This window comes from Streptomyces cavernae (assembly GCF_004023625.1).
Lineage (GTDB): Bacteria > Actinomycetota > Actinomycetes > Streptomycetales > Streptomycetaceae > Streptomyces > Streptomyces cavernae.
In genome coordinates this window covers 115,091-163,393 of record NZ_RPDJ01000032.1, presented here as the reverse complement: position 1 = coordinate 163,393, position 48,303 = coordinate 115,091, and the positions used below count along the sequence as shown (strand labels likewise).

Annotated in this window: 45 protein-coding genes and 1 pseudogene (1 of these 46 running past the window's edge); 18 read left to right on the top strand and 28 right to left on the bottom strand. The window is 71.1% G+C overall.

Features of this window, described 5'->3' with window-relative positions:
* Positions 1-755: 755 nt before the first annotated feature.
* Positions 756-848, top strand: a pseudogene (locus EF387_RS35115) (disulfide bond formation protein DsbA); the annotation flags it as partial.
* A gap of 22 nt (positions 849-870) precedes the next feature.
* Here the strand turns inward: EF387_RS35115 and EF387_RS35110 are convergent.
* The 12 genes from EF387_RS35110 to EF387_RS35060 all read right to left on the bottom strand — a co-directional run bounded on the left by EF387_RS35110 (position 871) and on the right by EF387_RS35060 (position 11,075).
* Entirely contained in the window at positions 871-1,611 is a 741-nt protein-coding gene (locus EF387_RS35110) for a sirohydrochlorin chelatase (protein ID WP_128380635.1), read from the bottom strand.
* A 6-nt stretch (positions 1,612-1,617) separates the two neighbouring features.
* Positions 1,618-2,535 carry an ABC transporter permease gene (locus EF387_RS35105; RefSeq protein WP_128380634.1) on the bottom strand — a complete coding sequence of 306 codons (918 nt, stop codon included), beginning with the start codon at positions 2,533-2,535 and terminating at the stop codon, positions 1,618-1,620.
* Positions 2,522-3,313 (bottom strand): ABC transporter ATP-binding protein, encoded by a 792-nt coding sequence (locus tag EF387_RS35100; RefSeq protein WP_128380633.1) that lies wholly within the window; start codon positions 3,311-3,313, stop codon positions 2,522-2,524. Before EF387_RS35100 ends, EF387_RS35105 begins: the two co-directional genes overlap by 14 nt.
* A gap of 36 nt (positions 3,314-3,349) precedes the next feature.
* A complete protein-coding gene (locus tag EF387_RS35095; RefSeq protein ID WP_128380632.1) occupies positions 3,350-4,462 on the bottom strand; it encodes an aliphatic sulfonate ABC transporter substrate-binding protein in 1,113 nt (370 codons plus the stop codon).
* 194 nt (positions 4,463-4,656) lie between these two features.
* Positions 4,657-5,991 carry a sulfate adenylyltransferase subunit 1 gene (locus tag EF387_RS35090; protein WP_128380631.1) on the bottom strand — a complete coding sequence of 445 codons (1,335 nt, stop codon included), beginning with the start codon at positions 5,989-5,991 and terminating at the stop codon, positions 4,657-4,659.
* A 2-nt stretch (positions 5,992-5,993) separates the two neighbouring features.
* Positions 5,994-6,929, bottom strand: a complete 936-nt coding sequence (gene cysD, locus EF387_RS35085) for a sulfate adenylyltransferase subunit CysD (protein WP_128380630.1) — start codon at positions 6,927-6,929, stop codon at positions 5,994-5,996.
* Complete coding sequence (gene cysC / locus EF387_RS35080) at positions 6,926-7,486, bottom strand: adenylyl-sulfate kinase (RefSeq protein ID WP_128380629.1); 561 nt, start codon at positions 7,484-7,486, stop codon at positions 6,926-6,928. The genes cysD and cysC overlap by 4 nt, the downstream gene beginning before the upstream one ends.
* Positions 7,483-8,229, bottom strand: coding sequence for a phosphoadenylyl-sulfate reductase (locus EF387_RS35075; protein ID WP_128380628.1), 747 nt, complete (start codon positions 8,227-8,229; stop codon positions 7,483-7,485). Before EF387_RS35075 ends, cysC begins: the two co-directional genes overlap by 4 nt.
* Positions 8,226-8,405 carry a hypothetical protein gene (locus EF387_RS35070; protein ID WP_128380627.1) on the bottom strand — a complete coding sequence of 60 codons (180 nt, stop codon included), beginning with the start codon at positions 8,403-8,405 and terminating at the stop codon, positions 8,226-8,228. The genes EF387_RS35075 and EF387_RS35070 overlap by 4 nt, the downstream gene beginning before the upstream one ends.
* The gene (locus EF387_RS35065; protein ID WP_128380626.1) at positions 8,402-10,093 is read right to left on the bottom strand and encodes a nitrite/sulfite reductase; all 1,692 of its coding nucleotides are present in this window, start codon (positions 10,091-10,093) and stop codon (positions 8,402-8,404) included. The genes EF387_RS35070 and EF387_RS35065 overlap by 4 nt, the downstream gene beginning before the upstream one ends.
* 177 nt (positions 10,094-10,270) lie before the next feature.
* Entirely contained in the window at positions 10,271-10,354 is an 84-nt protein-coding gene (locus EF387_RS49790; protein WP_317774501.1) for a putative leader peptide, read from the bottom strand.
* 151 nt (positions 10,355-10,505) lie between these two features.
* Positions 10,506-11,075, bottom strand: a complete 570-nt coding sequence (locus tag EF387_RS35060) for a GNAT family N-acetyltransferase (RefSeq protein WP_128380625.1) — start codon at positions 11,073-11,075, stop codon at positions 10,506-10,508.
* 435 nt (positions 11,076-11,510) lie between these two features.
* On the opposite strand from EF387_RS35060, the gene EF387_RS35055 reads away from it, so the two are divergent.
* A complete protein-coding gene (locus tag EF387_RS35055; RefSeq protein ID WP_128380624.1) occupies positions 11,511-11,909 on the top strand; it encodes a VOC family protein in 399 nt (132 codons plus the stop codon).
* Here EF387_RS35055 and EF387_RS35050 read toward each other — a convergent pair.
* On the bottom strand, positions 11,895-12,587 hold the full coding sequence (locus tag EF387_RS35050) for a helix-turn-helix domain-containing protein (RefSeq protein WP_128380623.1): 693 nt from the start codon (positions 12,585-12,587) through the stop codon (positions 11,895-11,897). The two genes, EF387_RS35055 and EF387_RS35050, sit on opposite strands and share 15 nt — an antisense overlap.
* A 54-nt stretch (positions 12,588-12,641) precedes the next feature.
* Positions 12,642-13,577 (bottom strand): AraC family transcriptional regulator, encoded by a 936-nt coding sequence (locus EF387_RS35045; protein WP_128380622.1) that lies wholly within the window; start codon positions 13,575-13,577, stop codon positions 12,642-12,644.
* A 128-nt stretch (positions 13,578-13,705) separates the two neighbouring features.
* On the opposite strand from EF387_RS35045, the gene EF387_RS35040 reads away from it, so the two are divergent.
* On the top strand, positions 13,706-14,521 hold the full coding sequence (locus EF387_RS35040; protein WP_238431869.1) for an NmrA family NAD(P)-binding protein: 816 nt from the start codon (positions 13,706-13,708) through the stop codon (positions 14,519-14,521).
* Positions 14,522-14,567: 46 nt separating this feature from the next.
* Here EF387_RS35040 and EF387_RS35035 read toward each other — a convergent pair whose 3' ends face one another.
* On the bottom strand, positions 14,568-15,743 hold the full coding sequence (locus tag EF387_RS35035; RefSeq protein ID WP_128380620.1) for a YihY/virulence factor BrkB family protein: 1,176 nt from the start codon (positions 15,741-15,743) through the stop codon (positions 14,568-14,570).
* A 17-nt stretch (positions 15,744-15,760) separates the two neighbouring features.
* Here EF387_RS35035 and EF387_RS35030 point away from each other — a divergent pair, with 17 nt between their 5' ends.
* The gene (locus EF387_RS35030; protein ID WP_128380619.1) at positions 15,761-17,395 is read left to right on the top strand and encodes an acyl-CoA dehydrogenase family protein; all 1,635 of its coding nucleotides are present in this window, start codon (positions 15,761-15,763) and stop codon (positions 17,393-17,395) included.
* A 718-nt stretch (positions 17,396-18,113) separates the two neighbouring features.
* Complete coding sequence (locus tag EF387_RS35025) at positions 18,114-19,517, top strand: hypothetical protein (protein WP_128380618.1); 1,404 nt, start codon at positions 18,114-18,116, stop codon at positions 19,515-19,517.
* A gap of 207 nt (positions 19,518-19,724) precedes the next feature.
* Here the strand turns inward: EF387_RS35025 and paaK are convergent, their stop codons facing one another.
* From paaK to EF387_RS35010, 3 genes are all read right to left on the bottom strand, one after another.
* On the bottom strand, positions 19,725-21,101 hold the full coding sequence (gene paaK / locus EF387_RS35020; protein WP_128380617.1) for a phenylacetate--CoA ligase PaaK: 1,377 nt from the start codon (positions 21,099-21,101) through the stop codon (positions 19,725-19,727).
* Positions 21,098-21,556 carry a hydroxyphenylacetyl-CoA thioesterase PaaI gene (paaI, locus tag EF387_RS35015; protein WP_128380649.1) on the bottom strand — a complete coding sequence of 153 codons (459 nt, stop codon included), beginning with the start codon at positions 21,554-21,556 and terminating at the stop codon, positions 21,098-21,100. Before paaI ends, paaK begins: the two co-directional genes overlap by 4 nt.
* 135 nt (positions 21,557-21,691) lie before the next feature.
* Positions 21,692-22,507, bottom strand: a complete 816-nt coding sequence (locus EF387_RS35010; protein WP_238431868.1) for a helix-turn-helix domain-containing protein — start codon at positions 22,505-22,507, stop codon at positions 21,692-21,694.
* A 16-nt stretch (positions 22,508-22,523) separates the two neighbouring features.
* Between EF387_RS35010 and EF387_RS35005 the strand changes: the two genes are divergently transcribed.
* Complete coding sequence (locus EF387_RS35005; RefSeq protein ID WP_238431867.1) at positions 22,524-23,300, top strand: carbon-nitrogen hydrolase family protein; 777 nt, start codon at positions 22,524-22,526, stop codon at positions 23,298-23,300.
* 24 nt (positions 23,301-23,324) lie between these two features.
* Here EF387_RS35005 and EF387_RS35000 read toward each other — a convergent pair whose 3' ends face one another.
* Entirely contained in the window at positions 23,325-24,773 is a 1,449-nt protein-coding gene (locus EF387_RS35000; RefSeq protein WP_128380614.1) for a multicopper oxidase family protein, read from the bottom strand.
* A gap of 157 nt (positions 24,774-24,930) precedes the next feature.
* Here EF387_RS35000 and EF387_RS34995 point away from each other — a divergent pair, with 157 nt between their 5' ends.
* From EF387_RS34995 to EF387_RS34985, 3 genes are all read left to right on the top strand, one after another.
* Positions 24,931-25,338 carry a hypothetical protein gene (locus EF387_RS34995; RefSeq protein ID WP_128380613.1) on the top strand — a complete coding sequence of 136 codons (408 nt, stop codon included), beginning with the start codon at positions 24,931-24,933 and terminating at the stop codon, positions 25,336-25,338.
* 2 nt (positions 25,339-25,340) lie between these two features.
* Positions 25,341-26,471 carry a sensor histidine kinase gene (locus tag EF387_RS34990; RefSeq protein WP_128380612.1) on the top strand — a complete coding sequence of 377 codons (1,131 nt, stop codon included), beginning with the start codon at positions 25,341-25,343 and terminating at the stop codon, positions 26,469-26,471.
* Between the two features lie 146 nt (positions 26,472-26,617).
* Complete coding sequence (locus EF387_RS34985; RefSeq protein WP_128380611.1) at positions 26,618-27,271, top strand: response regulator; 654 nt, start codon at positions 26,618-26,620, stop codon at positions 27,269-27,271.
* A 427-nt stretch (positions 27,272-27,698) separates the two neighbouring features.
* On the opposite strand, the gene EF387_RS34980 is transcribed toward EF387_RS34985, so the two are convergent.
* Positions 27,699-28,535, bottom strand: a complete 837-nt coding sequence (locus EF387_RS34980; protein WP_128380610.1) for an oxidoreductase — start codon at positions 28,533-28,535, stop codon at positions 27,699-27,701.
* Between the two features lie 118 nt (positions 28,536-28,653).
* Positions 28,654-30,750, bottom strand: a complete 2,097-nt coding sequence (locus EF387_RS34975; RefSeq protein WP_128380609.1) for an autotransporter — start codon at positions 30,748-30,750, stop codon at positions 28,654-28,656.
* 314 nt (positions 30,751-31,064) lie between these two features.
* On the opposite strand from EF387_RS34975, the gene EF387_RS34970 reads away from it, so the two are divergent.
* The 4 genes from EF387_RS34970 to EF387_RS34955 are packed head-to-tail and all read left to right on the top strand — an operon-like array spanning position 31,065 to position 36,041.
* A complete protein-coding gene (locus EF387_RS34970) occupies positions 31,065-31,775 on the top strand; it encodes a family 43 glycosylhydrolase (RefSeq protein ID WP_274388969.1) in 711 nt (236 codons plus the stop codon).
* Positions 31,772-33,187, top strand: coding sequence for an RICIN domain-containing protein (locus tag EF387_RS34965; RefSeq protein ID WP_128380608.1), 1,416 nt, complete (start codon positions 31,772-31,774; stop codon positions 33,185-33,187). Before EF387_RS34970 ends, EF387_RS34965 begins: the two co-directional genes overlap by 4 nt.
* Complete coding sequence (locus tag EF387_RS34960) at positions 33,187-34,275, top strand: GDSL-type esterase/lipase family protein (RefSeq protein ID WP_128380607.1); 1,089 nt, start codon at positions 33,187-33,189, stop codon at positions 34,273-34,275. Before EF387_RS34965 ends, EF387_RS34960 begins: the two co-directional genes overlap by 1 nt.
* Positions 34,272-36,041 carry a DUF2264 domain-containing protein gene (locus EF387_RS34955; RefSeq protein WP_238431866.1) on the top strand — a complete coding sequence of 590 codons (1,770 nt, stop codon included), beginning with the start codon at positions 34,272-34,274 and terminating at the stop codon, positions 36,039-36,041. The genes EF387_RS34960 and EF387_RS34955 overlap by 4 nt, the downstream gene beginning before the upstream one ends.
* On the opposite strand, the gene EF387_RS48735 is transcribed toward EF387_RS34955, so the two are convergent.
* Entirely contained in the window at positions 36,042-36,215 is a 174-nt protein-coding gene (locus EF387_RS48735; protein WP_238431865.1) for a hypothetical protein, read from the bottom strand. It abuts the gene before it with no gap.
* Between the two features lie 393 nt (positions 36,216-36,608).
* On the opposite strand from EF387_RS48735, the gene EF387_RS34945 reads away from it, so the two are divergent.
* A complete protein-coding gene (locus tag EF387_RS34945; RefSeq protein WP_128380606.1) occupies positions 36,609-37,034 on the top strand; it encodes an NUDIX hydrolase in 426 nt (141 codons plus the stop codon).
* On the opposite strand, the gene EF387_RS34940 is transcribed toward EF387_RS34945, so the two are convergent.
* The 4 genes from EF387_RS34940 to EF387_RS34925 all read right to left on the bottom strand — a co-directional run bounded on the left by EF387_RS34940 (position 37,021) and on the right by EF387_RS34925 (position 42,412).
* Positions 37,021-37,746: a hypothetical protein gene (locus EF387_RS34940; RefSeq protein ID WP_128380605.1), complete on the bottom strand. Its 726-nt coding sequence runs from the start codon at positions 37,744-37,746 to the stop codon at positions 37,021-37,023. The genes EF387_RS34945 and EF387_RS34940 overlap by 14 nt on opposite strands.
* A gap of 17 nt (positions 37,747-37,763) precedes the next feature.
* The gene (locus EF387_RS47620) at positions 37,764-39,161 is read right to left on the bottom strand and encodes a hypothetical protein (RefSeq protein WP_202918462.1); all 1,398 of its coding nucleotides are present in this window, start codon (positions 39,159-39,161) and stop codon (positions 37,764-37,766) included.
* Positions 39,162-39,209: 48 nt separating this feature from the next.
* Positions 39,210-39,872 carry a TetR-like C-terminal domain-containing protein gene (locus EF387_RS34930; protein ID WP_128380604.1) on the bottom strand — a complete coding sequence of 221 codons (663 nt, stop codon included), beginning with the start codon at positions 39,870-39,872 and terminating at the stop codon, positions 39,210-39,212.
* A gap of 203 nt (positions 39,873-40,075) precedes the next feature.
* Positions 40,076-42,412, bottom strand: a complete 2,337-nt coding sequence (locus EF387_RS34925) for a M4 family metallopeptidase (protein ID WP_238431864.1) — start codon at positions 42,410-42,412, stop codon at positions 40,076-40,078.
* 282 nt (positions 42,413-42,694) lie between these two features.
* Here EF387_RS34925 and EF387_RS34920 point away from each other — a divergent pair, with 282 nt between their 5' ends.
* The 4 genes from EF387_RS34920 to EF387_RS34905 all read left to right on the top strand — a co-directional run bounded on the left by EF387_RS34920 (position 42,695) and on the right by EF387_RS34905 (position 46,850).
* The gene (locus EF387_RS34920; RefSeq protein WP_128380603.1) at positions 42,695-43,141 is read left to right on the top strand and encodes a DUF5959 family protein; all 447 of its coding nucleotides are present in this window, start codon (positions 42,695-42,697) and stop codon (positions 43,139-43,141) included.
* Positions 43,142-43,384: 243 nt separating this feature from the next.
* Positions 43,385-45,322: a hypothetical protein gene (locus tag EF387_RS34915; protein ID WP_128380602.1), complete on the top strand. Its 1,938-nt coding sequence runs from the start codon at positions 43,385-43,387 to the stop codon at positions 45,320-45,322.
* A 503-nt stretch (positions 45,323-45,825) separates the two neighbouring features.
* Positions 45,826-46,107 (top strand): PadR family transcriptional regulator, encoded by a 282-nt coding sequence (locus EF387_RS34910; RefSeq protein ID WP_420802656.1) that lies wholly within the window; start codon positions 45,826-45,828, stop codon positions 46,105-46,107.
* A complete protein-coding gene (locus tag EF387_RS34905; RefSeq protein WP_128380600.1) occupies positions 46,104-46,850 on the top strand; it encodes an HAAS signaling domain-containing protein in 747 nt (248 codons plus the stop codon). Before EF387_RS34910 ends, EF387_RS34905 begins: the two co-directional genes overlap by 4 nt.
* Before the next feature lie 9 nt (positions 46,851-46,859).
* On the opposite strand, the gene EF387_RS34900 is transcribed toward EF387_RS34905, so the two are convergent.
* Together EF387_RS34900 and EF387_RS34895 are read right to left on the bottom strand one after the other, a co-directional pair.
* Entirely contained in the window at positions 46,860-47,354 is a 495-nt protein-coding gene (locus tag EF387_RS34900; protein WP_238431863.1) for an endo-1,4-beta-xylanase, read from the bottom strand.
* Between the two features lie 67 nt (positions 47,355-47,421).
* Positions 47,422-48,303: the 3' portion of a cation-translocating P-type ATPase gene (locus EF387_RS34895; protein WP_238431862.1), read on the bottom strand. Its footprint extends 3,762 nt past the window's final position; 882 of the gene's 4,644 nt are visible here — the last part of the coding sequence; its start codon lies beyond the right edge, outside the window; the stop codon is at positions 47,422-47,424.

Below are 48,303 nucleotides of genomic sequence, written 5' to 3'. Positions count from 1 at the left end.
GCTCGTACACGCCGACTGCCATCGGCAGCACCACGAGGCCCATGACAGGAGGACCGGACGCAAAGCAAACGCGCCCGTGGGTTCTGCTTGAGCCGTATGCGGGGACGACCCGCACGTACGGTTCTGACGCCGGGGACCCGGTGACGGGCCCCGGCCACCCGACAACCTCGCCGTCGAGCAGCACGCGCACTGGCGCAGGGGGCGCAAACCCGCGCCTGGCTTCGCCGAGCAGTGCCGCCAGCTGACCGAGGCCCGACGGGAAAGCGCGTGGCTGGGCGCCGGGAACGCGGATGTGCAGCAACAAGCGCTGAAGGACTTCGCGAAGGCCAAGAACGCACGCTTCACCTGCGGGTTCGGTGAGCCGACCTGGCGCAAGAAGTACCGGCACGAGGGCTTCCGCGTCATCGGCACCGACCGTGTGCCCGAGTACAACGACGACGGCTCGCCGAAGCTGAACGCGAAGACCGGTAAGCAGGTCATGGGCCGCTCGGTCGTGGTGCGGAAGCTGAACCGGCGGTGGGCGCAGGTGAAGGTGCCCGGCTGCGGCTGGGTGCGCATGCGTCTCAGCGCCGGGGGCAAGGGCGCGGTGCTGCCCGAAGCGAAGACGTTCCGGGTCACCTATGGCTGCGTCGGACGGCTTCGTCGTACCCGGGGTCGTGCGCCGCGGCAGCGTGGTCGCCGAGTCCCTCGCCGAACTCGGTCTCCCAACCCGGCACCGGCGGAGCGCCGGGGGCGGGGGATCCCGCCCACAGGACGCCGAACTCTTCGACAGTTTCCGGGTGCTGGCACGCCACCCCGACTTCTTCGAACTCAAGCGAATCCGGACGGGGAGCCTGAGCTTCGACTGACGCGGCAGGCGAGAACCAGGTGCTACGCGCCCAGCGCCGCCAGCGCGGGCCGCCGGGCCTCGTCGTACCGCTGCAGCAGCACCCGCGCCACCTCCGGCGCCGGCCCCAGCACGTCCGCGAGGACGTCCGCTTCCGCCGCACCCCGGGCGATGCGGTCCGGCAGGAACCCGGGGGCCAGGACATAAGGGGCGACCGCGACCCGCGCACAGCCGAGGGCCCGCAGCTCGCGCACGGCGTCCTGGGTGCGCGGAAGGGATGCGGAGGCGAACGCAGGCCGCACGGCGCACCAACCGGTGTGCCGCCACTCCCGCGCGATTTCTGCGATCACTGCGATCGCCTCCGGGTCGGTGGACCCCGCCGAGGCCAGCACGACCCCGGTCGAGGACTTGTCGGCGGGCGTCAGGCCCGCCTCGTACAGGCGGCGTTCCAGGGCCCCGAGGAGGAGCGGGGACGGCCCCAGGACCTCCGCCTGCCGGATCCGCAGCCGCGCGGGCGCCTCCCGCAGCACCGCCGGGATGTCCGCCTTGGCGTGGAACGCGCGGGTGAGCAGGAGCGGCAGGGCCACCACGTCCCGTACGTCGTCGTCCGCCGCCAGTGACTCCAGCACCCCTTGTACCGAAGGGACGTTGAAGTCCAGGAATCCGGTCTCCACGCGCAGCCCGGGGCGCAGCGACCGTACCCGCCGCACGAGGGCGTGCACGGTCCGGGCATGCCGCGGGTCGCGGCTGCCGTGGGCGATGACGAGGAGTACCGGACGTCGCATCGGCGTTCAGCTCTTCACGAGGAGACCGCGGCTGCGCAGCACCGACCGCTCCAGCGGGCTGAAGATCAGCAGGTCGATGGCGATACCGACGATCAGGATGAGGAGGATGGCGAGGAACACCATCGACATGGAACTGGTGTTGCGGCCGTTCTCCAGCAACTGGCCCAGGCCCACGCCGAGCTCCGGCGAGGACGCGATGATCTCGGCGGCCATCAGTGAACGCCAGGAGAACGCCCAGCCCTGCTTCAGACCCGCCAGATAGCCGGGCAGCGCGGCCGGCATCACGATGTGCCAGGTCCCGCGGAGCCCCGTGGCGCCGAGGGTGCGGCCGGCCCGCAGGAACAGCGGGGGCACCTGGTCGACGCCGGAGACCAGCCCGTTGGCGATGGACGGGACGGCGCCGAGCAGGATGACCGCGTACATCATCGAGTCGTTCAGGCCGAGCCAGATCACGGCCGGCGGCACCCAGGCCACCGACGGCAGCGACTGCAGACCGGACAGGATCGGGCCGATCGCCGCGCGCACGAACCTCACCCGGGCGACCAGCAGCCCCAGCGGGGTACCGATGGCGAGGGCCAGCAGGAAGCCCAGCAGCCCGCGCGAGACGCTCGTCCAGATGTAGCCGAGCAGGGTGCCCTGCAACCAGGCGTCCTCGACCTCACCCCACACATCACCGGGCGAGGGCAGCTTCGTCGGATCGTCGACGACCTTGAACGTGATCAGCGCCTGCCAGACCACCAGCACCAGCGCGACGGCGACGATGGGCGGCAGTATCTTCTGGGTGAAGGTCTGACGGAACGAGGCACGGTTGGACTGTACGGTCTCCAGCGCGTCCAGACCCGCTTCGAGCCCCGCCAGATCGTTGCGGTCCTTGACGGCCGCGTCGTTGACGACCGCGTCCGTCCTGGGCTCAGTGCTGGCCATGGCGGCGGATCTCCCCACGCAGTTCTTCGGTGATCTCGACGGACAGTTCCGCCACCGCGGAGTCCTCGATGCGGCGCGGCTGCGGAATGTCGACCCGCCACTCGCGTGCCACCCGGCCCGGGCGCGAGGACAGCAGCACCACGCGCTGCGCGAGCCGGACCGCCTCGCGCACGTTGTGCGTCACGAACAGCACCGACAGGTTCGTCTCGCGCCAGATCCGGGTCAGCTCGTCGTGCAGCACGTCACGGGTGATGGCGTCCAGCGCCGCGAACGGCTCGTCCATCAGCAGCAGCTTGCTGTCCTGGGCGAGCGCGCGGGCCAGCGCGACCCGCTGGCGCATACCGCCCGACAGTTCGTGGACACGCTTGCCGTACGCGCCCTTCAGACGGACGAGCTCCAGCAGCTCCTCGGCCCGGCCGCGCCGCTCGTTCTTGGGAACTCCCCTGAGCTTCAGGGCGAGTTCGATGTTCTTGCCCGCGGTCAGCCACGGGAACAGGGCGTGCTCCTGGAACATCAGGGCCGGGCGCCCGCCGGTCGTGATGCTGCCGGCGGACGGGGCGTCGAGGCCCGCGACCAGGTTCAGCAGCGTCGACTTGCCGCACCCCGAGGCTCCCAGGAGGGTGACGAACTCACCCGGTGCGACATCGAGGGTGATGTCGTCGAGGACGAGCTGCTGCCCGGCGGGCCCGGCGAAGGACTTCGAGACGTGCTCGATACGGGCGGCGTACTCGGTGGTCGCCTGCGTGCCGTCCGCGGCCTTGGCGAAAGTGGTGGCCATGGTCGTCACCTCCTGGAAAGTCATCGGGATGTGTGCTTACTCGACGCCGAGACCGGCGTCGTCGACCTCGGGCTCGCCCTCGGCCTTGAGGACCTTGTTCAGCAGCGTCAGGTCGTAGATGCCGTCGAGGTCGGGCTTCTCCAGCAGACCGGCCTTGACGGCGTGCTCCGCCTCGGTGTTGAGGGTGGACGCCAGCGGGTCGTCGGTGAACCGGATCGACTTCCACGCCGGGTCGATCACCTCGGCCGGCAGCTCCTTGCCGGAGTCCACCTTCAGCTGCGCGTTCGCCGCTGCCTTCGCCTCTTCGGGGTTGGCGGCGATCCACTTGTTGGCCTCCACCGAGCCCTTCAGCACGGCCTCGACGACCTTCGGGTGCTCGCTGAGGAACTGCTGCGACACGATGATGTTCGTGATCACGAACTTCTTGCCGGGCCACAGGTCGGCCTCGTCGAGGAGCACCTTCGCGCCCTCCGCGACCAGCTTGGACGCGGTGGGCTCGGGCACCCAGGCGCCGTCGACCGAGCCGGACTTGTAGGCGTCCGGGGTGATCTTGTTGTCGGTGCGGACCACCGAGACGTCACCCTGGCCGCTCTCCGCGTCGACCTTCCAGCCCTGCTCCGCGACCCAGTTGAGGAACGCCACGTCCTGCGTGTTGCCGATCTGCGGGGTGGCGATCTTCTTGCCCTTGACGTCCTTCAGGGACTTGATCTTCTCCGGGTTCACCACCAGCTTCACACCGCCGGACGCCGAGCCCCCGATGATGCGCAGGTTCTTGCCGGCGGACTTGGCGTAGCCGTTGATCGCGGGGGAGGGGCCGATCCAGCCGATGTCGATGGAGCCCGAGTTGAGGGCCTCGATCTCGGAGGGGCCGGCGTTGAAGGTCGCGTACTCGGCCTTCGTGGCCCCGAGCGCCTTCTGGAAGATCCCTTGCTGGCGCCCCACCAGCGCGGTGCCGTGGGTGAGGTTGCCGAAGTAGCCGATCTTCACGGAGTCGAGGCCGTCGATCTTCTTCGCCCCGGCGGCGACCTTCTGCTGGGAGCTGTCGTCCTTGGCCTGGGACCCGTACCCGCAAGCGGCGAGCGTGAGCAGCGGCAGAGCGGCCACGACCGCAACACCGCGGCGAAGGAGGGAGGTGCGCTTGGCAGGCACGGGAGGTCGTTCCTCTCGTCGGCCCGGCGGTCACGGTGTCTCAGGTCGTGGCCGGGAGGATCGGCAGGGGTCTTCGTCGCGCGTACGTCAGCGCGCACATCGCGGCACTCCGCCCTGCCCGCTCCCGACGGCGCCGCTTCCCACGCGGCCGCCCTCCTTCGCGAACGTCGAGTAGACGTCGATCGAGTTCATGGTCAGAAGTCCCAGCCGTCGTCTTCGGCCTCGTCCTTGACCGGCTCCGGGGAGGCGAACGACTCGCCGACCATCCCGGCGGTGAGCGTGGTGCCGTCGGCCGGGTCGATCAGGATGAACGAACCGGTCCGCCGCGAGTCCGCGTACGAGTCGACCGGCAGCGGCTCCGCGGTGCGGATCTTCACCCGGCCGATGTCGTTGGCGACCAGCCGCCCCGGGTGCGGGTGGAGCGAGAGGTCGTCCAGCGTCAGCCGGGACGGGATGTCCTTGACGATCGCCTTCACCGTGCGGGTGCCGTGCTTGAGCAGCACCCGGTGTCCGACGGTCAGCGGCTGGTCGGCGACGTGGCAGACGGTCGCCTCGACGTCCTGGGTGGTCGCGGGCGCGTCCTTGCTCGGCACGATCAGGTCACCGCGCGAGATGTCGATGTCGTCCGCCAGCAGCAGGGTCACCGACTGCGGGGTCCAGGCCGCGTCCACCGGCTCGCCCAGCAGGTCGATGCCGGAGACCGTGGTCGTGCGGCCGGACGGCAGCACCGTCACGCTGTCGCCCACCCGGAACGTGCCGGCCGCGATCTGGCCCGCGTAGCCCCGGTAGTCCGGGTGCTCGGCCGTCTGCGGGCGGATGACGTACTGCACGGGGAGGCGGGCGTGGCAGTGCGCGAGGTCATGGCTGACCGGGACCGTCTCCAGGTGCTCCAGGACCGTCGGGCCGCCGTACCAGTCCATGTTCGCGGAAGCGTCCACCACGTTGTCACCGGTGAGCGCCGAGATCGGGATCGCGGTGACGTCCGGCACGCCCAGCTCCGTCGCGTACGCCGTGAACTCCTCGGCGATCTCCGCGAAGACGGACTCCTGGTAGTCGACCAGGTCCATCTTGTTGACGGCGAGGACGACGTGCGGGACCCGCAGCAGCGCCGCGATCGCGGCGTGGCGGCGGGTCTGCTCGACGACGCCGTTGCGGGCGTCGACGAGGATCACCGTCAGCTCGGCCGTGGAGGCACCCGTCACCATGTTGCGGGTGTACTGCACGTGGCCGGGCGTGTCGGCGAGGATGAAGCGCCTGCGCGGGGTGGCGAAGTAGCGGTAGGCGACGTCGATGGTGATGCCCTGCTCGCGCTCGGCGCGCAGCCCGTCGGTGAGGAGGGCCAGGTCCGGGGCTTCCTGCCCGCGGTTGCGGGAAGCGTGCTCCACGGCCTCCAGCTGGTCGGCGAGGACCGACTTGGAGTCGTGCAGCAGCCTGCCGACGAGGGTGGACTTGCCGTCGTCGACCGAACCGGCCGTCGCGAACCGCAGGAGGGTGGTGGAGATGAGTTCCTCGGTCGTGATGGTGCTCATGGCTAGAAGTACCCCTCGCGCTTGCGGTCTTCCATCGCGGCCTCGGAGAGCTTGTCGTCGGCGCGGGTGGCGCCGCGTTCGGTGAGCCGGGAGGCGGCGATCTCGGCGATGACGGCGTCGAGTGTGGTGGCGTCGGAGTCGACGGCGCCGGTGCAGGACATGTCGCCGACGGTGCGGTAGCGGATGAGGCGCTTCTCGACCGTCTCGTCGTCCTTCGGGCCGCCCCACTCACCGGCGGTCAGCCACATGCCGGCCCGCTTGAAGACCTCCCGCTCGTGCGCGAAGTAGATCTCCGGCAGTTCGATGCCTTCCCGGGCGATGTACTGCCAGACGTCGAGTTCGGTCCAGTTGGACAGCGGGAAGACCCGGACGTGCTCGCCGGGAGCGTGGCGGCCGTTGTAGAGCTGCCACAGCTCGGGGCGCTGGCGGCGGGGGTCCCACTGGGAGAACTCGTCCCGGAGGGAGAACACCCGCTCCTTGGCCCGTGCCTTCTCCTCGTCGCGGCGTCCGCCGCCGAACACGGCGTCGAAGCGCTCGGTCTGGATCTTCTCGGTCAGCGGGACGGTCTGCAGCGGGTTGCGGGTGCCGTCGGGGCGTTCGCGCAGGACACCGCGGTCGATGTAGTCCTGCACGGAGGCCACGTGCAGACGCAGCCCGTGCTTCTGCACCGTGCGGTCGCGGTACTCGATGACCTCGGGGAAGTTGTGGCCGGTGTCCACGTGCAGCAGCGAGAAGGGGACGGCGGCGGGGGCGAACGCCTTCAGCGCGAGGTGCAGCATGACGATGGAGTCCTTGCCGCCGGAGAACAGGATCACCGGCCGCTCGAACTCGCCCGCCACCTCACGGAAGATGTGCACCGCCTCGGACTCCAGCGCGTCCAGGTGTGAAAGGGCGTACGGGTTCCCGGTGCCTTCCCTGACTGTGGCCACGGTCGTCATGCGAGTCCCCTTTCCACGAGCAGCTTGTGAACCGCGGTGGCGGACTCCTCCACGGACTGGTCCTGCGACTCGATCCGCAGGTCGGGCGCGACCGGCGCCTCGTACGGGTCGTCCACGCCGGTCAGCCCGGAGATCTCACCCGCGGCCTGCTTGGCGTACAGCCCCTTCACATCGCGTTCGGAGCACACCTCCACCGGCGTAGCCACATGTACCTCCAGGTAGACGGCGCCGCTGGCCTGGTGGCGCTTGCGCACGGCCTCCCGGCTGTCCGCGTACGGCGCGATCACCGGCACCAGCGCCATGACGCCGTTGCGGGCGAGCAGATCGGCGAGGAAGCCGATGCGCTGCACGTTGGTGAACCGGTCCTCGCGGCTGAAGCCGAGGCCGGCGGTGAGGAACTCACGGATCTCGTCGCCGTCGAGGACCTCGACACGGTGGCCGTCGGCGCGCAGCCGCTCGGCCAGCGCGTAGGCGATGGTGGTCTTGCCGGCGCTCGGCAGACCCGTGAGCCAGACGGTGGCTCCGGTCGTCACTTGGCTCTCCTGGAGGTCGGTCATTCGTGGAGCCCGCACTCGGTCTTGGAGCGGCCCGCCCAACGGCCGGCGCGCGCGTCTTCGCCCTCGAGGACCCGGCGGGTGCAGGGCGCGCAGCCGACGGAGGCATAGCCGTCCATCAGCAGCGGATTGGTGAGGACTCCGTGCTCGGCCACATAGGCTTCCACGTCTTCCTGTGACCACTTGGCGATGGGGGAGATCTTCACCTTGCGGCGCTTGTCGTCCCAGCCGACGACCGGGGTGTTGGCCCGGGTCGGCGACTCGTCGCGGCGCAGCCCGGTCGCCCACGCGTCGTACTTCGTCAAACCCTGCTCCAGCGGCTGGACCTTGCGCAGCTTGCAGCACAGGTCGGGGTCGCGGTCGTGCAGCTTCGGCCCGTACTGGGCGTCCTGCTCGGCCACGGTCTGCCGCGGGGTGAGGGTGATGACGTTCACGTCCATCACGGCCTCGACCGCGTCACGGGTGCCGATGGTCTCCGGGAAGTGGTAGCCGGTGCCGAGGAACACGACGTCCACGCCGGGCATGGCGCGGGACGCGAGGTGGGCGACCACGGCGTCCTCCATGGAGGAGGTGACGCAGAACTTCTTGCCGAACGTGTCGGCGGCCCACTGGAGGATCTCCAGCGCGGAGGCGTCCTCGAGGTCGCGCCCGGCCTGCTCGGCGAGGGCCTTCAGGTCGGCGCTCGCCCGGTCTTCCTGGGAATCCTGATCCGTCTGCTCGTCCTGTTCGCGCTGGACGGTGGTCATATGTCGTCCCCTCCGCTGTCGGCTCGCTGGAGCCCCCGGGCCAGCAGCCCGAGGAACTTCAGCTGGAAGGCTCGATTGCAGGCCCCGCATTCCCACGCCCCGTGACCCTGCTCGCTGGGACGCAGGTCCTCGTCGCCGCAGTAGGGGCAGTAGAACGGGGCGGCACGCTCGCTCACGACAGTGCCTCTTCGGATGCGCGGGTGACCCAGGTCGCGAACCGCTCGCCGTCCTCGCGCTCCGCCTGGAACCGCTTGAGCACGCGCTCGACGTAGTCGGGAAGCTCCTCCGAAGTGACCTTCAGGCCGCGGACCTTGCGGCCGAAGCCGGCGTCCAGGCCGAGGGCGCCGCCCAGGTGCACCTGGAAGCCCTCGACCTGCTCGCCCTGGTCGTTGAGTACCAGCTGCCCCTTGAGACCGATGTCCGCGACCTGGATACGGGCGCAGGCGTTCGGGCAGCCGTTGATGTTGATGGTGATCGGCTCGTCGAACTCGGGGATGCGGCGCTCGAGTTCGTCGATGAGGGAGGCGCCGCGGGCCTTGGTCTCGACGATGGCCAGCTTGCAGAACTCGATCCCGGTGCAGGCCATGGTGCCGCGCCGGAACGGGGACGGCCTGGTGGTGAGGTCCAGCGCCTCCAGACCCTCCACGAGGGAGTTCACCTGCGACTCCTCGACGTCGAGCACGATCATCTTCTGCTCGACGGTGGTACGGACCCGTCCGGAGCCGTGCGCCTCGGCCAGCTCGGCGATCTTCGTGAGCGTGGTGCCGTCCACCCGGCCGACGCGCGGGGCGAAACCGACGTAGAAACGGCCGTCCTTCTGCCGGTGCACACCTACGTGGTCGCGCCAGCGCTCGACGGGCTGCGCGGGGGCCGGGCCGTCGACCAGCTTGCGCTTCAGGTACTCGTCCTCCAGGACCTGACGGAACTTTTCCGCGCCCCAGTCCGCGACGAGGAACTTCAGACGGGCCCTCGTGCGCAGCCGCCGGTAGCCGTAGTCGCGGAAGATGGAGACGACGCCCTCGTAGACGTCCGGGACCTCGTCCAGCGGGACCCAGGTGCCGAGCCGGACACCGAGCTTGGGGTTGGTGGACAGACCGCCGCCAACCCACAGGTCGAAACCGGGGCCGTGCTCGGGGTGGTTGACACCGACGAAGGCGATGTCGTTGATCTCGTGCGCCACGTCGAGGAGCGGCGAGCCGGAGACCGCGGACTTGAACTTGCGGGGCAGGTTGGAGAAGGCCTTGTTGCCGACGATCCGGCGCTGGATCTCCTCGATCGCCGGGGTGCCGTCGATGATCTCGTCCTCGGCGATCCCGGCGACGGGCGAACCGAGGATCACGCGGGGCGTGTCACCGCAGGCCTCGGTGGTGGACAGGCCCACGCCCTCCAGCCGGTTCCAGATCTCGGGCACGTCCTCGATCCGGATCCAGTGGTACTGGACGTTCTGCCGGTCGGTGATGTCCGCGGTGCCGCGCGCGAACTCCTGCGAGATCTCGCCGATGACCCGCAGTTGCTCGGTGGTCAGCCGGCCGCCGTCGATGCGGACGCGCAGCATGAAGTACTCGTCGTCCAGCTCCTCCGGCTCCAGGATCGCGGTCTTGCCGCCGTCGATCCCGGGCTTGCGCTGGGTGTACAGCCCCCACCAGCGCATCCGGCCGCGCAGATCGTTGGGGTCGATCGAGTCGAAGCCCCGCCGGGAGTAGATCGTCTCAATGCGTGTCCGCACATTGAGACCGTCGTCGTCCTTCTTGAACTGTTCGTTGCCGTTGAGCGGGGTGAAGTGACCCACGGCCCACTGACCCTCGCCGCGGTGACGGCTCACCTTGCGGCGGGGCGCGGCGGGATTCTGCGGGGTGGCGGCCATGGTTGATACGTCCTTCGGGACTGCGGAACAGGCGGGGTGACGGCTCTACCTGCGCACGGGCGCGCGTGAGACGGGTGCGCGCCGTACGGGGGGTGTGCGTCGTTGCGCACGGGAGGGGGAGCGAAAGGGGTGAATCGGCGGTACCGTCCGGGGCCGGAGGCCTCTGTGGACAGCGCGTCAGACCGCCGGACAGATGGCGCTGGACATGCGGCCGAGGTCGACGTGCCGCCGACTCACCAAGGCGATTCCAGTTCCAGACATGACGGAAGCGTGTCACGGGGATCTCCGGAGCGTCCACCGTCGTCCATCATGTGGACACCCTTGTCCCGAACAGTGAGACAAGGGTGGCGTCGGTCACAGGGTATTCGGGTTTGGGCCGGGCGCAAACCGGTGTGCGCGGTCTTGTCCCAGGTCAGCCGGTGTGGGCACCCGGCCAGGGACCCGGCGTCGCGACGTCCGGCTCCTCCTCCACCTTGGTGTCGAAGAGTTTGAAACCGCGCCGGAGGTAGTTGTCCATGGCGTGCTCCCCGTCCTTGGTGCATGTGTGCAGCCACACCCGCTTGGTGGGCGCGCGCCCCGGCCAGCGGTCCGCGAGGTCCCAGGCGCGGCTCGTTCCGTACGACAGCAGATGGCCGCCGATGCGACGCCCGCGGAAACCCGGGATCAGCCCGAAGTAGACGATCTCCACGACCCCCTCGTCCTGCGCCTGGAGCTCCACATAGCCCGCGGGTGTTCCCTTCTCGTATGCGACCCAGGTCTCCGTACCCCGTGCGCTCAGGGCCTCCTCCCACTGCGCGTAGGTCCAGCCGAGGCGGTCCGTCCAGCGGATGTCACCGCCGACCGACGCGTACAGGAACCGGCTGAACTCGGGCGAGGACACCTCGGCTCGTGTGACCCGGACGTGTTCGCCGGGCGACGCGGCCGGGAGCAGGTCGCCGGGGGAGGTCTGCTCCAGCGACCAGGTCGTGACAGTGATGCTCATACGGCCAGCGAACCACGAAGCGGACCCCGCTCCCAAGCGGCGGTCACCCGTGCGAGCGCACCCCTGGGCAGGCGCCCGCTCGGAGCGGCACTGCCGGCTGCTGGTGCGGTGACCGGAGGCGCATGGGCGTCCTTCGCCCGTACCTCTCGACGCCGGGGCCACCGCCGGGACGCGGACCGCCGCCCTGCGGGCGGGTATGCCGCCCGGGGTCGGGCGGGGGCCGCCCGGAGCCTGCGGACGCGGACCGCCGGCCGCACCTGCGGAGGGGGACCGCCGCCCTGGCCGGTACCCCGCGTTCACACGTGCCGGACGGTTCGATGCGCCGGCCGTCGCTTTCCGATTCCTTCACCGGCCGTCGCTGTCCGATCCCTTCCGCCGCCCGTCGCTGTCCGATTCCTTCAAGACGCGCCCCGGGGCCCTCCCTACGGTGGCCGTATGACTCCACGACTCGACGCGATCGGACTGGTCGCCTCCGACATGGCCGCCTCCCTCGCCTTCTACCGCCGTCTCGGGTTCGCGTTCCCCGAGGGATCCGAGGAGCAGCCGCACGCCGAGGCCCAACTGCCGAGCGGGCTGCGGCTGATGATCGACACCGAGGAGACCGTGCGCTCCTTCGCACCCCAGTGGCATCCGCCGACCGGCGGGGGCCGGACCTCGCTGGCCCTGCTCTGTGACGGACCGGCCGAAGTGGACCAGGTCTACGAGGAGTTGGTCGGCGCCGGCTACCGCGGTGAGCACAAGCCGTGGGACGCCGTATGGGGGCAGCGGTACGCGGTCGTGCTGGACCCGGACGGCAACGGTGTCGACCTGTTCGCGCCCCTACCGGCGCAGTAGCTCGCCCAGCGGCATCCCCGCCAGCTCCCTTACGTCCCGCGCGAGATGGGCCTGGTCCGCGAAGCCCGTGCGGACCGCCGTCTCGACGTACGGCAGCCCGGTCCGCGCCAGCGCGAGCGCCCGCTGCAATCGGAGTACCCGGGCCAGCGTCTTCGGTCCGTAGCCGAAGGCGTTGAGCGAGCGGCGGTGCAACTGCCGGGCGCCGAAGCCCAGTTCGTCGGCGGTCGCGCCCACCGCGCGACCGGCCCGCAGCGCGGCCACGACCGCGGCCAGCAGCGGATCCGGCCCCGGGGCGCCGGTCGCCCGGTCCAGGGCCAATGCCTCCAGCGCGGCCCCGCGATCGGCCGCCGCGTTCACCCGGGCCGTGAGCCGGCGCACCTCGGCGGCGGGCCACAGATCGCCCAGTCCCACCCGCCGGTCGCGCAGTTCGTGCGCGGGCACACCCAGCAGGGCCGGAGCGGTGCCGGGATAGAAGCGGACACCCACATGGGTCGTCGGCTCGCCCTGCGGAAAATGGGCGTGGGTGTCCGGACCGGCGACCAGCAGCGTGCCCTCGCTCCACATCAGGTCCATGCAGCCGTCGGGCAGGACCGGCAGCGTAGGCCCGGCGCCCGAACCGGACGGCTCGTTCGTCCACACCACCGCGCCCGTCAGCCGCGATGCCCGCTCCTGGTACACGTACGCAAGGCTACGCGGCGCGTCTCAAGCAACGGACGGTCCCTTTAGGGGTCCTTACACCGCGCGCCCCCGGTGCTCCTGTGGGCTCACCCCGTACACCCGCTTGAACGCGCTGGACAGCGCGAACGAACTGCCGTACCCGACCTGACGGGCGATGGCGTCGAGGGTGTCGTCCGTGTCCCGCAGCCGGTCCGCGGCCAGGGCCAGGCGCCAGCCGGTGAGATACGTCATCGGGGGCTCGCCCACGAGTTCGGTGAAGCGGCGCGCCAGCGCGGCCCGGGAGACGCCGGTCTTCGCGGCGAGCGCCGCCACCGTCCACGGGTGCGCGGGATCGTCCTGCAGCAGCCGCAGCGCCCGGCCCACCACGGGGTCGGCGAGCGCCCGGTACCAGGCGGGCGCCGCAGCCTGAGGACGCTGGAACCAGGCCCGCAGCGCGGCGATCACCAGCAGATCGAGCAGCCGGTCCAGGACCACTTCCTGGCCGGGTTCGTCGCGCACGATCTCCTCGCACAGCAGCGGGGTGAGCGGGCACTGCCAGTCGTCGGCGGTCAGCGACAGCAGCGGCGGCAGGGCGTCCAGCAGGCGGCCGTTGATCTCGCCCCGCATGGTGTAGGTGCCGATCAGCATCACATCGGACCCGTCGAGCCGCTGGCCCCAGGTGCGGACGCCCAGGTCCATGCGCCCGGACATCGGCCGCCCGTCGGGGTAGAAGCACTCGCCGCCCGGCAGGATGACCGCGTGCGGCTCGGTCGCCGGGTCGTCGGCGCAGGTGTACGGGGCCGGGCCGCGGGCGATGGCGAGGTCGCCGGCCCGCAGCCGTACCGACTCTCCCTCGTCCGGGGTGATCCAGGTGCCGCCCCGGACCATGAGCATGATCGTCAGCGGGGCCCGGTCCTCGACCCGCACCGCCCACGGCGGCTCGAAACAGGCGCGGATCATGAACGCGCCACGTGCTCGGGGACCGTCCAGCAGACCTGCGAGGGCGTCCATGCCCTCAGGTTAGACGCGCGCTTATGGGAACGAGAGGTTCGGCGATGTTCCCTTGCCGCGCCCGGCCGTTGACTGGGGGCATGACGCAGAAAACGGCGAACACGCGGAACACGCAAGACACGCGGGACATGACGGTATTGGTGACGGGCGCAACCGGGCGGACCGGGCGCCGGGTGGCCGAGGCGGCGAGCGCGGCGGGGCTGGACGTACGGGCGGCCTCGCGCGGGGGAGCGGTGCGGTTCGACTGGTACGACCCCGGTACGTGGGACGCGGCGCTGCGTGGCGCCGACGCCGCCTACCTGGTGTACACACCGGACATCGGCGCGCCGTCCGCCGCGGAGACCGTGGGCGCGCTGGCCCGCCGGGCCGTGGGGCTCGGTGTGCGGAGGCTCGTGCTGCTCTCGGCCCGCGGTGAGGAGCAGGCGCTGCCCGCCGAGCGGGCGGTGCGGGACTCGGGCGCCGACTGGACCGTCGTCAGGGCCGCTTGGTTCCACCAGAACTTCAGCGAGGGGCCGCTGGTGGACGGGGTGCGGGGCGGGGAGTTCGTGTTCCCGGCCGCGGAGGTGCAGGAGCCCTTCGTCGACGTGCGGGACATCGCGGACGTGGTGTTGACGGCGCTGACCGACGGCTCGTACGCGGGGCGCACGCTGGAGGTCACCGGGCCCCGGCTGCTGTCCTTCCGGGAGGCCCTGGGGGAGATCTCGGCGGCGGTGGGGCGGGAGATCCGCTATGTGCCGGTGTCGGTGAAGGAGTTCGGGGTCATGCTGGCCGAGTCCGGGATGCCGGCCGAGGAGACCGCCTTCCTGGAGGACGTTTTCGAGACCCTGCTCGACGGGCGCAACGCGCACGTCTGCGACGGGGTGAGCGATGTTCTCGGCCGTCCGCCCCGGGACTTCGCGGACTTCGTCCGCGAGCAGGCGACGGGGACGGCCTGGACGGTCTGACCGCACCCGCCTCGGTTCCCGCCAGTACTCCGGCGGCTGCTCCCTGTTACGACTCCGGCGGCTGCTCCCCGTTCTTCGGGTTGGTCTTCGCATGGGCGCGCAGCCGGCCCGTGACGTCCTCCGGGGGGAGGAAGCGGGACCAGCGTTCCGGGAACTCGGACGGCATGTCCGGGTCCTCCGGGTCCTCGGGCCCGGCGGAGCGGGCCGCGACCGCGCGGGCCACGACCTCGGCGGCCTCCGCCTCGCGCAGCCGTTCGTTGGCGGCGCGCGCCGCGGCGGTGGCGGCGGCCGGCCAGACCCGGTCGATGGCCGCGTTCACGGCGGCGCCGACCAGCACCGCGAAGGCCGACACACCGATCCACAGCAGGACGGCGACCGGGGCGGCCAGAGAGCCGTAGATCGTCGGGCCCTCCACCGTGTTCGTCAGGTAGATCCGCAGCAGGAAGCTGCCGAGCACCCACATCCCGAGGGCCACCAGGGCGCCCGGGACGTCCTCCACCCAGGGCGAGCGCACCGGCACCGACACGTGGTAGAGCGTCGTGAGGAAGACGATCGACAGCAGGATCACCGTCGGCCAGTAAAGGACCTGCACGACCGTGGTGGACCCGGCGATGCGCACCACCGCGTCCGGGCCCGCCACCATCAGCGGCAGCGCGATCGAGCCGATCACCAGCGCCACGAGGAACAGCAGGAAGGCCAGCAGTCGGGTCTTGACGATGCCGCGGACGCCGTCCAGCCCGTACATCACGGTGATCGTGTCGATGAAGACGTTCACGGCCCGCGACCCCGACCACAGGGCGATCAGGAAGCCGATGGAGATGATGTCGGGCCGGCCGCCCTTCGTCACGTCGTCGAGGATCGGCTGCGCGATCTGTGTGACGCCCTTGTCGGACAGGACCGTGCGGGCGGCCTCCAGCAGATTGCTCTCCAGGCTGGCGATGGTGTCGGCGCCGGTCCAGTCGTCCACGTAGCCGAGGAGGCCGATGATGCTCAGCAGCAGCGGCGGCACCGACAGCAGGGAGAAGAAGGCGGCCTCGGCCGCGAGGCCGAGGATGCGGTACTCGATGCAGGAGTTGACGGTGTCCTTCAGCAGCAGCCAGGCGGTCCTGCGCTTGGAGACGTTCCGGTAGAGCGCGCGGGCGCGGTGGAGACGGCCGGACGCCTCCGGCCCATCGGGCCCGGACGACTCCGGCCCGCCGGGTGTTTCTTTTGCCTGGTGCACGTCCTTACCGTATCCGTATGGCAGTCACCACCCACACCGTGACCAACCAGGCTCCACCGCTGGTCGGATATGACGTCTTCGCAGCGGACCGGGCCCTCACCGAAGGCGTCGAGCGGTACGTCGACCCGGCCCTGCTGGACGAGGCCATGGACGAATTGTCCGGGCTCGGCCGCAGCGCGGGCTCGGTACAGCTCCAGGACTGGGGCAGGCTCGCCAACGAGAACCCGCCGAAACTGCGCACCCACGACCGCTGCGGCAACCGCGTCGACGAGGTCGAGTTCCATCCGTCCTGGCACCGGCTGCTCGGCAAGGGCGTCGGGGCCGGGCTGACCGCGGCCTGGGTGCGGCCCGCCGGTCACCTCCGGCGGGCCGCCGCGTTCATCGTGTGGACGCAGGTCGAGGCCGGCAACGGCTGCCCGCTCTCGATGACCCACGCGGCGGTGCCCGCCCTGCGCACCGATCCCGTCCTGGCGGCCGAGTGGGAGCCCCGGCTCACCTCGATGATCTACGACCAGGGGCTGCGCCCGGCCGCGACGAAGGCCGGTGTGCTGTTCGGAATGGGGATGACGGAGAAGCAGGGCGGCAGCGACGTACGGGCGGGCACCACGTCCGCGCGGCCGCTGGCCGAGGACGGCACGTACGAGCTCACGGGCCACAAGTGGTTCTGCTCGGCGCCCATGTCGGACGCGTTCCTGGTGCTCGCGCAGGCGCCGGGCGGACTGACCTGCTTCCTCGTCCCGCGAGTCCTCGAGGACGGCACCCGCAACGTCTTCCTGATCCAGCGGCTGAAGGACAAGCTGGGCAACCGGTCCAACGCCTCCGGCGAGGTCGAGTTCCAGGGGACCTGGGCCCGACGGGTCGGCGAGGAGGGGCGCGGGGTGCGCACCATCATCGAGATGGTGGCGGCGACCCGGCTGGACTGTGTGCTCGGCGCGGCCGGGCTGATGCGGCAGGCGGTGGCCCAGGCGGTCCACCACTGCACACACCGGGAGGCGTTCGGCGGCAGGCTGATCGACAAACCGCTGATGCGCAACGTACTGGCCGATCTGGCCCTGGAGTCGGAGGCGGCCACCACGCTCGCGCTGCGGCTAGCGGCGGCCTACGACGACGGCGGCGAGCAGGAGCGGGCGTTCCTGCGGCTCGCGGTGCCGGCCGCGAAGTACTGGGTGACCAAGCGCTGCCCGCCGGTGACGGTGGAGGCGTCGGAGTGCCTCGGCGGCAACGGCTACGTCGAGGACTTCCAGATGGCCCGCCTGGTGCGCGAGTCCCCGCTCAACTCCATCTGGGAGGGCGCGGGGAACATCCAGGCCCTGGACGTCCTGCGTGCCCTCCAGCGCGAACCGCAGGCGCTGGACGCGCTGCTGCGGGAGGTGGGACTGGCGCGGGGCGCCGACCACCGGCTCGACGGTGCGATCAAGGACCTGCTGACCGAACTCGCCGATCTGGAGGGCATCGAGGGACGGGCGCGCCGGCTCGTGGAACGGATGGCGCTGGTCCTCCAGGGCTCACTGCTCGTCCGGTACGCGCCGTCCGAGGTCGCGGACGCGTTCTGCGCGTCCCGGCTGGGCGGCGACGGCGGCTTGGCCTTCGGCACGCTGCCGGGGTCCCTCGACCTCGCCTCGGTGGTCCACCGGGCGCGCCCCGCGAGCTGACTTCACGACGACACCGCTGGTGGGCCGGCCCTCGGCCTGGAGCAGGATGCCCGCCTCGGCCGCCCACCGGTCGACGGCACAGTGGCGTCCCCCGGGCACCATCTCCAGCAACCCGGGGTCGAGTGCCGGAGGGTCCGCTCCACGGCGCCCGCTCCCAGTCACGGTCGGGGTCGCGGCGGCCTTCGCTTCGGCGGTTTCGGTGGTCGTGACGGATGCGACGCGCTCAACCCTTCACGCCGGAGGCCGCCGTGCGCCGTGCTCACGCCGGCTGCCGCCGTGCGCCGGCCCGGCTCGGCCCGGCCTCTCAGAGGGGGGTGGTGCTGCGCCGACTCGGCACCACCCCCGTGCGGGGCGAGGCACGACAAGGCGACCCCCAAGGAACAGCATCACCTCGACGGCCCGTCCCGCACAGGCATGATCCGCGCCGAAGTCTCCCAGCTCCGCCGCCTTTTCGGCCAACTTCATGGCGGACACGCGTGCGAAGGAACGGAGTTGGGTCCTCCACAAAGCCCGTCACACGCGGCCCGGCTCTCCGAAGACCCGCGCCCAAACCCGGCCGTCTTCCCCTCACCACCCTCCGGGAAACCGACGAGCTGGCCATTTCCCCTGCCCACCGCCCGAAAACTGACGTACCATCGACCCCCCAGGCCACCCAGCCCCACTGATCCGCCCCCAACCCCCGGAGCACACGGGACGGTTGGCCCCCACGGGAGGACGCATGACGTACCGAGGCAGGCACCGCCGCCGCAGACGAGGGCGTGCCCTGCGGGGTGTGCTGGCAGGTACCGCGCTCGCGTTGACCGCCGCCGCCACCCTGGTCTCCACGTCCCAGGCCGCCGGGACCGACAACCCCGGCCCGCTGAGCCCGCTCACCTCCTCCACCGGTCTCGAGAAGCTGCGCCTCCACGAGCACCTCGAGGACCGGAACGCCCTCGACACCCTGCAGCGCGAGATGGGCGGCAGCGTCCCGGTGGCCACCGTGCTCCGCGACGCGGACCGCTCCCTGCGCAACGCGAGCGACTGCGACGCCACGGAGAAGGCCGCGCTGCCCGTCGAACCGGCGCCGACCCGCGCGTACTGCTGGGACGAGTCCGACGCCGCCACCCAGCAGTGGCTGCCCCAGTCGGTCACCACCTCCGGCGACGCCTACAGCGACGGCAGGTGGGGCGACGACCGCGTCATCCTCTCCGGCTGGACCCACAACGACCAGAACGCGGACCTCCCCGACGAGGACGACGGGCTCGCCCGGATCGCCGTCATCGACGCGGGCGACCCTAAGAACCTCAAGTACCGCTGGGTGCTGCTCGTCGCCCCGCGAGACGGTGGCAAGGACTTCGCCGCGGTCCGCGCCGGGCTCGGCGGAATGGCCTGGTACCAGGACAAACTGATCGTCACCGCCCGCGACGGCGCCACACGCGACAACGCCCTCCTCGTCTTCGACATGGACCGCATCCTGCGGACCGATGTCGACAGTGACGCGGTCGGCAGGGTCAGCGGCGGCTGGTCGGCCCACGGCTACCAGTACGTCCTGCCGTCCGTCGGCTCCTACCGCGCCGCCGGTGGCACGTGTGACGTGACGACCGGCGACGAGGTGCCCTGCTTCGGCTCGGTCTCGCTCGACCGCACCTCCACCCCGGTCAGCCTGGTGGCGAGCGAGTCGACCGGATCCGACGGCGAACGGCCCACCCGCCTCTGGCGCTACGACTACAGCACCGCCAGCACCAGCACCGGCCTGCTCGACACCGACTCCGCAGGGAACGTCGACGCCGACGAAACCCTCACCACGGAGACCACCGGACTGCAGGGAGTGCTCTCCCACCGGCCGGACGGGGCCGCGCGGGCCGCCTGGTACACCGGCTACGCGCCGGAGGACGGCGGCAAACGCGGGACACTGTGGCGGCAGGACACCGGCGGGGCCAAGGCGGCCAAGTGCAGCGCCGACGGCTCGCGCGCCTGCTGGGGGCAGCACACGGAGTCGCTCTCCTACTCGCCCGAGACCGGCGAACTGTGGACCCTCACGGGGCGCGCCACCAACCAGGCGGGCCGCCGGGAGCCGGAACCGGTCCCCGAAAGGGTCCTGTACGCGGTGCCGCTGGCCACGGTGAACGACTCGCTGGAGTAAGGGGTCCTTGCACTATGCCCGCCCGGGTCGCGCGGCCTGGCACCGCTCCCCCAAGCTCTCGGCTGCGCTCGAGCAGGGGGCACCCCCATCGCCGCGTTGCCGAAAAGCCCAGGTAGCTCCTCCTCCAAGCTCTCGGCTCCGCTCGAGCAGGGGGCACCCCCATCCAGGGCTCTCCGGCGCCTTGCGATGCACGGCACCCCGCGGCGCTCACGACGGGCGGAGGTCCTTGACGCGGCGGAGCTTGCCCACGGAGCGTTCCAGGGTCTCCGGGTCGACGATCGTCACCTCGACGGTGATGCCGACTCCGTCCTTGACGGCTTGGGCGATCTGTTCGGCGGCCGACTTCCGGTGTTCGGGGCCGGTGCCGGGGCGGGCCTCGATCTGGACGGTCATGTGGTCCATGCGGCCCTGCCGGGTGAGCTGGATCTGGAAGTGCGGGGCGACGGCAGGGGTGCGCAGCACGATTTCCTCGATCTGGCTGGGGAAGACGTTGACCCCGCGCAGGATGATCATGTCGTCGCTGCGGCCGGTGATCTTCTGGATGCGGCGGAAGGCGGGCCGGGCGGTGCCGGGCAGCAGCCGGGTCAGGTCACGGGTGCGGTAACGGATGACCGGCAGCGCCTGCTTGGTGAGGGTGGTGAACACCAGCTCGCCCTCCTCGCCGTCGGGCAGGACCTCGCCGGTGACGGGGTCGACGACCTCGGGGTAGAAGTGGTCCTCCCACACGTGCAGTCCGTCCTTGGTCTCCACGCACTCCTGCGCGACACCAGGGCCGATCACCTCGGACAGGCCATATATGTCGACGGCGTGCAGGCCGGCGCGTTCCTCGATCTCGCGTCGCAACTCCTCGGTCCACGGCTCGGCGCCGAAGATGCCCACCTGCAGCGAGCTGTCACGCGGTTCGATGCCCTGTTTCTCGAACTCGTCGAGGAGGGTGAGCATGTAGGACGGGGTGACCATGATGATCTCGGGCCGGAAGTCCTGGATGAGCTGCACCTGGCGGGCCGTCATGCCGCCGGAGGCGGGGATCACCGTGCAGCCTGCGCGTTCGGCTCCGTAGTGTGCGCCGAGGCCGCCGGTGAACAGCCCGTAGCCGTAGGAGACGTGCACCTTGTGACCGGGGCGGCCACCCGCGGCGCGGATCGAGCGGGCCACGACGTCGGCCCACATGGACAGGTCTTCCTCGGTGTAGCCGACGACGGTGGGGCGACCGGTGGTGCCGCTGGAGGCGTGGACGCGGCGGACCTCGGACATGGGGACCGCGAACATGCCGAACGGGTAGGTGTCGCGCAGGTCCGCCTTGGTGGTGAAAGGGAACCGGGAGAGATCCTCCAGTGAGCGGCAATCGGCGGGCTCGACCCCGGCCTCGTCGAACTTCTTCCGGTACTGCTCCACGTTGTCGTAGGCGTGCCGCAACGTCGCCCGCAGCCGGGCGAGTTGCAGTTCCCGCAGCTGCTCACGGGTCATCCGCTCGGCGTCGTCCAGCAGGTCGTGGGGGAGCGGCTGACCGAGCCGTGGTCCCGGGGCCGTCAAGACCGGTGCCGCGGCAGCCGGTGCCGCCGGTGCCGTCCGTTCGCTGCTCATCGCGACTCCTTCGTCGTCGAGCCCGTCGTGCTGTGCGCCGTCTCGCACTTGTCGGTGTTCTCGGGGGCGGCGGCTCGGATGCTGCGGCTGCGTCCGCGGAACTCCGCTATCACGGCACCGCCCCGCCGGAGGGTCACGTCATAGATGCCGCTGCGGCCGAACCGTGTGCGTTCCTCGGCGCTCGCGACGAGCACATCGCCCACGTGCGCGGGTGCGACGAAGGCGATGTCGGCGCCCGCCGCGGCCGTCACGGGGCCGTGGCTGTTGCAGGCGCAGGCGAAAGCGGTGTCGGCCAGCAGGAACAGGTAGCCGCCGTGGGCGATCCCGTGTCCGTTCACCATCGAGGAGTCACCGTCATATCGAGGAGTCACCGTCATCCGGAGTACGGCGGTCCCTTCGCCGTGCTCCAGCAGCTCGATCCCCAGATTCCGGGACGCCTCGTCCGCGGCGAACATCGTCACTGCCGGAACCGCGTTACCGACCCGCGTCACTTCTCCACCACCTCACTCCCCGACCGAACATTCGGTTAGCGCTGGGTGCGGTCCAGTAATCCAGCCACCCGGCTGCCTGTCAAGAGGTGAACGAACGGCTCAGTCGTACCTGCCGGTTCCATCCGCCAGGGCCTGCCATTCACGCGGGGACATGCCGTAGTGGGCCCGGAACGCCCGGCTGAAGTGGGCGGGGCTGACGAACCCCCACCGCTGGGCCACCGCGGCCACCGCCGGTCTGCTCCGGCGGGGGCGGCCGAGTTCACGCCGGCACGCCTCGAGGCGGCGGCAACGGATCCATTCGCTCACCGTCGTCCCCTCCGCCTGGAAGAGACGCTGCAGGTGCCGTACCGAGATGTGGTGGGCGGCGGCGACCGTCTCCGCCGACAGCGCCGGGTCCGCCAGACGGGCATCGATGAACGCCCGGGTCCGCAGCAGCAGGGTGTGCCGCGCGGCGTCCAGCGATGCGGTGTCCTGGCCGAGGCGCTCGGTGAGCAGGGTGGTGAGGAGGTCCGACACGTTCCGGGCCAGCAGTTCGCCGATCTCGGGCTGGTACGAACCGGCTTCGGCCGCCAGCTTCGACAGCAACGGCAGGACGATGCCGACCAGACCCTGCTCCGGACCGATCGTCACACCGGTGATGCGCCGGAGGTCGGACGAGGCCAGCCCGAGCGCCCGCCGCGGCATCTGGAAGACCACCGTCTCGAAACAATCCGGGAAGTCCAGCGTGTACGGGCGGGTCGTGTCGTACAGGGCGAACTCCCCGGGCTTCAGCACCGCGGTCCGTCCGTCCTGTACGACCACACCGCTGCCGCGGGTCTGCAGGCCGAGCAGCACGTACTCGTCCGGGGACTCGGCGATCAGGCTCTGCGTGCGCCGGACCAGCTGCCGGTCGGCACCGACCGTGGATATCCCCAACTGCCCGAGCCGCTCCGTGGCGACGCTCCCGGAGAAGGGCTGGTCCTCCGCCCGCGCCCATGCCATCGCCGTGGTCGCCGGCTACAGCGAGCGCAGCGGCGGCAGTCTCTACATGGGCCAGGCCGTGATCTCCGCGGACGGTGAACTGGTCGGCGCCAGGCGCAAGTTGAAGCCGACCCATGTGGAGCGCACCGTCTTCGGCGAGGGCGACGGCTCCGACCTGGCCGTCCACGACACCGCTCTCGGCCGCGTCGGTGCCCTGTGCTGCTGGGAACACCTCCAACCCCTCACCAAGTACGCCATGTTCAGCAAGCACGAGCAGGTGCATGTGGCCGCCTGGCCCAGTTTCTCCGTCTACAAGGGCGCCGCCTACGCACTCGGACCCGAGGTCAACACCGCGGCCTCGCAGCTCTACGCGGTCGAGGGCCAGGTCTTCGTCCTCGCCCCGTGCGCGGTGGTCGGCGCCGCCGCCATCGAACTGTTCTGCGACACCCCCCTCAAGCAGCAGCTGTTGCAGCGCGGCGGTGGTTTCGCCCGGATCTACGGCCCCGACGGCCGCCCGCTGGCCGAGCCACTGCCCGAGGACGCCGAAGGCATCCTCTACGCCGACATCGACCTGTCCGCCATCCCGATCGCCAAAGCGGCCGCCGACCCCGTCGGGCACTACTCCCGCCCCGACGTCACCCGCCTCCTGCTCAACCCGGCACCACGCCGACCTGTCGAGCACGCCACCCCCGGCATGGAGGGCTTCGACGAGCTGACCACGGCGGAACCGGAGACGGCGGACGCCTGACACAGCGGAGCCGTCGCCGAGCCTTCAGTGATCGTGACCGGTCAGGGCCAACCTGCGGGGCGTGCTGTCCTCCGTGCCCCGCGGGACGATCACGAACTGGCCCATCATGCCCCGATCCTCGTGCTTGAGGATGTGGCAGTGGTACATGTACGGCGTTGTGGGGTCGGTGTGCCGGCCGAACTCGACAGCCAGCCGGACCTTGGTCTTGCCGGGTACGAACACCGTGTCCTTCGGCCCCCGCAGATGCTCCGGCGGCCGCTTCCCGTCGATGTCGAGCACCCGGTACACCACCTCGTGGATGTGGAAGCTGTGCGAGAAGGTGAAGTTGTCGAGTTCCCAGATCTCCCGGGCGCCGGCCGCCACCACCTCGTCGATGCGGGCCATGTCCATGTCCTGGCCGTTGATGCTTGACCCGCCGAGCCTGAACCTCCGCACCTTCCCCACACGGTGCGGCGGGTTCAGGTCCACGAGCGTGCCGGGGAGCGGGGCCGACGGTGAAAGCCGTGGCGCGGCGACGAGGTTGAGCAGGTCGTAGTCGCCGCTCTCGATCTCGGAGTCGCCGTCGAAGCCCTTCAGCACCACCTGTTCGCGGGGCGTGAAGCCGACGACGATCTCGAACCGTTCCCCCGGGCTGATCCGGACCCGCCGCACCGCCACCGGCCGGGCGAGCAGTCCCGCGTCGCTCCCGACGACGTGGAAGGTGCGGTCGTCGCCGAAACCGAGGTTGTAGACGCGTGCGTTGGAGCCGTTGAGCACACGGAACCGGACGCGGGTGGTGGTCACGCGGAAGAACGGGTCATAGGTTCCGTTGACCAGGATGTCGTCGCCGAGCAGACCGAACTGGCCACCTAAGGACTCGTCGAGCTCGCCGTTCTTCTCGAACTTCTTGTCCTGGATGATCAACGGGACGTCGTCCTTGCCGTAGGTGTCGGGGAGAGTGACGCTTTCGTCGTCGTCCAGGACGAACATGCCCGCCAGGCCGCGGTAGACGTGCAGGGCGGTCTTGCCGTGCGGGTGCGGGTGGTACCAGGTCGTGGCGGCCGGCTGTGCCACCGTCCACTCGGGGGTCCAGGTGCCGCCGGACCGGATCATCTGGTGCGGGCCGCCGTCCATCGCCGCGCGCAGCCGCATGCCGTGCCAGTGCAGGGTGCTCGCCTCGCCGAGGGTGTTCGTCACGGCCATCGCGACCCGGTCGCCGCGCCGGGCGCGCAGGGTCGGGCCGAGGTAGGTGCCGTTGATGCCCCAGGTCCGTGCGGGTTTGCCGGGCAGGAGTTCCGTGCGGCCTTCGCGCAGCCGCAGGGCGTACCGCTTGACGCCGTCCCGGCCGGGCGCGGGGTCGAGCAGGGGTGGGATGCGCAGAGGCGTCCTGAAGCCGAGGGTGCCCTCGTTGCCCTCGTTGCCTTCCGCGCCACCGCACCCGGTGAGCGCGAGTCCGGCCAGCCCGGTCAGGGTGAGGAAGCCACGTCGTCTCATGACGGGAATGCTGCGCCGAGCCGGGAGTCCGGCACGTCGGCCCGGAACGGCAACTTCGGTGTACGACCCGGGCGGTAGCGTCATACCCCGGTGGTACGGCGCGGTGTCGTCGCCGGGCTGACGAGGGGACGAGGCCGGGTTCGGCAGGGTGAGCGCCATGAAGCGTTCACCGATTCCCGCTGCCGTCCCCGTGGTCACCGCCTCGCTCCTGACGCTCGCGCCCGCGGCCCAGGTGGCCGCCCCGCAGGCACCCTCGCCGTCGACCACCTCTCGCGGGCGACCGCGGCAGCACAACGAGGCGATGCTGATGCCCGTGCGGACGGGAACCTCCCTGCCGGACCTCGACACGTACTTCGCCGCGGTGGACGCGGGGCGCTACCCGGCCGACTCCCCGTTCTCGGGCGGTCCCACGGGCGTCGTGCCGCTGTCCCCGGGACGGTCCGTGGTCCTGACCACGGAACTGCCGGCCGGGAAGTACGCGCTGGTCACCTGGGTTCGCCACCTTGGATCGGGCAAGATGTACGCGGCGCGGGGGATGCGTGCGTTGACCACGGTGGGGGGATAGGCGTGCCACGAGCGGCCGACATCGCACTGGGTTCGGGGTTCGTGGCGCTGGTCCTCACCGCCGGCGGACTGCAGGTGGGGCCGCCTGGACCGTCCGGCCCCCTGGACTGGGGCGCGGTCGCGCTCGTGGTGACGGCGGGCGCCGCGGTGGCGTTACGGCGGCGGTGGCCGGGCGGCTGCCTGGTGGTGGTCAACCTGGTCACGCTCGCGTGGTTCCACTTCGACTACCACGGCCGGCTGATCACGATCGCCCCGCTGATCGGCTGCTACGCGCTCGCCGCGTACCGGGGCTGGAGGGCGGGGGCGGCGGGCGGGCTGCTCACCGCCGCCGTCACGGTCGTCACCGTACGACTGGCCATGGACGGCGCGTGGTTCGGCGACCAGGTGTTCAACGCCGTTCCCGTGGAGGCCGCCGCCACCGCGCTCGGCGCCGCGGTGCACTCGCACCGGGCGTTCGCGGCGGGCGCGCGGGAACGGGCCGAGCGGATCGCCGAGGCCCGCTCCGACCAGGCCCGTCGGCAGGCCGCGGAGGAACGGCTGGAGATCGCCCGGGAGTTGCACGACGTCTTCGGCCACACGATGGCCGCGATCAGCGTCCAGGCCGGCGTGGCCGTGCACGTCATGCAGCGCAGACCGGAACAGGCGGCCGAGGCGTTGAACACCATCAAACGGATCAGTGACGAAGGTCTGGCCGAGGTTCAGGTGCTCCTCGGCGCGATGCGGTCGGAGGATCTGCGCACGGCCACCGGCGGCCTGGCCAAGCTGGACAAGTTGCTGGACACGGCCGGGGTGAAGGTCGATGTGAGGGTGCGCGGCGCGAACCGGACCGTGCCGGTGGCGGTCGACCTGGCGGCGTACCGGATCATCCAGGAGTCGCTGACCAATGTGCGGCGGCACGCGCGTGCCTCGTCCGTGCGCGTCGAGCTGAACTACGGCGACACGCCGGAGGGTGTGCTGGAGATCGTGGTCTGTGACGACGGCCGGCCCGGTGACACGCCCACCACGGTCGGCGGGCACGGCATCGAAGGTATGCGGGCCCGGGCGCAGAAGCTCGGCGGGAGCCTCACGGCCGGGCGGGTGGAGGACGGTTTCGAAGTACGGTGCGCGTTGCCGGTCCGGAAGGACGACCGATGATCCAGGACGGTGCGAGGAGTGAGGACGCTGGGCGGAGTGAGGACGCCGCGGGGAGTGCGTTTGAGGACGCCGCGGGGAGTGCCTTTGAGGACGCTGCGAGGGGTGAGTTCCAGGACGCCGCGAGGGGTGGGTTCCAGGACACCGCGATGATCAGGGTGCTCATCGCCGACGACCAGGCTCTGGTGCGTGGTGGATTCCGGGTGCTGATCGACAGCGAGCCGGACATGACGGTGGTCGGCGAGGCGGGTGACGGAGCGACGGCGGCCGAACTGGCCCGGTCCACCCGACCCGATGTGATCCTGATGGACGTTCAGATGCCGGGAGTGGACGGGATCGAGGGCATTCGCCGCGTGGTGGCGGACCCGGGGCTTGCGGATGTCCGCATCCTCATCCTCACTACGTTCGACGAGGACGACTATGCCATCCGGGGCCTGAACGCGGGCGCGAGCGGATTCCTGCTCAAGAACACCGACCCGGCGCAGCTGCTGCACGGGATCCGGGTCGTGGCGGGCGGCGAGGAGTTGCTGTCACCGGGGCTGACCCGACGGCTGATCGCCCGTATGACGAAGCCCGCGGGCCCGGTCAACCACGATGTGTTCGCCCAACTCACCAGTCGTGAACGGGAGGTGGTGGCGCTCGCCGCGCGCGGACTGAGCAACGCCGAGATCACTCGCGAGCTGGTCATCAGCCCGGCCACCACCAAGACCCATGTCAGCCGTGCGCTCGCCAAGCTGGGCGCCCGGGACCGGGCCCACCTGGTCGCACTGGCCTACCAGCACGGTCTCGTGGAGCCGGGCTGACCTGCGGGCCGGGGCCCTTGGCCAGGTCCTGTCGTCAAATTCCCGTCGTCCGCCCGGAGGGCGGGCCGCGCGGCGCTCAGGTGCGTGCTCTGGGGTCCCCCAGCCGGAGGCTGGGGGGAGTGCCGGGTGGAAGCCGTCGTACTGGATGTACTTGGGCTTTCGCCCGGTGCGCTGAGTGGGGGCCCCCTGCTCGGAGAGCTTGGGGGAGCGTGCATGGCGTCGCGCGGCAGACGGGAATTTGACGACAGGGCCTAGGGGGCGGAGGGGGGCCGCGGCCCGGCCGCCGACGCCTGATTCCCCCTTCCGCCTCCGACCGCGCCGATCCGCTGCCTGATGCCATGGCCGACCGGCGCTTACGTGCCACGGTCGGCCGACGCAAAGGCTGCCCCGGCCGACTCCGCCTACGGTGCCACGGCCGACCGGCTGCCTACCGTTCCACGTCCGTGAACGCCGTGGCCCGGGCCACCTTCTCCCAGGCGATGAGCTCGGCACGCGCCCCGTCGAGGTGGCCGATCACGGCGTCCACGGCGTCGTCGCCGAGCGGCAGACGCAGTGGTGTCTGTTCGGCGTCCAGCGCGGTGAGGATCGCCGCGGCTGCCTTCGCGGGGTCGCCGGGCTGGTTGCCGTCACCCGACTCGGTCATGCGCCGCGTCTTGCCCACCGTGTCGGTGTACACATCCGTTTCCGCGCTCGCGCTGATGTTCCCGAACAGGTTCGTGCGGAAGGCGCCCGGCTCCACGACCAGCACCTTGATGCCGAACGGCCGGACCTCGTCCGCCAGCGCCTCGGAGAGGCCCTCCAATGCGAACTTGGTGGCGCTGTACGCGGAGAACCCGGCGAACGACATCCGACCGCCCATGCTGCTGAACTGCACGATGGCACCGGAGCGGCGGGCGCGCATGTGTGGCAGAACGGCGCGCACGAGCGCGGCGGGCCCGAACACATGCAGGTCGAATAAGTCGCGCAGTTCGGCGTCCGTGGTCTCCTCCACGGCACCGACATGGCTGCGGCCGGCGCTGTTGACCAGGACGTCGATGCGTCCGTGCCGGGCCACCACGTCCGCCACGGTCGACTCGATGCCCTGCGTGTCGGTGACGTCCAGCGGCAGTGCCTCGACCTGGCCGGGGTGTGCCCCCACGAGGTCCTCCAGCGCGGCCGGACGCCGGGCGGTGGCGACCACGACGTCCCCTGCGGCGACCGCCGCCTCGGTGATCGCCCGGCCGAATCCACTGTTCGCCCCGGTCACCAGCCATACCTTGTTCATCCCACGGCCTCCTGGCTCGTCGATGCGTCGATTACGTGACGACAGCCTTTCGTCACCTCCCGTGGTCTGTCCAAGACTTATCGTGATAGCCGCCTGGGCGGGCTCGTCACCCGTTCGTTCAGCCGCTCGCCGCGTGCCGTCCGCCCCGGCGGCCGCGCTTCTTCAGCAACGGGAGGAGCAGCAGGCACAACAGGGCGGGTGCCGCCGCAATCGGCCACCACGGCCGGGAGTTGCCCGTCTCGTCCAGCGCGGCCTTCTTCGCCGCCGCCGCGGTGGTCGTGGCGGAGGTGGCCGCGGCCGCACCCTGCTTCTTCTTCGCGGCCTTCGCCGTCAGGACGACGTCGTTGCCGTCACCGCCCCGATAGCTGATCCGGTACGCCGTGCCCGCGACCCGGAGTTCGGCCTTCTCGCGGAGCCCGGTGAACGTACCGGTGGTCTTCGCACGGCCGCCGTGGTCGACGAGTGTGATGGTCTCGGCGGACTTCGTGCGGGGGCTCACCGTGAGCCTCCCCGCCAGCCGCAGGTCACCGCCCACCTTCAACGGTCTCTCACCCACGGTCAGTTGCGCGTCGGACCGCTGCATGTAGTCACCGGTGACCGTCAACGGACCCGAGGTCTTCCCCGCGTTGGTCACCGAGCCCTTCACCGTGCCCTTGCCCGTGAGGGAGTTCGTCACCCGAAGTCCCGCCGTCCCCGGGTCCAGCCGCGCTCCCGGCGCCGTGAGACGGATCGCCCTGCTGCGGGAGAGCGAGGCGCCGGAACGCAGGGCCAGCGTGCCCTTGGTGACCGTGGTGGTCCCCGTGTACGTCACCGCGCTCCCCGTCAGCGTCGTCGTCGCGGCGCCGGACTGGGTGAGTGATCCGCTGCCGCCGAGCCGGGACAGGGCGACGGGAGTGGCGGTGTTGCGCACGACCAGCGTGCCGTCGTTGACGATGCGGCGCCGGTCGGTGCCCAGCAGCAAGGAGCCGTCGCCGCCCCGCTTGCCCGAGCCCAGCCGCAGCACCGCCCGCTTCTCGATCGTCGTGGAGCCGTCGTAGTACTGCTTCGCCGCGAAGGTGACGTCGTTGCCGGGCGTCCCGGCGATGACGACGTCGCCGGCGCCCGGCTCGGCGAGCGTGTCGTGGAACCTGCCGCCGCCGATGGGCGCGCCCAGGGTGACGGGGCCGTTGTAGTCGAAGGTCAGCAGGGAACGGGACCGGGCCGCCAGCAGGTTGATGTACACGGTCTCGGCGGTGCCCGGCATGAAGATCTTGTTCGTGGTGCCGTCGCCCCACTGGACGTTGGCGCCCTTGATGTTGGTGCCCCGCTTGTTGACGTTCTTCCTCGCGGGCCGCCAGTTCAGGGCCGGGTCACTGAGCGAGGGGTTGGTGTCCCCGCCCCGGTCGGACCAGCTGTACTGGCCGGTCAGCACCACCTTGCTGCCGGGCCGCGACTGGACGTTGATGTCGCTGCCGTACTCGCGCTGGTAGAAGTTCTGGCGCAGCGTGATCGTCTGGCCGAGCGGGGTGTCGACGGTCCATGTGCCCTGGTTGAGGATGGCGCGGGCGTTCGGCAGCGCGACCGGGAACTCGGGCTTGCCCGCTGCCATGCCGGTGCCGTTGTCGATCACGCCGGAGAACGGGTGCGTGCCCGCGAGGTCGAGCGTGCCCCACAGGAAGCGCGGCTGGGTGACCAGGCCCGAGCCGCTGATGGTGCCGATGTTGAAGGTGCGGGTCAGCGAGAGGCGGAGCGTGCCGTCGACGCGGACGTTGAGCTGGTTGAGCTGGTAGCCGGGGGTGTCGTACGGGAAGTGCCCGATCAGGCCGGTGGTGCCGCCCTTGCCGTACTGCAGCGTCGCGCCCCGCTCGACCGTGATCGCGGGGGGATCGGGACGGGTGACGGTCGTGTACGGGTGGTTGCCGCCCTGCGTCCTCACCACCTGCCGCTGCCGGGCTTTCGGCAGGGTGAAGTCGCTGTCCTTGGTGAGGATCAGCGTGCCGCCGCCGCGTACGGTGAGCGTGCCGGTGCCGCGGAACACCCCGTTGTAGGTGGTCGTCCCGGACGGCAGGGTGACCACCGCGTCGCCGGATAGCGTCACGTCCCGGCCCGCCCGGACGTCGGCGGTCACGTCCCGGGCCCCGGCGGGGGCGGCCGACGTGGCGGGAGCGGTGACCATGAGGGCGACCGCCGCGAGGACTCCGGCGGCCGCTGCTGTCTTGTGGATGTGGCTGCTCACGTATCGGAGACGGCCGGGGACGTGCGCCGATAACAAAAAACCGGCCGCCGGACCAAAGCCATGTCGTCGAACGACTTCAAGTGCACGAGCACGCGGGCGACTTGGCACGAGTACGCCATCGCGACACATCACCGATGAACTGGCAGAAAGGGCTTTCATCTTTCTCCGTCCGACCCGTTGACCTCCTCGTAACACACCCTTACCTTTTCGGGGTTCGGAATGGTTGATGTTGTGCGAGATGCCGAACAACATCGAACATTGCCGAACACCCTGGTCGTGGTGCGTCCCCGCCTCCCCCGAAAGGCAACCCCCCCATGAGCCGCAACGACGACGTCGCCGACCCGCCCGAGGCGCCGAGCCGCAGACTCGTGCTGAAGGGCGCCCTGGCCGCGGGCGCCCTCTCCGTGACCGCCCTGCCGGGCGTGGCCGAGGCCGCGCCCGGCGGCCATGTCCGCTACGCCAACCCGCTCGTCCGCAACCGCGCGGACCCGCACATCCACCGGCACGACGACGGCTTCTACTACTTCACGGCCACCGCCCCGGAGTACGACCGGATCGTCCTGCGCCGCTCCCGCACCCTGCGCGGCCTCGGCACGGCGGACGAATCCGTCATCTGGAAGAAGCACACCAGCGGAGACATGGGCGCGCACATCTGGGCCCCGGAGATCCACCACATCGACGGCGCCTGGTACATCTACTTCGCCGCGGCGCCCGCCGAAGACGTGTGGGCGATCCGCATATGGGTGTTGGAGAACACCAACTCCGACCCCTTCGAGGGGACCTGGGTCGAGAAGGGGCAGCTCAAGACCGCCTGGGAGACCTTCTCCCTGGACGCCACCACCTTCAGTCACCGTGGTACCCGTTACCTCGCGTGGGCGCAGCACGAGCCCGGCATGGACAACAACACCGGCGTCTTCCTCTCCGAGATGGCGAACCCATGGACCCAAGTGCGTGCCGGGCGTCGCGAGCCGGGCTCCCCTTTTGTTCGGAGCTCTAAGAACACGACCAAGGAGGCTCAGTGTTGAGACGTGCGTACACGATCCTGCTCGCCCTGTGCTGCGCGCTCGCGGCGGCGCTCGCGACGGCGGGTCCCGTCCAGGCGGCGCAGAAGACCATCACCAACGCCACTCAGTTCACGGACAAGTCGGGTGATCCGCTGCACGCCCACGGCGGAGGTGTGATCAAGGTCGGCAAGTACTACTACTGGTTCGGTGAGAACCGCAACGCAGACAACACCTTCCGGTATGTGTCCGCCTACCGCTCCACCGACCTGAAGAACTGGAAGTTCCGCAACCACGTCCTGACCCAGGCCACCGACCCCGAGCTCGCTCACGCCAACATCGAGCGGCCCAAGGTCATGTACAACGCGGCCACCGGCAAGTTCGTGATGTGGATGCACAAGGAGAACGGCACCGACTACAGCGAGGCCCGCGCCGCCGTCGCCGTCTCCGACACCGTCGACGGCGACTACACCTGGCGGGGCAGCTTCCGGCCGCTCGGTGAGCACATGTCCCGGGACATCACGGTCTTCGTCGACACCGACGGCACCGGATACATGGTCTCCGCCGCCCGCGAGAACTACGACCTCCACATCTACCGGCTGACCGCCGACTACACCGGCGTCGCGAGCCTGGTCGCCAACCCCTGGCCGGGCGGGCACCGCGAGGCCCCGGCCCTCTTCAAGCGTGACGGTGTCTACTTCATGCTGACCTCCGGCGCTACCGGCTGGAACCCGAACCAGCAGAAGTACGCGACGGCGACCGACCTCGCCGGCCCCTGGACCGCCATGGCCAACATCGGTGACTCCACGACCTACGGCTCGCAGACCGCGTACGTCCTGCCCGTGCAGGGCAAGAAAGCCACCTCATACCTGTACATGGGTGACCGCTGGGGCAACTCCTTCGGCGGCACGGTCAACGACTCCCGCTATGTGTGGCTGCCCCTGACCTTCCCCACCTCGACCACCATGACCATGAACTGGTACCCGGAGCTGGTCGTCGACGCCGCGCGCGGGACGATCACCGGCCAGGGCGGCCCGTACGAGACACTGACCGCGGCGCACAGCGGCAAGTGCGCCGACGTGCCGGGCCAGTCGGTCCGCGAAGGCGTCGCCCTCACCCAGTGGACCTGCAACGGCGGCGGCAACCAGAAGTTCTGGTTCAAGCGCTTCGGCGACGCCGACAAGGTGCAGCTCATCGCCAGGCACAGCTCGCTCTGCCTCCAGGAGAACGAGGGGAGCGTGACGCAGGAGGCGTGCGCCAAGTCCGCCAAGAACCAGAAGTGGAAGGTCATCACCTCCGGTGACCACGTCACGATCCAGTCCCGGGCGAGCGGCAAGTGCCTGGACGTTGCCGACGGCTCCACCGCCAACTCCGCCGCGCTCATCACCTACACCTGCAACGGTCAGACCAACCAGCAGTGGGTCCGGGGGAGTTGATGAAACGCTCAGGTACCGCGCTGCTGGCGACCGGCATCGCGGTCGCCGCCCTGCAGACGGCTTCGGCGCTTCCAGCGCACGCCGAAGCCGCCAGGCCGGCACACAGCGGGCCCGTTTCCGGCGCGCCCGCCCTGGGCGGCCTCGCGAACTGCACCACGACCACACCCGTGACCTGCCACTTCGATGTCGCGCCCGGCACATATGACGTGAGTGTCGTGCTGGGCGGCGACGGCGAAGCCCGCACCGCCCTCAGCGGCGAGACCCGACGAGCCCTGCTGGCCGAAACCCCGACCGCGGCCGGGGAACGCGTACGCCGGTCCTTCACCGTGAACGTCCGCACTCCCGAGGGGGAACCCACCGGCCCCGAGGGCACGCCCGGCCTCGACCTCACCATCGGCGGCCCTGCGCCCGCACTCGCCGACATCCGCGTCACCCCTGCCAAGCACACCCGGCAGATCTTCCTCGTCGGCGACTCCACCGTCTGCGACCAGCCCGGCGACCCCTACTCCGGCTGGGGCCAACAGCTCCCGCAGCTGCTGCGCAGGGGCCTGTCGGTCGCCAACCACGCCGACTCCGGGGAGAGCACGGTTTCCTACCTCGCCAACCCGGCACTCTTCCCGACCGTCCAGCCACTCATCCGCAAGGGCGACCTGGTCCTGATCCAGCTCGCCCACAACGACAAGACCACCGACGAACCGACCTACCGGGCCAACCTGGAGACGCTCGTCGCGGGCGTACGGGAGCGCGGCGGCCGACCGGTCCTGGTGACCCCCATCGTGCGGCGCTGGTTCAACGCCGACGGCACCCTCGACAACAACACCGCCCTGCTCGTCAACGGACTCGGCGTGGACCACCCCGCGGTGGCCCGCTCCGTCGCCGCCGACCACGACGTACCCCTCGTCGACCTGACCGCCAAGACCAAGGCAGTCGTCGAATCACTCGGCGTCGAGGGCTCCAAGGCGCTCTACCTCTACAACGAGAAACGGGACAACACCCACACCTCCGTCCACGGCGCCACGGTCTACGCCGGACTGGTCCGCGACGAACTGCGCTCACAACGCCTGGTACCTGAAAGGCTGACCCGGTGATCCTGCCCGACGCCCTGCCCGAGGACGACCGCGTCCTCAGCCCCCACACCGGCTACACCCGCGCCCACTGGGAGGCCGCCGCCGACGCCCTCCTCGCCGCCGTCGCGCCGTACGCCACGGCCGACGGCGCGCTCTACCACCTGCCCGGCGACCGCGCCAGCTGGTCGGGCACGCTCTCCGACGGACTGGAGGGTTACGCCCGTACGCTGCTGATCGCCGCGTTCCGCCGCGACGAGAAGGCACTCGAACGGTACGGGGACGGCCTCGCCGCCGGAACCGCCGGCGTCTGGCCACGCATCGAGGACCGCAGTCAGCCGCTGGTGGAGGCCGCGTCGATCGCCCTCGCGCTACGGCTCACCCGGCCCATGCTGTGGGAGCGTCTGGACACCGCGGTACGGGACCGGGCCGCGGCCTGGCTTGCCGACGCGCTCGACGCCGAACCCTGGCCCTGCAACTGGGAGTTGTTCCCGGTGACCGTGGGCGGCTTCCTGGCCGACATCGGATATGAGACGTCCGCGGCCCACGCGGCGATCGACCGCGGGCTCGACCGCATCGAGCAGTGGTACGTCTCCGACGGCTGGTACACCGACGGAGACGGCCGCGCCTTCGACTACTACAACGGCTGGGCCATGCACCTCTACCCGGTGCTGCACGCCTGGCTCGCCGACGACACCCGGCTGCTGGACCTCTACGGCGGCCGGCTCCAGGCCCATCTCGCCGACTACGCCCGCCTGTTCGGCGCCGACGGGGCGCCGATGCACCAGGGCCGCTCACTGACCTACCGGTTCGCGACGACGGCACCGCTGTGGCTCGGCGCCCTGACCGGCCGCACCCCCCTCAGCTCCGGAGAGACCCGCCGCCTGGCCTCCGGAGCCTTGCGCCACTTCCTGGACCGGGGCGCGGTGGGTGACGACGGCCTGCTCTCCCTCGGCTGGTACGGCCCCAACCCCGGTGTCCTGCAAGGTTATTCGGGCCCTGCCTCGCCGTACTGGGCGAGCAAGGCGTTCCTGGGCCTGCTCCTTCCGGCGGACCACGAGGTGTGGACGGCCACCGAGGAACCCGGCCCCGCGGACCGCGCCGACGCGGTCACTCCCGTCGCCGCGCCCAACTGGCTCCTGCAGTCCACCGTCGCGGACGGCCTGGTCCGCCTGCACAACCACGGCAGCGAGGACGTCCGCTACGACCCCTACTACACCCGGCTCGCGTACTCGACGGCGACGGGCCCCACACCACTGGACTCCCCGTCCCCCGACAACAGCCTCCTGCTGGACGGAGACGCGACCCGCACGGACATCGAACCGCTGGGCACGGGCGAGGGCTGGGCGGCCTCCCGGCACACGGCGGGTGGCGGCGCCCGGGTCACCAGCGTGGTCCTGGCCCACGGCGCGGTGGAAGTCCGGGCCTACGAGGTGACGGGGGCGCCCGAGGGCACCCAGGTCCTCCTCACGGGCTGGGCGACAGGACCGGGGGAGGCCACCCGCTCCGAACTGCTCCCGGTACTCGGACTCACCCCGGCCCCCGACCTCACGCCCGCCGCGACGGCATACACACCCGAGGCCCAGGTCCCCGCCCTGTCAGGCACCCTCTCAGGGGACGACACCCTCTTCATCGCCCTGGCCCGCCTCACCGCGGACCCGAACCCCCGCCCACTGGCGGAACTGGCGTCGGTCGAGCTGGACGGACCGGACCTCCGGGTGACCTGGTCCGACGGATCCGAGACCCGGTGCGGCCTGTTCCAGGAGCGGCCGGGGCCGTCCCGCGCCTGATCAACGCCCCGCCCGGACCGCGAAACCGTCGTTGTGCGCGACCAGTCCGCCGACCTCCTTCGTGCCCCCGACCACGGTGTCCGTGCCGGAACGCCTGCCGGCCGCGGCGAGCGGGGTGACATGGACGCCGTCCGCGGCGGGCCAGGCCACCCGCAGCGTGCCGTTGGGCGCCACCGCGGTGCGCCGTACGCGTCCACTCGCGGGTGTTGTTGTAACCGGCGGACAGATAGGGGAACTTGGCGGGCAGTCCTAGCGTGGTGGACGTGACGGTGAGCTGACCGGCCGCGGTGGTCGCCCCGTTGGCGGTGGCGTACCAGGCCCCCGCCGAGCGCGCAGAGCGCGGCCAGGGAGGCGATGACGGGCTTACGGGCGAGGCGACGCGGCGGTGACTGGTGGGGCCGGTGTGTCTGGGGTTGTCCATGTCTCCGTGTAGCCTCCGCAGCGGCCGCAGGATGCCTCGGTGGCCGGAAACCGCCGGAAAATCTTGTACTGCGCGGTACGCTGGAGGCTTTCCCGGGGTAGAAAACCCTTTGGGCTTGTGACGGCGAGGGACCGAGGACCGACATCATGGCCGACTCCGGCGACAGGCGACTGGCGGCAGCCGTCGTCGTGCACAAGGGCCGTGTCCTCCTCGTGCGCCGCAGTGAGAAGGAACGGTTCCTGCCCCGGGTGTGGGGCGTCCCCTGCGGCAAGCTGGAACCGGGCGAGAGTCCCGAGGACGGCGTGCTGCGGGAGCTGAAGGAGGAGACCGGCCTGCTCGGCAAGGTCGTCCGCAAGGTCGGCGAGTCCTCCTTCGTCAGCGAGTACAAGGGGCACGAGATCAAGAACTGGCAGGACAACTTCCTGGTCGAGCCCCTCTCCCGGCACATCGTCCTCCCCGAGCCCGACCAGATGTACGCCTGGCTGACCCCGGCCGAGCTGACCGGCGTCGACATCGACGACTACAACCTCGACGTCGTCCGCCAGGCTCTCCCCACCGTCAACCGCCTCTGAGTAACTCCGCCAGTCTGCCTAGCTCCGCGAGGTACTCCGCCTCTGCCAGGGGCACCTTCGCCACCGCTCCCGCGTGCGGTCCCGCCGCGGTGAACACATCGGTGTTGTCCCGCCGCCCGTTCCCCGTCTCCAGGAACAGCGTCACCGTCGGTTCGCGCGTGTCGCACCACGCCCGGTGCAGGGTGTGCGGGGGCAGCGCATAGGTGCTGCCGGCCGTGTACTGGGCCACCTGGGTCAACCGCAGCCGTGCTGCCCCGGCCGGCTCCAGCAACCAGTCCGCGGACCGCTGGGACAGCGACTCCCGGTACCGGGCCGCCGCCAGCCCGCCGTCACGCCGTGGCTCGTACAGCTCCATCGCCAGCCGTCCGCGGACGATGTAACTGGCCAGCGCGGACCGGTGGTTGTGGATGTCCTCCTTGCCGGGCTCCCCGCGCACGGGGTGCCACACGTGCGCACGGAGCATATGGCGGGGCCCCGCGTCGACGAGCAACAGTTTGTCGAAGCCGAGGACATGGCGGTACGACAGCCGGGCGCACCCCTCGGGATCGCCCTCACCGGAGGCGAGTTCGGCGACGAGTTCCAACAGCCTTTCCGGCGAACCCAGTTCGGCGATCACCTCACGGGCCGCGAGAACCAGTTCGTGTTCGGGTAGTTCGCCGTCCAGCTCCTCGGCGAGCAGTCGCCGTGCCGCCAGGCCCTGCCGACCACCCATGCACACCCCTGTAGAACTCACCCGTCCGGTTGATACTTCCATAGGGCATGGGCGCGCAGTGCCGAAAGACCTTGATAGGTCATCCACATGGGCCGCCGCAGCTCACCGGCGTCGTCCCGGGCCCAGGTCCAGATACCGTCGGTCTGTCCCCGCCACACGGCCGCAGCCGCGCCGTCCAGTCGCTCGCGCCAGGCCTCCTCCTGCTCCTCCGCCCGCGCGATCTCCCGCGCACCGGACGTGAGCAGCGCGCGCAGCACCCAGGCCGCGGTGAAGTGCCGTACGTTCAGCACCTCAAGACGGGAGGGGTCGTCGGTGCGCCGACGGCGGATCTCCTCGCGCTGGTTCTCCAGGTCCAGGCAGGCGTCGTGCGGGGTGTCCGGGCAGGCCAGCAGCCAGCGGACGCCGTCCTCGCGGGCCGCGCGCGCGTTCTGGCTCTCGCCCAGGACACGCGCCGCCCGGTCCAGCGCCACCACGGCCTGCGCGGTGTGCAGCGGGGACGGCGAACCGTGGAACGGGGCGAGCCGGTAACCCCAGCAGCGGCGGTGCGCCCGGCGGGGATCGGTGACCGCGCCCGCGACGACCGCGTCCCGCAACAGCGGAAGCAGATGAGAGTCCGGGGCCGCGCGCAGCAACCCGCGCAGCACCGTCGTCACCACATGGGTCAACTCCCGCCCCGTACTGTCCAGTTCCGGGGTGAACCTAGACTCGCAGCGGGCCACCTCCGCGGCCAGCAGCTCCGGCGGGGCGCCCGCCCGTGCCAGCGCGCCCAGCACCAGCGCGGTGACCTCGGGCCGTGCCTCCGCACCCTGCGAGCGGGCCGACCAGCCGCCGCCGGGCAGCCGCAGGTTCCACAGTGTCCGCACCAACTCGCCCGCGCCGAGCTTGCCTTCGGACATACCGAGGTCCAGCACGATGTGCAGCCCGTACGCCGTGCCGACCGGCGTCGGGTGCACCGGGGCGTTCGGGTCGGACTCACCGAGCGAGTGCGGCCAGCCCGTGAGCCGCCCCCGGACCGGGTCGTCCACCACGGCGACCTGCTCGGTGAGCGCGCGGTGCGCGGCGGTGAACACCTCGGGCAGAGGCCCGGGTCCGGATAACGGCGCGATCGGCAGCGCACGGACCCGTCCACGCTCGGACTCCGCCACCCGGGCCCGTACCAGCGCCGCCGCGAGCCAGGCCGCGACGGCCGTGCCCAGACCGCTGACCGCCGCGATCGCATAGCGGGCCGGTTCGCCGTCCAGACTGCCCGGCAGGATCCCTACCAGGGACTGGAAGACGGCGTAACCGGCGGCCAGACAACCGAATCCACCCAGCCAACCGACGAGCCGCGACGCGGGCCGCGGGCTGCCGGGCGCCGGGGGCGCCGCCGGGGGATCGGACCTCAACGAACCGCGCCGCAGTTGCTGTTGAGACATGGCGTGCTCCCTCCCCCAGGGCGGCACGTGGCCGGCGAAGTTTCCAGTCTAAGTGGTCGGAGGTGTTCGGCGGGTCTTCGGTGCGGCTGGGTGCGGGGGCACCGCTGGGTGCTGTGCCGCGCCTGGGGGCCGCGGCACGGCTGAGGCGGCCGGCCAGTTCTCCAGCAGTACGTGAAGCGCGTCCAGCGTGCGCTCCCAGGACGCCTGTACGTCCCGGGAGGCGTTGAAGCCGCCGCTCGCCTCCAGGGCGCAGTAGCCGTGGAACGTGGCACGCAACAGCCGTACGGCGTCGGTGATGTCGGGCTCCCCGAGACCGTACGCACGCAGCACCGCGTATGTCGTCTCGATGCCCCGCAGCGCCGCGGGTTCCGCTGCGAGAGACTGCGGATCCACCGGGAGCTGGGTCGCCGCGTACCGTCCCGGACGCTCCCGCGCGAAGTCCCGGTAGGCGTTGGCGAAGGCGACCAGCGCGTCCTTCCCGGCCCGGCCCGCCACCGCGGCCTGCGCCCGCTCGGCGAACTCCGCCGCGGCCAGCAGCGCGATCCGCGTACGCAGGTCCCGTACGTTCCTGACGTGCGAGTACAGACTCGCGTCCTTGACGCCGAAGCCCCGCGCGAGCGCGGACAGGGTGACGTTCTCCAGCCCCGCCTCGTCCGCGAGATCCGCGGCGGCGGCCACCACCCGGGCGGTAGTCAGGCCGGCGCGGGCCATGGGCATCACCTCTGTGACCAGCGGAAACTTTGCCGGGCTGGATACTACTGCGTGTCCGGGCACCAGCCGCACAGCCGCTGATGGCTGCCCCACGCGGTCGCCGGAGTCGCCGGCGTCGCGCGCGACTCCGCCCCGCCCGGGCGGTCCCGGGCGGGGCGGAGCGAGCGTTCAAGCGCCGTCGTCGGACCGGTCAGTCGGACGGGTCAGAACGTCAGCTTCCAGCTGTCGATGCGACCGGCGTCCAAGGTGTACGCGTCCTGCACCCGCAGCTTCCAGGTGCCGTCGGCGGTCTCGGCGGAGGCATCCACGGTGTACGTGGTGTGGATGTCGTCACCCGAGTCGCCGCTCACGTCCTGCAGCCGGTAAGCCGTGCCGTCCGGTGCCACCAGGTCGATGCTCAGGTCACCGCGGTAGGAGTGGAGGATGTCCACCGTGACCTTCAGGGCGCTCGGTGCGTTGCCGGTGCGGCCGGTGACGATGAGCGGGGACTCCACCGGGTCGCCCGCGTCCGGGATGTCGACGTCGGCGGGGTTGACGAAGAAGTCGCCGCCGGAGGGGATGACGGTCCAGGAGAACGTCTTGGACGCCTTGTCCGTGGTGCCGTTGACGGAGGCCGTGACCGTCGAGGTGAACTCGCCCGGCCGGGTCGGCAGTCCGGTGACGACACCGGTGGCGGGGTTGATGGACAGCCCGTCGGGAAGTCCGGTGGCCGTGTAGCGGAGGCCACCGCCCCGGCTGGTGTCGGCCTTGATCCGCAGGGAGACGGGCTGGCCCACGGCGGCCTGCTGGTCGCGCGGCGTGGTGAAGGCGATGTGGTCGGTGAAACGCGGACCGACGTTCACGGCCGCCCAGGCGTTGCCCACGGTCTCGTACGCCTCGCTGGAGCGGCCGAACAGGTCGGCGGCGGCCTGGAGAGTGGCATCTCGGGCACCGGCGTAGTCGGTGCCGGAGGTCATGTACGTGGTCAGCGCCCGGTACCAGACGTTGGTGGCGTTGTGCAGCCCGAGGCCGGCGACCGGCAGGTCGTCGAAGGTGGGGCTGTCGTACGCGACGCCGCCCACCGTCTTCTTCCCGCTGCCCTCCGCGAGCAGGTAGAAGAAGTGGTTCGCCACCCCCGACGAGTAGTGCGGGTCGAGCTGGTTGGTGGCGGTCGACCAGTAGTCCTGCGACAGCCCGTCCTTGGACGGCTGGTCCATGTAACGCAGCGGTGTGCCGTCACCGTTGATGTCGATGAGTTCGCCGACCTCGTAGTCGGGGGTGTCCTTGCCGTTGTTGGCGAAGAACTCCACGGCGGCGGCCATGATGTCGCTGGTGGCCTCGTTGAGCCCGCCGGACTCGCCCGCGTAGATGAGGTTCGCGGTGGTGGAGGTGACACCGTGGGTCATCTCGTGGGCCGCGACGTCGAGGGACGTCAGCGGGTTGGCGTTGTCCCGGCCGTCCCCGTAGGTCATGCAGAAGCAGTCGTCGTCCCAGAACGCGTTGACGAACTTGTCGCCGAAGTGGACGCGGGAGTAGGCCGCCTTGCCGTCGCCGGCTATGCCGTTGCGGCCGAACCGGTCGTGGAAGAAGTCCCAGGTGCGCTGGGCCCCGTACGCGGCGTCCACGGCGGCGGTCTGCGAGTTGGCCGGCGTACCGTCGCCCCAGGTGTCGTCGGCGTCGGTGTAGAGCGTGCCGGTCGTCTCCAGGTCGTCGCTGTGGGCCTTGTCGTACGTCTTGTGGTTGCGCTGGGTGTCGTGCAGCTCGAAGGCGTCGGCGCCGCGGGTGGTGCCGACGGCGACCTCACCGTTGAACTGGCCCACGCCGGTGCCGGACTGGATGCCCTGGAACTCGCGCAGCGTCTTGCCGCTCACGGCGTCGGTGATGACATGCAGCTCGCTCGGTGTGCCGTTCTTCTGGACACCGGTGATCACGGCTTCCCAGGCGAGGGTGGGTGTGCCGTCGGCGGCCCAGACGACAAGTCGCGGTGCTCCGTCCGCGGCGGCCTTCCGGGTGTTGTCGGCGCGGGCGGCCGCCAGGGCGTCCTTCCGTGCCTCAGCCGCCGGGACGGTCGCCTTCGTGCTGGGCACGGTGATCGCCGCGTCCGTCGCCTTGGTGACGGTGCGGCTGCCGCCGCGCTGATGGACCACCAGGTCGCCGCCGAGGACGGGGAGTCCGGCGAAGGTGCGCTCGTAACGGGTGTGCACGGTGCCGTCGGCGTCCTTGATGACGTCCCTCGGCAGCAGCTTCTCCTCGGCGCCCAGCTTCAGGGCGTCGGCGGTGGTCTCACGGGCGGCGGTGGCGGACTTCAGCAGAGCCGCGCGCTGGGCGGGGGAGAGGGAGACCGGCGTCGCGCCCGGGCGGGGCTTCGCGTTGATCTTGGCCTGCTGTGTCTGACGCGCCTGGGTGTCGCCGGGTTCGGCGGCGTTCGCGCCGGCGGCGGGGAGGGCCGCGGCGAACAGCGCGGCGGATGCGATCAGCGCACCCGCCGTGCCGCGCCTGCGGAGAGAGGGGGATCCGGCCGTGGCTAACTTCGCTCTTCGGGAACCACTCGTGTTGGTCACACTGATCCTTCTGGCAGCGTTGTGAAGTACTTGACAAAGTGCGGCCGTGCGGCGTGACCGATGCTTGCATCACGACGTTAGTTTTGTCAGTGAACAAACAAATCATTGTCCGGAAGTCGGGTCTTGCGCTTTCCGCGCCTTACGGACGCACATCCGCTCACATGCGCTTTTACACACCTGGAACAATCGAGCCACACTGGCAACTTCAGCCACGCAACCCCGCCCTCCATCCGCCGGCGGTGTCGGCGGGCCGTATACGTGAGTGGGAGGGAACGGGTGGGCATGGGTGGCAGCACAACCCAGGAGCGAACGATCGACCTGATTCGTCTGGAGGGCCACGGCAACAGCGTCGTCCTCCGGCTCACCGGCAGGGAACGGGGCCGGGAGCGGACCGCGTCCGATGCGCTGACCGGCGAGTTCCTGGTCGACACGCCCTTCGTACGCGGCAGCTGCGGGGTCTGGGTCTTCCCGGAGGACCTGCGGCGGTGGCAGGAGGCCCTCGACGCGCTCGACGCCGGCCAGGACATCGCATGGCGCGAAGGCGGCCGTGGCCCCGAGTTGTTCATCGACCGTGACGAGGACGACGAGCGGGTCCATGCCACGGTCAAGGACGCCTCGGCTTCCCTGACCGCGGTCACGGTGACCGTCCCGCTGGACGATGCCTGGTTCGACGACGCCTACGACCGCCTGGACCTGACCTGGCGGACGTGGCCCCTGACCGACGGCTGAAGCGCGAGGCTGAATGGCGAGGCTGACGGGCGAGGGTTGACGGGCGAGGACTGAAGGACACGCCAGGGGAGCCGGCGAGGGGAGACGGAGGGCGGCCGGGGAGTTAATGTTCGGGCACACTGCGGCCGGCGGACGCCCGGCCGTCGTCGCCGAAACGGTTGTGCGCGGTCGTGGGCCCGCACGGGAGGGACCGCTGTGGTGAGGATGCCTGCCGTGCTGGCGTTGCCCCGGCTTCTTCGGCACATGCCCGCGACCGGGGAGGGCATGCCCGCCGACGACGCCGTGGAACTGGACGCCCCGGAACCGGCGCTGCGGCCCGCACTGTCCGCGGCCCGGCGGGGCGAGTGGGAGCCGGCCGCCGCACTGCTGGCCCGGACCCGCTCGGACGCGGACTGGGACCGGCGCAGCGAGTACGTGGCGGACCTCGCCGACTGCGCGGTGCACCACGTCGGCTGGTTCGACGACTGGACCGGGGCGCGTCCCGGTGACCCGGACGCCGCGCTCGTACGGGCCGAACTGGCGATCCGGCGGGCCTGGGAGATACGCACCGCGGCACGCGCCCGCCATGTGTCGTCCGAGCAGTTCCGGGCGTTCCGGACGGTCCTGAAGGACGCCACGCCGGCCCTGCGGGTCGCCGCCGACCTCAACCCGGACGACCCGGGACCGTGGAAGACCGCGATCGCCCACGCGATGGGGCTGGGCGCGCCGCGCGAGGTCTTCGACGAGTACCTCGCCGAGGGACGGGCCCGCGACCCCTTCCACGTCGCGCTGCACTCCCGTGCCGTGCAGTACCTGGCGGCCAAGTGGTACGGCTCGCACACCGAGATGTTCGACTTCGCCGAGTCGGCCGCGGCCGCCGCCCCGGCGGGATCACTGCTCAAGGGACTGCCGATGCGGGCGGTCACCGAGTACGCCGTGGACTTCAAGGCGGGCGACCGCCGCGGACCGGTTCCCTGGTCCCGGGTGCAGGCGATCACGGCGGCCGGGCTGGCGCTCTCCACGGCGTACGGGCCGGGTGACCGGGACGCGGCCGGCTTCCGCAACCATCTGGCACTCGCCCTGATCCGCTCCGAACGCGCGGACCGGCATGCGGAGTCCCTGGAGGTCTTCCGGCTCATCGGCCCCCACGCCCGGAGCTTTCCGTGGGCCTACCTCGGGGACCCACGCGAGATCTTCCTGGTCATGCGCAAGGGAACCAGGACCGCCGTCGCGGCCGCCACCCCACTCAGGCGCACGGCTCGGGCAGCCGGCCGCGCCACGACACCGGGCCACGCCACGGCACCGGGCCACGCCCCGTCTGTCCACCCGCACCCGGCCCACCCTGGTCCAAACGGCGCCGACCGCGCCCCCGGAGCGACCGACGGCGCCGGGTCGGGGATGTACGCGGCGGCACACCCCGGTGGGTCCGGCGCGTCCGGTGGGCACGGCGCGAGCGATGGATCCGGTGCGAGCGGTGGATCCGGCACGAGCAATGGCTCCGGGGGTGCGAGCAATGGTTCCGGTGCGAGCAACGAACCCGGTGCAAGGGGAACCTTCAGGAGCCATGCGATAGCCCTGGCCGCGGCCCCCCTGCGGGAACTCGAGGAGGCCGTACTGCTCACCGGCACCACCTTGAGGCTGGCCCCCGCGCCGGGGGGCCGGACCTTCGTCGAGGCGGCGCCGTCGGCCGACGCCGGTCGGGGCGGGCGACCGGACACCCGGGCGCTGCTCCTCGGGGAAGGGGACCTGGTCCGGCTGGCCCGGCTGTTCAGCCGGGGCGAGCGGTGGCCGGTCGTGGTGGCCGCCCAGCGGGGCGACAGTTACGCGCTCACCGTGCTCCGCGACGGCCGGGAACTGGCCGGACATCTCTGGCCGGGAGCCGCCGAGATGCCGACGCAGGAGGAGGCGGCGAAGACGGCCGTGGCGTTGGCCGCGGCCCTCGGCGTCGCCGACCACCGGCCGCTCACGGCGGCCCTGCGCAGCACGGGCGATCCCCGCAGACATCTGGACGACGCGTTCTCGGCACTCGGACTGCCCCCGCTCCCGGATGGGTTCGGAAACCGGCCCGAGCCTCTGTCGGCCGTGCCGGGAGCGCGGGTGATGGTCCGCCGTTCCTTCTGGGCCGCGGTCAGGGAGACCTTCTCCTCCGGCTCCGACGACCGTGACAACGGCACCGCGAGCCGGCTCCCGCCCCTGACCTGAGACCGGCCGCCCGCCGGCCTTGGCGGTCTGAGGCGGACCGCCCGCTGAGCGTGGCCGCCCCAAGAGCTCCGGCGTCGGACGGGGGGAGGGGCTGTGTCACGAGGCGTCCCGCAGCCGGGCGTTCAGGAGACACCCGCAGCCGGGCATTCACGAGACGGCCCGGAGCCCGGCCCGGGGTTGGCTTCCGAGTCCGACCGGGGTTGCTTCCGAGTTGCTCCCCGGCCCGGGCGTCTTCTCGTCCGCGGAGAGGAAGACCTCGGCTCCCTGTCCGGCGCGGAGCGCCCGGCGACCGCACTCGCGTCGGCGCGCGACGTCGCTCCCTACTCGGCGTGCACACGCCCTGGTGACCAGCGACCGCCGCATGCCGCCGCGGTCGCTGGGGGCCGATGGGCTGGCGCTATGATCCACCGGCAGGTACCTTGTATCGCATGGTACTGCCGGGTGGAGCGCGTTCCGGAGTCAGCCAACTCCGGCGCGGGATCTTGCAATTCTGCGTCTTGGCCATGCTGCGTGACGGCGAGAAGTACGCCTTCGAGCTGGTGCGGGAACTGTGCGACGCCCATGGGCTCGTGACCAGCGAGGGCACCATCTATCCGCTGCTCTCACGGCTCCGTAAGGAAGGGTGGGTCAACACGGTCTGGAAGGAGTCCGACTCCGGACCCCCGCGCCGCTACTACACGCTGACCCCGACGGGGCGGCGGGCGCTCGCCGAGTTCGCCGAGGAGTGGGGGCCCTTCAAAACCGCTGTTGACGGCCTCTTGGACAGGGAGGGGAGCCGCGAGTGACATCGAGGCGAGATCGGCTGATAGACGAGTACCTGGACCGCTTCGACAACGCCTCTGTGTTCCTCGCTGCCGATCGGCGCGAGGAACTCAGGCAGGAGATCGTCGAGCACATCGACGCGGGCCTCGAAGAGGCGGACGCACGGCACGCCGAGGCGGTCCGCGCCGTCCTCGAGCGGCTGGGGCCTCCGGCGGACATCGTGGCCGCCGAGTTGGGCGGCCCCAGGTCCACCGGCTCCACTCCGGTGGTCGAACAACCCCTCTCCGTGGCCGAGTTGGCGGGTGAGCAACAGCCCGGCCGCGAAGACGGGGACCACCAGGAACCGCGGGACCAAGGCACCGTGCCTCCGGCCGCTTCATCCCCGGCCGTCGCGCTTCCGCCCCCTTCACCTCCGCCCGTTGCGCCCCCGGTCGCTCCACCTCCGGCCTTCGCGCCCCCGGTGACCGTGTCCCCGGTCGCTGCGCCGGGTGCGCGAAAGGGAGTGATGCTCCTGATCGGGGCGGCGGTGGCGGCGGTGTTCGTCGTCGGTGTGCTGGCCGTCTCGTTCTCCGCGAGCGACGACGGTGGTCCGGCGCAGCAGTATCCGTCCGTCCAGGAGGCGCAGCCCAGCGCCTCGTCCCCGGGCGAGGAGACCGCCACCGATGCGCCGAGCGGATCGCCCACGGATGGTCAGTACGCCCCGACGCTCACGCCCTCCGACGAGCCTTCCGAGCCCGCGGACGAGCCGACGGCGTCGGCTACCTGAGGACGACGGTCACGCGGCCTGGTTGACCCCGTTCGACAGGCCGGTGTACGCGGGCTTCGACGCGTAGCGCTCGTCGTAGGGCAAGGCCGCGCCGTAGCCGTTGAAGGTGCCCGGGATCCACGAGTGCTTGTCGGTGAGGCCCCAGACGGTGACGCCCGCGCAGTGGGGGACGCCGAGGCAGTTCTCGGACGCCGTCTTGTGGTCGGCGGACTGCTGCCGGAGTTCCGCGGCGGAGGCCGGGAGTTGGACGCGGACGTCCAGCTCCGTGATGGAGACCTCCAGACCGAGGTCCGAGAACCGCTTCGGATTGGCCTGCTGAGCGGCCCGTCGGCGACGGCGGCACCGATCCGCACGCCGCATCGCGTCGGCGTGACCGCGCAGGGTGGTGGCCGCGTCCGCCGACGACAGGGGCAGCGCCACGGCCGCGGCGGAGACCAGGGCGCCGAAGGACAGGAGGGCGCGGCGGGACCGGACGGACCGGCGGGATCTGGGTGACTGTCGCACGGCTCTCCTCGCGAGGGTCGGGTGACTTCCTGTCCCCTTGTCGCCGCCCTCCGCGAGGAGGTTGCCGTCAGTTCCTCGGAGGTGACTGCGTCCGTCGGTCGTTGTGCGGGCCGAAGAGGAGGTGCCAGACGGCGGGCAGCACTACGGAGGCCGCGGCCGCCGACGCCGCGATCCCCCAGCCCGCGGGGCCGAGGGGCCTGCTGCCGAAGAAGGTACTGACGCCGGGCACGGACACCACCAGGGCCAGTACCACCAGGGAACCCAGGGCGGCGAGAGCCACCACCGGGTCCCGGCCCGCGTCGGCCAGCGTCTGCAGCAGTTGTGAGGCGACCAGCGCGACCAACGCGACGGTGTCGGCACGGGACCGGGTGCCCGTGGCCCGGGCCACGGCCCAGGCACCGCCCGCCGCCGCGGCGGTGAGGGTGGCCCGCAGCCGGATGTGGCGGGTGAGGGCCTTCCCCAGGGACGCCTCGGGTCCCTCCGCGAGCAGCCTCCGTGACTGGCCGGCCGGCGGCCGGGCCGCGATGGCCATCGCGGGAAGCATGTCGGTGAGCAGGTTGACCAGCAGGAGCTGACGCGCGTTCAGCGCGCTGCGCCCCGTGAGCATGCTCGTCGCCAGGACGAAGGCGATCTCTCCGAGATTGCCGCCCAGCAGGATGCCCAGCGCCTTGCGGACCGAGGCCCACATGGCCCGGCCCTCCACGATGGCGTCGACGATGGTCTCGAGCCGGTCGTCGGTGACCACGACGTCGGCGGCGGTGCGGGCCGCGGGGGTCGCCTGCGAGCCGATGGCGATGCCGACGTCGGCAATCCGGATGGCCGGCGCGTCATTGGCCCCGTCGCCCGTCACGGCGACGACCGAACCGGCCCTGCGCAACGCCGCGACGATCCGTACCTTGTGGGCGGGGGTGACCCGGGCGAAGACAGTGACCCGCGGCAGCACCTCGGC

Bases quoted from the DNA above. Each gene is read 5' to 3' on its own strand.
- EF387_RS35110 (WP_128380635.1), bottom strand. From the start codon at position 1,611: ATGCGACGTCCGGTACTCCTCGTCATCGCCCACGGCAGCCGCGACCCG.
- EF387_RS35105 (WP_128380634.1), bottom strand. From the start codon at position 2,535: ATGGCCAGCACTGAGCCCAGGACGGACGCGGTCGTCAACGACGCGGCC.
- EF387_RS35100 (WP_128380633.1), bottom strand. From the start codon at position 3,313: ATGGCCACCACTTTCGCCAAGGCCGCGGACGGCACGCAGGCGACCACC.
- EF387_RS35090 (WP_128380631.1), bottom strand. From the start codon at position 5,991: ATGAGCACCATCACGACCGAGGAACTCATCTCCACCACCCTCCTGCGG.
- cysD (WP_128380630.1), bottom strand. From the start codon at position 6,929: ATGACGACCGTGGCCACAGTCAGGGAAGGCACCGGGAACCCGTACGCC.
- cysC (WP_128380629.1), bottom strand. From the start codon at position 7,486: ATGACCGACCTCCAGGAGAGCCAAGTGACGACCGGAGCCACCGTCTGG.
- EF387_RS35075 (WP_128380628.1), bottom strand. From the start codon at position 8,229: ATGACCACCGTCCAGCGCGAACAGGACGAGCAGACGGATCAGGATTCC.
- EF387_RS35065 (WP_128380626.1), bottom strand. From the start codon at position 10,093: ATGGCCGCCACCCCGCAGAATCCCGCCGCGCCCCGCCGCAAGGTGAGC.
- EF387_RS49790 (WP_317774501.1), bottom strand. From the start codon at position 10,354: ATGTCTGGAACTGGAATCGCCTTGGTGAGTCGGCGGCACGTCGACCTC.
- EF387_RS35060 (WP_128380625.1), bottom strand. From the start codon at position 11,075: ATGAGCATCACTGTCACGACCTGGTCGCTGGAGCAGACCTCCCCCGGC.
- EF387_RS35055 (WP_128380624.1), top strand. From the start codon at position 11,511: ATGACTCCACGACTCGACGCGATCGGACTGGTCGCCTCCGACATGGCC.
- EF387_RS35045 (WP_128380622.1), bottom strand. From the start codon at position 13,577: ATGGACGCCCTCGCAGGTCTGCTGGACGGTCCCCGAGCACGTGGCGCG.
- EF387_RS35040 (WP_238431869.1), top strand. From the start codon at position 13,706: ATGACGGTATTGGTGACGGGCGCAACCGGGCGGACCGGGCGCCGGGTG.
- EF387_RS35030 (WP_128380619.1), top strand. From the start codon at position 15,761: ATGGCAGTCACCACCCACACCGTGACCAACCAGGCTCCACCGCTGGTC.
- EF387_RS35025 (WP_128380618.1), top strand. From the start codon at position 18,114: ATGACGTACCGAGGCAGGCACCGCCGCCGCAGACGAGGGCGTGCCCTG.
- paaK (WP_128380617.1), bottom strand. From the start codon at position 21,101: ATGAGCAGCGAACGGACGGCACCGGCGGCACCGGCTGCCGCGGCACCG.
- paaI (WP_128380649.1), bottom strand. From the start codon at position 21,556: ATGTTCGCCGCGGACGAGGCGTCCCGGAATCTGGGGATCGAGCTGCTG.
- EF387_RS35000 (WP_128380614.1), bottom strand. From the start codon at position 24,773: ATGAGACGACGTGGCTTCCTCACCCTGACCGGGCTGGCCGGACTCGCG.
- EF387_RS34995 (WP_128380613.1), top strand. From the start codon at position 24,931: ATGAAGCGTTCACCGATTCCCGCTGCCGTCCCCGTGGTCACCGCCTCG.
- EF387_RS34985 (WP_128380611.1), top strand. From the start codon at position 26,618: ATGATCAGGGTGCTCATCGCCGACGACCAGGCTCTGGTGCGTGGTGGA.
- EF387_RS34980 (WP_128380610.1), bottom strand. From the start codon at position 28,535: ATGAACAAGGTATGGCTGGTGACCGGGGCGAACAGTGGATTCGGCCGG.
- EF387_RS34970 (WP_274388969.1), top strand. From the start codon at position 31,065: ATGAGCCGCAACGACGACGTCGCCGACCCGCCCGAGGCGCCGAGCCGC.
- EF387_RS34960 (WP_128380607.1), top strand. From the start codon at position 33,187: ATGAAACGCTCAGGTACCGCGCTGCTGGCGACCGGCATCGCGGTCGCC.
- EF387_RS34945 (WP_128380606.1), top strand. From the start codon at position 36,609: ATGGCCGACTCCGGCGACAGGCGACTGGCGGCAGCCGTCGTCGTGCAC.
- EF387_RS34940 (WP_128380605.1), bottom strand. From the start codon at position 37,746: ATGGGTGGTCGGCAGGGCCTGGCGGCACGGCGACTGCTCGCCGAGGAG.
- EF387_RS47620 (WP_202918462.1), bottom strand. From the start codon at position 39,161: ATGTCTCAACAGCAACTGCGGCGCGGTTCGTTGAGGTCCGATCCCCCG.
- EF387_RS34930 (WP_128380604.1), bottom strand. From the start codon at position 39,872: ATGGCCCGCGCCGGCCTGACTACCGCCCGGGTGGTGGCCGCCGCCGCG.
- EF387_RS34920 (WP_128380603.1), top strand. From the start codon at position 42,695: ATGGGTGGCAGCACAACCCAGGAGCGAACGATCGACCTGATTCGTCTG.
- EF387_RS34915 (WP_128380602.1), top strand. From the start codon at position 43,385: ATGCCCGCGACCGGGGAGGGCATGCCCGCCGACGACGCCGTGGAACTG.
- EF387_RS34910 (WP_420802656.1), top strand. From the start codon at position 45,826: ATGCTGCGTGACGGCGAGAAGTACGCCTTCGAGCTGGTGCGGGAACTG.